The organism is Streptomyces sp. NPDC004629 (genome assembly GCF_042873595.1).
GTDB lineage: Bacteria > Actinomycetota > Actinomycetes > Streptomycetales > Streptomycetaceae > Streptomyces.
The window spans coordinates 1-55499 of record NZ_JBIALO010000006.1 but is presented as its reverse complement, the minus strand read 5'-3'; the positions used below and the strand labels follow the sequence as shown (position 1 = coordinate 55499).

The 55499-nt window shown below is 71.9% G+C and carries 54 protein-coding genes and 3 pseudogenes (1 of these 57 running past the window's edge); 36 read left to right on the top strand and 21 right to left on the bottom strand.

All coding sequences use genetic code 11. The features are described 5' to 3' along the window. On the bottom strand, positions 1-669 hold the 5' end (the start) of the coding sequence (locus tag ACFYTE_RS10790) for a helix-turn-helix domain-containing protein (RefSeq protein ID WP_388707738.1). Its footprint begins 774 nt before the window's first position; only the first 669 of its 1443 coding nucleotides appear in the window; it begins with the start codon at positions 667-669; the stop codon falls past the left edge of the window. A gap of 193 nt (positions 670-862) precedes the next feature. Here ACFYTE_RS10790 and ACFYTE_RS10785 point away from each other — a divergent pair, with 193 nt between their 5' ends. From ACFYTE_RS10785 to ACFYTE_RS10755, 7 genes and pseudogenes are all read left to right on the top strand, one after another. Beyond that, positions 863-1198 carry a hypothetical protein gene (locus ACFYTE_RS10785; protein WP_388707736.1) on the top strand — a complete coding sequence of 112 codons (336 nt, stop codon included), beginning with the start codon at positions 863-865 and terminating at the stop codon, positions 1196-1198. A 773-nt stretch (positions 1199-1971) separates the two neighbouring features. After that, complete coding sequence (locus ACFYTE_RS10780; protein ID WP_388707733.1) at positions 1972-2553, top strand: hypothetical protein; 582 nt, start codon at positions 1972-1974, stop codon at positions 2551-2553. Between the two features lie 219 nt (positions 2554-2772). Next, entirely contained in the window at positions 2773-3882 is a 1110-nt protein-coding gene (locus ACFYTE_RS10775; protein WP_388707732.1) for a radical SAM protein, read from the top strand. After that, a complete protein-coding gene (gene tmk / locus ACFYTE_RS10770) occupies positions 3879-4493 on the top strand; it encodes a dTMP kinase (RefSeq protein WP_388707730.1) in 615 nt (204 codons plus the stop codon). Before ACFYTE_RS10775 ends, tmk begins: the two co-directional genes overlap by 4 nt. Further along, entirely contained in the window at positions 4490-5290 is an 801-nt protein-coding gene (locus ACFYTE_RS10765; RefSeq protein ID WP_388707727.1) for an endonuclease/exonuclease/phosphatase, read from the top strand. The genes tmk and ACFYTE_RS10765 overlap by 4 nt, the downstream gene beginning before the upstream one ends. A gap of 35 nt (positions 5291-5325) precedes the next feature. Beyond that, on the top strand, positions 5326-5652 hold the full coding sequence (locus ACFYTE_RS10760; RefSeq protein ID WP_388707724.1) for a MazG-like family protein: 327 nt from the start codon (positions 5326-5328) through the stop codon (positions 5650-5652). A gap of 83 nt (positions 5653-5735) precedes the next feature. Continuing rightward, positions 5736-5942, top strand: a pseudogene (locus ACFYTE_RS10755) (IS630 family transposase); the annotation flags it as partial. 196 nt (positions 5943-6138) lie between these two features. Here ACFYTE_RS10755 and ACFYTE_RS10750 read toward each other — a convergent pair. Continuing rightward, complete coding sequence (locus ACFYTE_RS10750; protein ID WP_388707723.1) at positions 6139-6768, bottom strand: TetR/AcrR family transcriptional regulator; 630 nt, start codon at positions 6766-6768, stop codon at positions 6139-6141. 70 nt (positions 6769-6838) lie between these two features. Between ACFYTE_RS10750 and ACFYTE_RS10745 the strand changes: the two genes are divergently transcribed. Continuing rightward, entirely contained in the window at positions 6839-7759 is a 921-nt protein-coding gene (locus tag ACFYTE_RS10745; protein ID WP_388707720.1) for a ketopantoate reductase family protein, read from the top strand. Here ACFYTE_RS10745 and ACFYTE_RS10740 read toward each other — a convergent pair. The 3 genes and pseudogenes from ACFYTE_RS10740 to ACFYTE_RS10730 all read right to left on the bottom strand — a co-directional run bounded on the left by ACFYTE_RS10740 (position 7738) and on the right by ACFYTE_RS10730 (position 10366). After that, on the bottom strand, positions 7738-8157 hold the full coding sequence (locus ACFYTE_RS10740; protein WP_388707717.1) for an HIT family protein: 420 nt from the start codon (positions 8155-8157) through the stop codon (positions 7738-7740). The two genes, ACFYTE_RS10745 and ACFYTE_RS10740, sit on opposite strands and share 22 nt — an antisense overlap. A gap of 167 nt (positions 8158-8324) precedes the next feature. Next, positions 8325-8687, bottom strand: a complete 363-nt coding sequence (locus tag ACFYTE_RS10735) for a DUF1304 domain-containing protein (RefSeq protein ID WP_388707715.1) — start codon at positions 8685-8687, stop codon at positions 8325-8327. Positions 8688-9017: 330 nt separating this feature from the next. Then, positions 9018-10366: pseudogene (locus ACFYTE_RS10730) on the bottom strand (hypothetical protein). 251 nt (positions 10367-10617) lie between these two features. Between ACFYTE_RS10730 and ACFYTE_RS10725 the strand changes: the two are divergent. The 3 genes from ACFYTE_RS10725 to ACFYTE_RS10715 all read left to right on the top strand — a co-directional run bounded on the left by ACFYTE_RS10725 (position 10618) and on the right by ACFYTE_RS10715 (position 12843). Then, positions 10618-11106 carry a hypothetical protein gene (locus tag ACFYTE_RS10725; RefSeq protein ID WP_388707712.1) on the top strand — a complete coding sequence of 163 codons (489 nt, stop codon included), beginning with the start codon at positions 10618-10620 and terminating at the stop codon, positions 11104-11106. Between the two features lie 585 nt (positions 11107-11691). Further along, positions 11692-12375, top strand: coding sequence for a hypothetical protein (locus ACFYTE_RS10720; RefSeq protein ID WP_388707710.1), 684 nt, complete (start codon positions 11692-11694; stop codon positions 12373-12375). A 147-nt stretch (positions 12376-12522) separates the two neighbouring features. Beyond that, the gene (locus ACFYTE_RS10715; RefSeq protein ID WP_388707708.1) at positions 12523-12843 is read left to right on the top strand and encodes a DUF6191 domain-containing protein; all 321 of its coding nucleotides are present in this window, start codon (positions 12523-12525) and stop codon (positions 12841-12843) included. A 153-nt stretch (positions 12844-12996) separates the two neighbouring features. On the opposite strand, the gene ACFYTE_RS10710 is transcribed toward ACFYTE_RS10715, so the two are convergent. Both ACFYTE_RS10710 and ACFYTE_RS10705 read right to left on the bottom strand, forming a co-directional pair. After that, entirely contained in the window at positions 12997-13443 is a 447-nt protein-coding gene (locus ACFYTE_RS10710; RefSeq protein ID WP_388707705.1) for a DUF3592 domain-containing protein, read from the bottom strand. A 210-nt stretch (positions 13444-13653) separates the two neighbouring features. Further along, positions 13654-14787, bottom strand: coding sequence for an MFS transporter (locus ACFYTE_RS10705; protein WP_388707702.1), 1134 nt, complete (start codon positions 14785-14787; stop codon positions 13654-13656). A 200-nt stretch (positions 14788-14987) separates the two neighbouring features. Here ACFYTE_RS10705 and ACFYTE_RS10700 point away from each other — a divergent pair. Both ACFYTE_RS10700 and ACFYTE_RS10695 read left to right on the top strand, forming a co-directional pair. Then, positions 14988-15557 (top strand): annotated as a pseudogene (locus ACFYTE_RS10700) (CGNR zinc finger domain-containing protein); the annotation flags it as partial. Between the two features lie 254 nt (positions 15558-15811). Further along, positions 15812-16678, top strand: a complete 867-nt coding sequence (locus ACFYTE_RS10695; RefSeq protein WP_388707699.1) for a Bax inhibitor-1/YccA family protein — start codon at positions 15812-15814, stop codon at positions 16676-16678. A 107-nt stretch (positions 16679-16785) separates the two neighbouring features. On the opposite strand, the gene ACFYTE_RS10690 is transcribed toward ACFYTE_RS10695, so the two are convergent. Next, positions 16786-17016 carry a DUF4287 domain-containing protein gene (locus tag ACFYTE_RS10690; RefSeq protein ID WP_388707697.1) on the bottom strand — a complete coding sequence of 77 codons (231 nt, stop codon included), beginning with the start codon at positions 17014-17016 and terminating at the stop codon, positions 16786-16788. Between the two features lie 99 nt (positions 17017-17115). Here ACFYTE_RS10690 and ACFYTE_RS10685 point away from each other — a divergent pair, with 99 nt between their 5' ends. After that, positions 17116-17427, top strand: coding sequence for a hypothetical protein (locus ACFYTE_RS10685; RefSeq protein WP_388707694.1), 312 nt, complete (start codon positions 17116-17118; stop codon positions 17425-17427). Between the two features lie 128 nt (positions 17428-17555). Here the strand turns inward: ACFYTE_RS10685 and ACFYTE_RS10680 are convergent, their stop codons facing one another. Further along, positions 17556-18344 carry a hypothetical protein gene (locus ACFYTE_RS10680; protein WP_388707692.1) on the bottom strand — a complete coding sequence of 263 codons (789 nt, stop codon included), beginning with the start codon at positions 18342-18344 and terminating at the stop codon, positions 17556-17558. A 285-nt stretch (positions 18345-18629) separates the two neighbouring features. Continuing rightward, positions 18630-19850 (bottom strand): acetyl-CoA C-acetyltransferase, encoded by a 1221-nt coding sequence (locus tag ACFYTE_RS10675; RefSeq protein WP_388707690.1) that lies wholly within the window; start codon positions 19848-19850, stop codon positions 18630-18632. A gap of 380 nt (positions 19851-20230) precedes the next feature. Here ACFYTE_RS10675 and ACFYTE_RS10670 point away from each other — a divergent pair, with 380 nt between their 5' ends. Together ACFYTE_RS10670 and ACFYTE_RS10665 are read left to right on the top strand one after the other, a co-directional pair. Continuing rightward, positions 20231-20905, top strand: a complete 675-nt coding sequence (locus tag ACFYTE_RS10670) for a carbonic anhydrase (protein ID WP_388707687.1) — start codon at positions 20231-20233, stop codon at positions 20903-20905. An 85-nt stretch (positions 20906-20990) separates the two neighbouring features. After that, positions 20991-21437, top strand: coding sequence for a hypothetical protein (locus ACFYTE_RS10665; protein ID WP_388707685.1), 447 nt, complete (start codon positions 20991-20993; stop codon positions 21435-21437). A 511-nt stretch (positions 21438-21948) separates the two neighbouring features. On the opposite strand, the gene ACFYTE_RS10660 is transcribed toward ACFYTE_RS10665, so the two are convergent. After that, positions 21949-23340 (bottom strand): cystathionine beta-synthase, encoded by a 1392-nt coding sequence (locus ACFYTE_RS10660; protein WP_388707682.1) that lies wholly within the window; start codon positions 23338-23340, stop codon positions 21949-21951. 161 nt (positions 23341-23501) lie between these two features. On the opposite strand from ACFYTE_RS10660, the gene ACFYTE_RS10655 reads away from it, so the two are divergent. The 3 genes from ACFYTE_RS10655 to ACFYTE_RS10645 all read left to right on the top strand — a co-directional run bounded on the left by ACFYTE_RS10655 (position 23502) and on the right by ACFYTE_RS10645 (position 26947). Next, on the top strand, positions 23502-24533 hold the full coding sequence (locus ACFYTE_RS10655; protein ID WP_388707680.1) for an SGNH/GDSL hydrolase family protein: 1032 nt from the start codon (positions 23502-23504) through the stop codon (positions 24531-24533). A gap of 881 nt (positions 24534-25414) precedes the next feature. Continuing rightward, on the top strand, positions 25415-26257 hold the full coding sequence (locus ACFYTE_RS10650; protein ID WP_388707677.1) for a MurR/RpiR family transcriptional regulator: 843 nt from the start codon (positions 25415-25417) through the stop codon (positions 26255-26257). A gap of 87 nt (positions 26258-26344) precedes the next feature. Further along, positions 26345-26947 (top strand): hypothetical protein, encoded by a 603-nt coding sequence (locus ACFYTE_RS10645; protein ID WP_388707675.1) that lies wholly within the window; start codon positions 26345-26347, stop codon positions 26945-26947. Positions 26948-26958: 11 nt separating this feature from the next. Here ACFYTE_RS10645 and ACFYTE_RS10640 read toward each other — a convergent pair whose 3' ends face one another. From ACFYTE_RS10640 to ACFYTE_RS10620, 5 genes are all read right to left on the bottom strand, one after another. Further along, complete coding sequence (locus tag ACFYTE_RS10640; protein ID WP_388707673.1) at positions 26959-27333, bottom strand: hypothetical protein; 375 nt, start codon at positions 27331-27333, stop codon at positions 26959-26961. Positions 27334-27350: 17 nt separating this feature from the next. Continuing rightward, a complete protein-coding gene (locus ACFYTE_RS10635; protein ID WP_388707670.1) occupies positions 27351-27842 on the bottom strand; it encodes a roadblock/LC7 domain-containing protein in 492 nt (163 codons plus the stop codon). 31 nt (positions 27843-27873) lie between these two features. Further along, a complete protein-coding gene (locus tag ACFYTE_RS10630; RefSeq protein ID WP_388707667.1) occupies positions 27874-28683 on the bottom strand; it encodes a transcriptional regulator in 810 nt (269 codons plus the stop codon). Further along, the gene (locus ACFYTE_RS10625) at positions 28680-29072 is read right to left on the bottom strand and encodes a hypothetical protein (protein ID WP_388707664.1); all 393 of its coding nucleotides are present in this window, start codon (positions 29070-29072) and stop codon (positions 28680-28682) included. Before ACFYTE_RS10625 ends, ACFYTE_RS10630 begins: the two co-directional genes overlap by 4 nt. A gap of 168 nt (positions 29073-29240) precedes the next feature. Continuing rightward, on the bottom strand, positions 29241-30623 hold the full coding sequence (locus ACFYTE_RS10620; RefSeq protein WP_388708352.1) for a diaminopimelate decarboxylase: 1383 nt from the start codon (positions 30621-30623) through the stop codon (positions 29241-29243). A gap of 217 nt (positions 30624-30840) precedes the next feature. On the opposite strand from ACFYTE_RS10620, the gene hutU reads away from it, so the two are divergent. The 4 genes from hutU to hutI all read left to right on the top strand — a co-directional run bounded on the left by hutU (position 30841) and on the right by hutI (position 36510). Next, a complete protein-coding gene (gene hutU, locus ACFYTE_RS10615; RefSeq protein WP_388707661.1) occupies positions 30841-32505 on the top strand; it encodes a urocanate hydratase in 1665 nt (554 codons plus the stop codon). A 221-nt stretch (positions 32506-32726) separates the two neighbouring features. Then, a complete protein-coding gene (locus ACFYTE_RS10610) occupies positions 32727-33923 on the top strand; it encodes an allantoate amidohydrolase (protein ID WP_388708350.1) in 1197 nt (398 codons plus the stop codon). A gap of 17 nt (positions 33924-33940) precedes the next feature. Then, the gene (locus tag ACFYTE_RS10605) at positions 33941-35257 is read left to right on the top strand and encodes a formimidoylglutamate deiminase (protein ID WP_388708347.1); all 1317 of its coding nucleotides are present in this window, start codon (positions 33941-33943) and stop codon (positions 35255-35257) included. Between the two features lie 80 nt (positions 35258-35337). Further along, a complete protein-coding gene (gene hutI / locus ACFYTE_RS10600) occupies positions 35338-36510 on the top strand; it encodes an imidazolonepropionase (RefSeq protein ID WP_388707659.1) in 1173 nt (390 codons plus the stop codon). Positions 36511-36644: 134 nt separating this feature from the next. Here hutI and ACFYTE_RS10595 read toward each other — a convergent pair whose 3' ends face one another. Next, entirely contained in the window at positions 36645-37520 is an 876-nt protein-coding gene (locus tag ACFYTE_RS10595) for an RNA polymerase sigma factor SigF (RefSeq protein WP_388707656.1), read from the bottom strand. A 337-nt stretch (positions 37521-37857) separates the two neighbouring features. Between ACFYTE_RS10595 and ACFYTE_RS10590 the strand changes: the two genes are divergently transcribed. The 7 genes from ACFYTE_RS10590 to ACFYTE_RS10560 all read left to right on the top strand — a co-directional run bounded on the left by ACFYTE_RS10590 (position 37858) and on the right by ACFYTE_RS10560 (position 44105). Beyond that, the gene (locus ACFYTE_RS10590; RefSeq protein WP_388707653.1) at positions 37858-38235 is read left to right on the top strand and encodes an STAS domain-containing protein; all 378 of its coding nucleotides are present in this window, start codon (positions 37858-37860) and stop codon (positions 38233-38235) included. 50 nt (positions 38236-38285) lie between these two features. Beyond that, complete coding sequence (locus ACFYTE_RS10585) at positions 38286-38423, top strand: hypothetical protein (protein WP_388707651.1); 138 nt, start codon at positions 38286-38288, stop codon at positions 38421-38423. Positions 38424-38443: 20 nt separating this feature from the next. Beyond that, entirely contained in the window at positions 38444-38980 is a 537-nt protein-coding gene (locus tag ACFYTE_RS10580; RefSeq protein ID WP_388707648.1) for an ATP-binding protein, read from the top strand. Positions 38981-40066: 1086 nt separating this feature from the next. Then, positions 40067-40777, top strand: coding sequence for an LPXTG cell wall anchor domain-containing protein (locus ACFYTE_RS10575; RefSeq protein WP_388707646.1), 711 nt, complete (start codon positions 40067-40069; stop codon positions 40775-40777). 30 nt (positions 40778-40807) lie between these two features. After that, the gene (locus ACFYTE_RS10570; RefSeq protein WP_388707644.1) at positions 40808-41713 is read left to right on the top strand and encodes a hypothetical protein; all 906 of its coding nucleotides are present in this window, start codon (positions 40808-40810) and stop codon (positions 41711-41713) included. After that, positions 41710-42801, top strand: a complete 1092-nt coding sequence (locus ACFYTE_RS10565) for a hypothetical protein (protein WP_388707641.1) — start codon at positions 41710-41712, stop codon at positions 42799-42801. Before ACFYTE_RS10570 ends, ACFYTE_RS10565 begins: the two co-directional genes overlap by 4 nt. Positions 42802-42803: 2 nt before the next feature. Further along, positions 42804-44105, top strand: a complete 1302-nt coding sequence (locus ACFYTE_RS10560; RefSeq protein ID WP_388707639.1) for a hypothetical protein — start codon at positions 42804-42806, stop codon at positions 44103-44105. Positions 44106-44827: 722 nt separating this feature from the next. Here ACFYTE_RS10560 and ACFYTE_RS10555 read toward each other — a convergent pair. Further along, positions 44828-46324, bottom strand: a complete 1497-nt coding sequence (locus tag ACFYTE_RS10555; protein ID WP_388707636.1) for an oligopeptide:H+ symporter — start codon at positions 46322-46324, stop codon at positions 44828-44830. A 487-nt stretch (positions 46325-46811) separates the two neighbouring features. Here ACFYTE_RS10555 and ACFYTE_RS10550 point away from each other — a divergent pair, with 487 nt between their 5' ends. Together ACFYTE_RS10550 and ACFYTE_RS10545 are read left to right on the top strand one after the other, a co-directional pair. Further along, positions 46812-47489: a response regulator transcription factor gene (locus tag ACFYTE_RS10550; RefSeq protein WP_138048974.1), complete on the top strand. Its 678-nt coding sequence runs from the start codon at positions 46812-46814 to the stop codon at positions 47487-47489. 31 nt (positions 47490-47520) lie between these two features. After that, complete coding sequence (locus tag ACFYTE_RS10545; protein WP_388707634.1) at positions 47521-48792, top strand: ATP-binding protein; 1272 nt, start codon at positions 47521-47523, stop codon at positions 48790-48792. A gap of 97 nt (positions 48793-48889) precedes the next feature. Here the strand turns inward: ACFYTE_RS10545 and ACFYTE_RS10540 are convergent, their stop codons facing one another. Continuing rightward, the gene (locus ACFYTE_RS10540) at positions 48890-49393 is read right to left on the bottom strand and encodes a GtrA family protein (RefSeq protein ID WP_388707632.1); all 504 of its coding nucleotides are present in this window, start codon (positions 49391-49393) and stop codon (positions 48890-48892) included. Positions 49394-49580: 187 nt separating this feature from the next. On the opposite strand from ACFYTE_RS10540, the gene ACFYTE_RS10535 reads away from it, so the two are divergent. The 3 genes from ACFYTE_RS10535 to ACFYTE_RS10525 are packed head-to-tail and all read left to right on the top strand — an operon-like array spanning position 49581 to position 52422. Next, on the top strand, positions 49581-50720 hold the full coding sequence (locus ACFYTE_RS10535) for a 5-(carboxyamino)imidazole ribonucleotide synthase (RefSeq protein WP_388707630.1): 1140 nt from the start codon (positions 49581-49583) through the stop codon (positions 50718-50720). 20 nt (positions 50721-50740) lie between these two features. Continuing rightward, on the top strand, positions 50741-51238 hold the full coding sequence (gene purE / locus ACFYTE_RS10530; protein ID WP_388708344.1) for a 5-(carboxyamino)imidazole ribonucleotide mutase: 498 nt from the start codon (positions 50741-50743) through the stop codon (positions 51236-51238). Positions 51239-51243: 5 nt separating this feature from the next. Then, complete coding sequence (locus ACFYTE_RS10525; RefSeq protein ID WP_388707628.1) at positions 51244-52422, top strand: dipeptidase; 1179 nt, start codon at positions 51244-51246, stop codon at positions 52420-52422. Between the two features lie 175 nt (positions 52423-52597). Here the strand turns inward: ACFYTE_RS10525 and ACFYTE_RS10520 are convergent, their stop codons facing one another. Continuing rightward, positions 52598-52966: a VOC family protein gene (locus ACFYTE_RS10520; protein ID WP_388707625.1), complete on the bottom strand. Its 369-nt coding sequence runs from the start codon at positions 52964-52966 to the stop codon at positions 52598-52600. Between the two features lie 89 nt (positions 52967-53055). On the opposite strand from ACFYTE_RS10520, the gene ACFYTE_RS10515 reads away from it, so the two are divergent. Next, a complete protein-coding gene (locus tag ACFYTE_RS10515; RefSeq protein ID WP_388707623.1) occupies positions 53056-53568 on the top strand; it encodes a CGNR zinc finger domain-containing protein in 513 nt (170 codons plus the stop codon). A 279-nt stretch (positions 53569-53847) separates the two neighbouring features. On the opposite strand, the gene ACFYTE_RS10510 is transcribed toward ACFYTE_RS10515, so the two are convergent. Next, the gene (locus ACFYTE_RS10510; RefSeq protein WP_388707621.1) at positions 53848-55191 is read right to left on the bottom strand and encodes a UDP-glucose dehydrogenase family protein; all 1344 of its coding nucleotides are present in this window, start codon (positions 55189-55191) and stop codon (positions 53848-53850) included. Positions 55192-55499: the final 308 nt, after the last annotated feature.

Below are 55499 nucleotides of genomic sequence, written 5' to 3'. Positions count from 1 at the left end.
CTTGTCTTCCAGATGGCCGGCGACCTCGTTGAGCTGTCCGACGACCGCCTTGCGTCGCAGGCCTCCGCCGAAGCGGTGGTCCCAGGCGCGGAAGGCGCGTGCCGTCGCCGCCAGTTCCTCGACTTCTTGGTGACCGATGCGCCCCCGGCCGCGTTGCGCCTCGGCGGTCGGCGGGGGCCGTAGCCAGCCCTCAAGGGAGTCGAGCAGCGCGGCGCCGGACAGGGCAGCGCCGGCGAGTGTGCGCGTTGCCGCGCGGCGGTCCATCACGAGGTCGCTCCTGGTGAGGTCGGCGGCCAGGTGCACAGTCGTTGCTCGGTGCCATGGCCCGTTGCCGGTTGACCGTGTGGCCGGGGGAGTCGGAGAGTCCGGACCATCGGGCTGTCCTTCCCACGGTCGGTCGGCGAGGCCCACCATGCTTCCGGGGATGCGGAGGCCGTCCGCGATGCGGCAGATCACGTCGAAGCTGGTGACCTGCTGCTGTCCGCTGATGATGGTGGAGACCTTGCCCGGTGTGAGTTGGCAGGCCGAGGCGATCCGGTTCTGGGACAGACCGCCCCACTTCTTGATGAGTGAGAAGGCTGCGGCGAAGTCGTGCTCTGCCAGGGCTCGCTTCAGGTCGTCTCGGTCGAGAACCTCAGGGGCGAGCGGGCCGGGGGTGATGGCGTCCATAGGCCAACTTCCGGAGGAATCGTAGTGCGCATCGTCGCACCGTACCGAACCAGGAACGAGCGTATTACCGCATCGGTAACCCCTGCTGGTCATGCCCGAGTTGCGTGCGGGTGGCGATCCTCGACGCATGACAGATCAGACCCCGGCGACCGCGCGAACGGCCCCGGGGCGTGGCCGACTGGATGGAGTCGACATGCCGCACGCTACAACGCTGACGCCCGTGGGGGCAGTCCAGCTTCTACCTCTCCCCCGGATCCGCGGCCTGACGGAAGACCAGGTCTGCGGCCGGGCGTGCGTCTGGTGCAGAACGAGCCTGACCGCCGGCGCCGTCATGAGCCTCGGCCCGCGGCGGCGCCCCGGCACTGAGAGCGGCGCCTGCTGGTACCCGCGCGGCTGCACGATGTGCGTGCGCGCCGAGGCCCGCCGGGTCGTCGACCTTCACGCCCGCACCTGCTCCACCTGCCGCGGCCCCCGCGCCTGCTCGACCCGCAGGGAACTGCTCGGTCTCGCCGACGGGGATCAAGGATGACCGCGCGGGCGACTACCAGGCGTGGCCTGGGCTCGTGGTGCAAGCGGTTCGCCGACGGCATCCAACTGATCCAGATAGACGACGCGGGCTCGGGCTCGGCCACGCGTGGCCTGTATGCGTGCGGCCCGTGCCGCAAGGCGCGCCGCCTGGTCCCGCTCGCCGACCGGCCATGACCCCACGCCCCGAGCCGCCGAGGAGGAATCCCGTGAAGACCGACACGGCCGAGCGCAGCACAGCAGTTGGGCGGCCGGGTCGGGGGCTACTGCTCATCCCGCCCTGTCATCCGGAGACGGGGCCCTGGTCTGCGCCGAAGTCACAGCGGCGGCGCGCTCCTGGAGCCGTACGTCGCTTCGGTCGAGGCGTCCCGGGAAGAGAGGCGGAGATTCGCATGAGGCCGGACAGTCCGTGGGGCCAGTTCTTCTACGCGCTGTTTCTTGCCGCCCTCCTGGGTGCCCTCGTGGCCGGCATCGGCCGCTGACCCCATGACCGGCTTCGGTCGCTCGCGCCCCAGGGACCGACCGGAGCCCCCAGACGCCCGTCGGCTTCCCGCTCCCGACTCTCCCCCGCGGGGCCGGCGGGCCCGGCCCGGCACACCCGACCTCGTGAATATCCAGCGGTGTGCCGGGCCGTCACTTTCGTCTCGAACAGGAAGGTTTTCGATTGTGTTGCCTCCGGCACCGCCAGGTGTTGTCCCGTACATCGCCGGATGGAGTGAGGAAAGGCTCCTGCCGTGTCCGATTTCCCACCGCCGCGTGGTCCCGGGGATCGGGTACGTGGATGAGACGCCGTACGACCGGGACAGCTTCGGTGTGCTGTGGGCCCGGTACGCCCTGCGGCCCAAGCGTCGTCGGGGCAGCCCGCAGCTGAGGAACGTCCACCCGTACCGGCAGCGTCGGGCGATGCTGAACATGATGTGCCAGGTGTGCTCTCGTATGCCGCCGGACCCGCACGGCCCGCATCTGTTTCTCCTGCGGGACAGCGTCGGCCCGATCCGGGAAGGCGAGCGCACGACGAGTCCGCCAGTGTGCGTACCGTGCGCCGCGATCTCCATCCAGCTCTGCCACGCCCTGCGGGGTGGCCGGTTCGTGGCGGCGTGGGCGAGGCGCGTGCCCGCGTGGGGAGTCGTCGGTCCCCTTCACCACCCACAAACGCTCCAGCCGATCCCGGGATGCCACATGGAGCACGTCAAGTACGGCTCGCAGTGGGCTCCCTGGGTCCGTGCCGCCCGAACGATGGTGGAGCTGCGCGGGGTGACACCGGCGGACCTGGACGGGGAGTTCGCGGCCCTCGGCCGGGACCGCCTGGAGGAGGAGTTCACCCGGGTCGCGGAGCTGACGGCGGTCACCTGCCCCTGAGACACCTGCCTCGGGCCGGTCGCGGCGCCGTGACCGGCTCCCTGCGCCGCAAGGGCCCGCGCCCCTTCCGCGTGGCTCCCGGCCCGAGGTGGGCCCCACGTCCCGGCTGACTCTCCATGGAGAAGTGACGGCAGCCCGGACACGGTCCCCGGCCGATCTGTACGGCCGGGGCCGTCATGCCCCTTCATCCGCAGCTTGCGTCCCTTCTGGGAGGTTCCATTGACCGCTCGATCGCTCATCACGAACGAGCAGGCAACGTCCTGCTACTTCCGCACCACCGTGGAACACCCGTACCGAAAGGCGCTCATCCAGATCTGCGAGCCCTGCAACGAGTCGTGCAAGCACTGTTTCGTGTCGGCGACCAAGCGCGGCGACTACATGGACTGGGACGCCGTCCGGGACCAGCTCATCCCGCAGCTGATCGCGGCCCGGGTCAACCGGATCACGATCACCGGGGGCGAGCCGTTCATGCATCCGGACCTCATCCCCATCATCGACGACTTCCGGGAGACCGGTATGTCGGTCGGCGTGTGCACGAACGCGACGATGGTGACGGACGAGCAGATCGCCACGCTCGCTGAGCTGGACGTCCACATGAACGTCAGCCTCGACGGGTTCTCAGCTGACTCACACGGCGTGTTCCGTGGCCGCCCCGAGGGGTTCGCCGAGACCGTCGACGCCGTCGAGCGCTTTGCCAAGGCGGGCATCCTCCAAGGGCTGCTGTGCACGCCGAACAATCTTGCCGAGGACGAGGAGTATGGGCACCTCTGCGAGTTCGCCAGGCAGCAGGGCGCCAAGTACGTACTCCTCAACCCGCTCGGCGAGATGGGCCGGGGCGCGTCCAAGTCCTCACAGAGGCTCCGCAGGCCGGACGACCACATGCGGCACATCCACGGCCTGACGATGCCGTTCGGCGACGACGACCTGGACGTGGTGCACATCAGGTTCCCCAACGATGACAAGCCGTTGGCCGGCTGCGAGGCGGGGACGATCATCTACGTGTTCACCAAGGGCGAGGTGACCGTATGCCCGTACCTCGTTTTCGCCGCGCGGACGAGGGTGAGCCAGCACCCGGACACCGATTTCATCGTGGGCAACGTGTGGCAGCACGACGACATCGCCGAACGCCTGGATGCATACGATTTCCACAACCGGTGGAAGGTGGGTGACAACCCGACCTGCGGCGGCTGTTCCCTCTCGGACGGCTGCGGGAAGGGATGCCCGGCCGCGGTCGTCGCCTCAGGACAGCGGATCGGCGCTGTCGACACGGAGCTGTGCCCGGTCGTGCCCCGGCAGACCCGCATGCTGCCCGTGGTCGGTGTGTCATGAGCGGCCAGTTCGTCACCATCGACGGCCCCGGCGGGGTGGGGAAGTCGACCGTCGCCGCGGCCGTCGTGGAGCTGCTGCGTGCCGAGGGCCAGCCGGTGTTCCAGACGCGGGAGCCGAGCGACAGCCCGATCGGCCAGCTCGCCCGCCACGGCACCGAGGATTACCGGGGGATGAGCATGGCGTGTCTGATCGCCGCCGACCGGTACCGGCACGTCGAGCAGGAGATCCGGCCGGCGCTCGCCCGGGGCGAGATCGTCGTCTGTGACCGATACATCGCCTCGTCGTTGGTGCTCCAGGTGATGGACGGCGTCCCGCGAGACTCGGTATGGGAGCTGAACAGGCATGCCGACATGCCGGACCTGGCCGTCATCATCAACGCACGCGTCGACCAGATCACGAAGCGGCTGGGTGCCCGGGGCGCGCACAGCCGGTACGAGCGTGAGCCCGGCGGTACCGAGCGGGAATGCGGCCACTACTACGAGGCGGCTAGGTTCCTCATGGCAGCCGGGGTCTCCGTGATGCAGCTGGACGCGTCCACGGCCGACGCGGAAGGTGTCGCCTGCGCTGTCGTCGCGGGGATCAAGGAACGATGGACGAGGGGCCGCTCATGACCACCCTGGACGTGCTGACGTTCAACCTGAACAATCCGAGCCGGGACCGCGCTCAGAGGCAGTTGGAGTTCCTGGCTGCGCGGCCCGAGCATGTTCTCGTCCTCACGGAGACTGCCGACAGCGCGGGGTGCGACCTGCTCGCTTCCCGGTTCGCGGTGGCCGGCTACGAGGTGACGTTCCCGCGGCCGGGCCGGGGCGAGCGGGGTGTCATGGTCGTCTCGCGCTTGGCGACCCGCCCGGATCCGGGCTTGGTGATGGGGTACCTTCCGCACCGCGCTGTGTCCGTCACCGTCGACACCGACGAGGGGCCGCTGGACATCATCGGCATCTACGTGCCGTCGCGCGACGCCACCAGAACGAAGACCATCAGGAAAAGCCGCTTCCTTGACGCCTGCCGCGCAGCGCTGCCCAAGGGGGAGGGCCTGCGGGCGGTGATCGGGGACTTCAACATCCTGGAGCCAAGCCACACGCCCCGGTACCGGTTCTTCCAGCAGTTCGAGTACGACTTCTATGCGTGGCTCGGTGAATCCGGATACCTGGACGCCTTCCGCGCCTTGCACCCGGATGCGTTGGAGTACTCGTGGGTGGGGCGTACCGGCGACGGCTACCGCTACGACCACGTGCACGCGTCCCCAGGTCTGGCGACCGCGCTGATCTCCTGCGCGTACGTGCACGAGGTGCGCACTGCCGATCCCCGGCTGACCGATCACTCGGCTCTGACGGTGTCCTTCGCGCTCCGGGCCACCGCTCCGCTGCTGGTGTCCACTCCTGCGGCTCGGGCCGCCGCTCTGTTCTGACCGACGTACCAACCAATCTCCGACCGAGGGAAAGCATGGACAAGACACAGTGGGAGACGATCGGCCGCCTCGTGGAGTGGCTGGACAAGGAGAGCCCTGTCACGGGCGAGCAGGCGAAGATGATGCGCGTGCTCAAGATCGGGGAGGAGTTCGGCGAGGTAGCCGAAGCCCTCCACGGCGCTCTCGGAGCCAATCCGAGGAAGGGCCGCTCCCACACCTGGACGGACGTCGAGAAGGAGCTGACGGACGTCATCGTGACGGCCATGGTCGCCCTGGCCACGATCGCGCCGGACCCGCAGCGCGTGTTCCAGGAGCGACTGGATGCCCTGATTGACCGGGTGATGCCGGAGCCACAGAAATAGTGCCGCATCAACCAACGTCAGCCCTGTAGTACCGCGCTATTTGAAGGACGTGGCCGACAGTGGTCATCCGTCAGGCTGTCCTCGTGGCTGAGCGTGTGCGGGTGCGTGAGATCGATGACGACGACGGGCAGCGACTGCTGCGGATTGTGCGCTGGGGCACGGGGTCGGTGGTGACCTGGCGGCGGGCCCAGATGGTGTTGTTGTCCGCGCAGGGCATGCTGGTCGACAGCATCGCGACGGTGACGTCCACAAGCCCGGACCGGGTCCGGGACGTGATGCACAACTTGAACAGGATCGAGGCCCAGTTCACCGCCCTGCGCTACGTCGCCCCCGACGGCACCGACCACCCGACCCACAAGGCCCAGGGCAGTACGGTCCGCCGATACATCATCTGGCGGAACAAGGACGCCGCCGACAAGCGCCTCACTGCCTCGTCCGCAGGGCGAACGCCGCCTGACCCGCGCCGCCGGCGTCTTCCTTGGGTCGTCAGGTCCGGGTCGGTGGCGCACTCATCGCTGCCGTCAGGAACGTGACCGCCCATCGCCGGGCCGCCTCGCCCGCTACCGGGGACACACAGCCAGGGGAGGGCTGCTGGTGGACCTCAAGGCGGTCGACGGCCGTCACGGCAAGGATCCCCCGCATCCGGAACCACAGCTCCTCCGGGGGAAGGCCGGGCAGTACGCGCGCGAAGGCTGCGAGGTAGCGCTCGCGGACCGAGTCCTCGGCCGGGCCGGTCCAGCTGCGTGCCTCCTCGGCCGGGTCGCTGAGGATCGTCACGATCAGCCGGGACGTCCGGGCGCCGCCCTCGTCGCCGGCCGGCATCTCGTCGAACAGCGGCCCCGCGAATGCCTCCACCAGTTCGCTGACCGGTGGGTCGGGGGTCCGGGCGAGCAATGTGTCGAGCGCGGCGCACTGGGCAGCGTTGATGGGCTCGATCACGCGGCGGGCGACTGCGGCCATCAGCTCCGCCTTCGAGCCGAAGTGGTAGCCGACGGCGGCCAGGTTCGCTCCGGCGAGTTTGGTGATCGCGCGGACCGAGGTGCCGCGGTATCCGTGCTCGGCGAAGAGGTGCTCGGCCGCGTCGAGGATCTGGGTGCGGGTGTCTGGGGTCGCCACACGAGGGACTCTACATATGTTTGAATGAAACGAACGTATGAGTGAAACGAACGTGTGAAAGAGGGCTGTCATGAAGCTGCTCGTGTACGGCGCCGGGGTTTGCGGCAGCCTGTTCGCCGCCCGCATGCACGAGGCCGGCCACGACGTCTCGCTCCTCGCCCGGGGCGAGCGCCTGACCGCCCTGCGCCGGCAGGGAGTGCAGCTCGCCGAGGAAGACGGCCCAGCTGTCAAACGGGTGCCGGTACCGGTGATCGAGCACCCGGACGGCGGGTACGACCTGATCACCGTCTTCGTCCGCACCCACCAGGTGGATGCAGTGCTGGAATCACTCGCTGGTGTCCAAGGTGACGTGCTGTTCCTGCTCAACTGGGCAGCAGGACCGGAGACGCTGGGCGCGGTGATCGGCCACGCACGGGTGCTGCTCGGCTTCCCCGCGACCGGCGGCACGATGGACGGCGACGTGGTCCGCTACCGCAAGAGCAATTTCATCACCCGCCGGGTCGCGATGCCGATCGGCGAGCCCGACGGCCGTACCACCCCGCGACTGGTACGGATCGTGGAGACGTTCCGTACCGCCGGGATCAACGCCAGGGCCGAGCCGCAGATGGATGCCTGGCTCAGGACACACGCCGCGTTCGAGGTCCCGCTCGGTCAGGCGGTACACGCGGCGGGCGGCCCGGTAGCACTGGCCGACGCCCCGGATGCGGTCCGCGGCATGCTCCACCTCATACGGCAGAACCTCGCCGCGATGGAGACCCCGCCGGTACCTCGCGCCTTCGCCGCGTTGCGGGCTCTGCCGCAAGGGCTCCTTGCGGCCGTGCTCCGGCGCTTCCTGAAGAGCCCGACGGCCGTGCACAGCGGACTCAACGACCCCTCGCCCGTCACGGCGGCCGAACTCAAGCGGCTGGCCGAACAGCTCCGTGCCCCTGCGGGAGCCCGGCGGCGAGACGTGCCGCCGGGCCCACTGGGTCAGAACTGCGCCTGTTCGTAACCAAGCTCAAGCAAGGCGGTGCGGAGCTTTACTGCTGCTTCATCCAAAGCCGAATCCTCCTCCGGCTTCGCCTTGCTGAAATCGAAGTCGGACATGTCCCAGACGGGAGCGACGTGTATGTGCAGATGCGGCACTTCGAAGCCCGCGACGACGAGGCCGGCTCGCGGGGCATCCCAAGCCCGCTGCACTCCTTGACCAATAGCCTGGGCCACCTCAAAGCAACGCGCCAGGAGGGCCCCGTCGGCATCTGTCCACCGGTCGACCTCACGCCGGGGCACAACAAGAGTGTGGCCAGGCCGCAACGGCGCGATGCTGAGAAATGCGGTGATTTCCGTATCTTGCCAGACAAAGCGCCCAGGCAACTCACCGGCGATGATACGAGAAAACAAAGTAGCCATACGAAGGATCGTGTCACACGAAGCGGACGTCCGCGTCTAACCACCTTGGGAAGCAATTGAGTTGAGGACAGGCCGGGCGGGTCGGTCGCTTCGAGGAGCGGTCGGAGACGAGGCCGGCGATCGCGGCGTGGATTTCGACGTAGGCGTCGCGTCGTCCGGTGTATCGCTCAATGGGCGGCCAGCACCAGTCCCAGACCGATCAGTGCCGGAACGGTCTGCACGAAGAGGATTTTCCGGCTGGCCGTGGCGGCACCGTACGCACCGGCCACGGCCACGCACGTCAGGAAGAACACCTGCGCCTGGAAGCCCACCGGGTCGGACGCCACCACACCCCACACCAGCCCGGCGGCGAGGAAACCGTTGTACAGCCCCTGATTGGCCGCGAGCGCCTTCGTCTCGGAGGCGAACCCGACGCTGGTCCCGAAGGCGGCCCGGGCCCGCGGACCGGTCCACAAGAACATCTCCAGGACCAGAATGTAGACGTGGAGCGCGGCGATGAGCAGCACCACAACGGTTGCGATGATCGACATGGGCAACAGACTCACATACAACGCCGCACCCCGCTCGGCCACCAGCACGCCGACGCGCAGCGCCCCGCACTCAATTGCCTCCGAGGTCGTAAGGGGATCCGGAAACAGCTTCTCTATACGGCTGGAAACGGCTTGCCGTCTGCACCTACCGCTCTTTTGCCGGCCCCTTGACGTACGGGAAGTGCGAGCGGCACCCGCCCGCCCACGCCCCGTGCCTTCTTGCAGAGGCCGCCTTGAGGGGCTACCAGTGTTGCCCGGCGCTGGGACCACGTGGCCTGGAGCGTGCCGCCTCCGGGGTTCGCCGACGGTTCCCCCGGAGGTGTCCCTCGTTCAGGCCTTGGCCGCTGCGACCTCTCGAACTCGGCCGGCGAGTTCTTTCACCGTACGGGACGTGGCGTACGGGGTGAGATCCGTGCGGAGGGTGGCGAAGTGGTCGTCACCGCGGATGGACGAGACGTGTTCGTACTCGTCGAGGAAGCGGCTCCAGGACTGGCATGCGGCGTCCAGGTGCCCGTACTTGAGCTGCCGTTGGGCGAGTACCGCGTAGGCGTGCACGCGGCCCTGCCGCTCCTGGGCCGGCTGGAGCCGGATGGACTGCTTCATGGCCTTGATGCTGCCGCAGAGATCACCCTCTTCCATCAGCACGTGGGAGACGTGGAAGAGATAGGCGGTCCGGTCGTAACCGCCGATTGCGTCGCGCCGGTTGTCGGCTTTGCTCAGCGCTGTCTCGGCTTCGCGTAGGCGGGTGTGGGCCTGGTGCCGGTCGCCGACCATGGATGCCGCGTGGGCCTGCTGTCCGCGCAGGAACGCGACCAGACGAGGACCGGCGGTCGGTGCCGCCTCGGCCGCAGAGTCCGCCAGATCGAGCGCCATCCGCCCGCGTCGGAGGTTCGACGCTTGCAGCGACATGCCGCGCAGCGTGCGGCAGTAGGTGACGTGATCGCCGGCTTCGTCAGCGAGTTTGAGCGCCTTGACGTAGTAGGTCTGTCCCAGACCGTGGGCCTTCTCGTACATCGCCATCCAGCCCGTCAGGTATGTGAGGTCAGACGCGGCGGCGAGCATGTCCCGCTTGACCGGCTCGGAGGCCTGCGCCCGCAGCCATGGGCCCACGGTGTTGACGAGGAAGGCGGCTGCCGTGGGGCGGGCGTGGCCTGCGCCGAACTCGTCGAGAATGTCCGCGATCCTCGCTGTCATGGACCGCACGGAGGCGACTTGGGATGCACCGATCCGGGTCGTCGCCTTGCCCGGCGTGACCGGACTGTCGGCGGCCCGTGCGGTCCGCTGGAACGCGGGCACGGACAGCGCTGCTGAGAAGAGAGTCGCGGCCAGAACTCCGCGACGGGATGGATCCATATCCGCCTTTCCCAGATCGATCAACTCCTCAACAGTGTCGACTGGTTGAGAGCCGTCGCCGGACACGGCGGGCTGAGACCGGCTTCCCCGTGGGTCACCGGACGCCCTAGACGAGCGGACAGGGCTTCCAGGATCAGGGGCCTGACCTGAGGCTTCGGTGGCGTACCGGCAATCCAGTGCGCGACGGCAGTCCGGTCGTAGGTGAGTTGCAGCCCGGCTTGCGGGCCGAGTCGGTTGACTTGCTGTGCCAGTTGCGTGCGCGTCCATCGTGCCTGCTCAAGCAGCTTGTCCAAGGCAAGGTTGGGCGTGCGGTTTCTCGTGGCCATGTACTCACTCCCGACAGCTCCATGGCGTTCACGGTGTTCACGGTCGCACCTGTCTCCAACGGTACCCGCAGTGCGTAGTCGGGCGATTACCTCTTACGAGTAATCAGAATCGTCTCGGCCAGGGGAGCAATGGTGGCCAGCGCACAAGCACTGAAACGAGATGTCTCCGTGCTGGAGGCTGACCAATGACGGGCCCAGAGAGACACCCAAGGGCGCGAGCCGGGGTGCTGGTGCCGAGGCGGCAGGTGTCCGTGCAGACCGTGGCTTCCTGGCTGCTGATCTCTGCCGTGGAGAGCGCTGACCGGGCCTGGAACGACTGGGCTACGGGCGGTATCGCGCTGTTGCGGTGCGGTGGCTTGTTCGCCGCGGTACGCATGTCCGCCGGGGTCGTGCACGCCGCGGCCGGCTCCGATGAGCCCGAGCCGGTGTGTGGTTTCCTCGACGAAGCTCTCCACGGCGGCCCCGTTTTCACCGACCAGCTCAGCAGCCGGTACTACGCGCTCGTGCCGCCGAGCACAGCGCAGCGGCCGGAGTGGACGGACGGGCGGCATGGGGGCGCCGAATGCCTCGGCGTCGGCTCCTACCTCGGCGTGCCGTCACCGACGCTCGATGAGGAGCACGGCCACCGTTCCTACTGGTGCGTGCCGATGAGGGGACCCGGCAACCTGTGCACTGCCGACGCGGTTTCGCAACTCGTCCTGTGCGGCCGCTACCGGCTCGCGATCGGGGCCGCATCGTGACCGCGGCAGGCGACCAGACCGACGCCAAGACGCTCGCGCTCTTCGGGCCCCGTTCAACCCCCCGCGCGGAGGCGATCACCGCCGCTCCGGGGCCGATGCCGTGGCTTACGGCCACCGGCCGTCTGGAACACGTCCTCACGGCATGGGCCGGCACCTGGCGGAGGTTCCCACCGGTATCGGCGTCCTTGGCCCGCGCGGCGCGGAGTTCATTCTTGAACGCGGCTCCGCGTCCGGCTGGCATGGGCCCGACTCCGGCCTGCTGCCCCGCGGGACGCTGGTCCTCCTGCCGCTGCCTGCCATTCATGCCCCGGAACTGGTGCCGGCTCGTCCCGTCCTGCCCCGGAGAGGGCCTGGTTCTGGCCGTCCTCATAGGTGCCCTCGTGGCCGGTATGGGCCGTTGACCCCGTGACCGGCTCCGGTCGCTCGCGCCTCAGGGGGCGGCCGGAGCCCCATAGCGCCCGCCGGCTTCCCGCTCCCGGCTCTCCCCCGCGGGGCCGGTGGGCCCGGTCCGGCACACCCGGCCCCGCGATGCCGTGCGGTGTGCCGGGCCGTCACTCTCGTTTCGACAAAGGAAGGTTCTCGATCGTGTTGCCTCCGGCACCGCCAGGCGTCGTTCCGTACATCGCCGGATGGAGTGAGGAACGACTCCTGACCCGCCCGCTCGTCCGCCGCCGCGTGGGCCCGGGGATCGCGTACGCGGATGAGACGCCGTACGACCGGGACAGTTTCGGTGTGCTCTGGGTCCGGTACGCCCTGCGGCCGAAGCAGCGCAGGGGCAGCCCGCAACTGCGCAACGTCCACCCCTACCGGCAGCGTCGCGCGATGCTGAACATGATGTGCCAGGTCTGCTCCCGCGTGCCGCCGGATCCGCACGGCCCGCACCTGTTTCTCCTGCGGGACTCCTGCGGTGCGGTCCGGGAAGGGGAGCGGACGACGAGTCCGCCGGTGTGCGTGCCGTGTGCCGGGATCTCCATCCAGCTCTGCCATGCCCTGCGGGGTGGGCGGTTTGTGCCGGCGTGGGCGAGGCGCGTGCCCGCGTGGGGTGTGGTCGGTCCCCTTCACCATCCCGTGACGCTTCAGCCGGTCCCGGGGTGTCACATGGAGCAGGTGAAGTACGGGTCGGAGTGGGCGCCATGGGTCCGGGCCGCCCGCACGATGGTGGAGTTGCGCGGAGTGACACCGGCGGACCTGGACCGCGAGTTCGCGGCCCTCGGCCGTGACCGCCTGAAGGAGGAGTTCGCCCGGGTCGCGGAGCTGATGGCCGTATGAAGACTCCACCACCAAGGCGGCGGCGGTGCCGGTCCGGCGGGAGACCCCGGCCGCCCCCGCCTGCTGTGACTGAACACACAGTGCGGGTCACGGTCGGCCACGCTCAACGCCCTGCTGTATCGCCCTCTCCGCGTGGATACTCGGGTCATGGAGTTCGCCGTCTTCATGACCTTGCCCGGACTGGTCATCCTGCTGACCGTCGTGGCCTTCGTGGATCAACTGCTGCTCCGTGCCGGGCGGGCAGGCCTGCTGCCATGGCGGAACAGCGCCCGACAGGGCCAGATTTCGGCGACCGGATTCGAACAGCTCCACGCGAGCTTCTCGCCGGGGAAGCAAAACGAACTCAAGGAGCGGCAGTCGGCCCTGGTCATGCGCGACGACGAGGAGGACGGGGCGCCGCCGAACCGGACGACGATAGACCTGGCTGGAGGAGTCGCGGTCGTCAGGATGCCGAACGCCGGCCAGTAGAGGGCCACCCGCTACGCGTGGTACGCGCTCATCCTTCATCGGGGCACGGGCACGGGCACGGGGCGGCGCGCCGGAGCAGCTCTTGGAGCGCAGCCTGCGCTTGGCCCTGGAGGAACGGGGAGCCCACTGACACCCCGGACCGAGGGCGTGTCATCACGCTGCCGCCCGTTTCCGGTTCGCCCGGCGGACGGCGCGGAGACCTTCCCAGCCGAGCCTGAGGGCCAGGAGCGGCATGAAGATCATGAGCGCGAGCCCCAGCAGGACGAGCAGGCCGTACCCCATCCTGTTGCCCGTCACGGAGTGCGTGCTCGCCGTCTCGGGACGCCCCGGCAGGTAGTGGACGCGGATCGTGTCGCCGACGTCCGCGTCGCCGCCTTCCCAGAACTGGTACGCGGTCCCGTCGGCGGTGGTGAAGCGCACTTCGATCCGCTTGGTGCGGCTTCCCTGGGGCCCGGCCACCTCGTCCTTCGCCAGGACGGTCCCGTCGACCGACCGTCCACGCGCCGCGACCGCGGAGGCGTCGTGCAGCCCGTCCAGCCCGCTGACGGCGAATCCGTACCCGAGGACGGCGAGCAGCGCCGTCACGGCCGCCAGGGCCACCCCTGCCGCGACCTTCCCTGCGACGCGCGCCCCCGCACCGACCCGGCGCGACCGCATCCGCACGCTCACCGGCTCCGACCCGACTCTTGAGCCACGGCCCCTCCTGCCCCACCTCGCCCCGGGCGGCCTCGGCCGCGCCCCCCCGGGTGTTCTCCTCCCCGCCGCGCAGAGCTTTATCCGGGAAATCCCGTGCGTTCTGCGCCGGCCGTCTCACATGACCTCGTCGTGGGCGGGGCCCCGGAGGGCGATGAACGTCAGAGCTGCTGCCGCCGCCGTGGCCGCCGCCAAGGTCAGGGTGAGGGGGAGGGAGCGGGGCGGCAGGGTGGCGGCGAGGGCCGCGCCCAGGGCGAAGGCGGTGATCTTCAGGCTGGCGCCGGTCGTGAAGACCTGGCCGCGCAGGTGATCCGGCGCCTCCTGGTGGCGCACCGCGAACAAGGCGGTCAGTGCCGGTCCTTCGGCCAGTCCCGTCAGGATCGCGGCCGTCACCAGCAGCGCCGGGCCGCCGGACGCGGTCAGCGAGAGCGCGGCCAGGGCCGGCGCCGACGCCTGGACCAGGGCGGTGGTCCACAGGACCGTGTCGGGGGCCACGGCGCGCGGGAAACGGGCGAGCAGGAGGTTGGCGGCGAGGGCGCCGGCCGCCGCGCAGGACAGCAGCGCCGCGCCGCGGCCGGCTCCGCCGAGGACGCGTTCGCCGAGCAGCGGGAGACAGGCCGTCAGCATGCCCTGCGCGACGCAGCAGACGACCGAGACGAGGGTGGCCCGGGCCAGCCGGCGGCTGCCCACCACGGCCCGTATACCGGCCGTGAGGTCGCCGGGCAGGGAGGCGGCCGGCGGGCCGTGCGCCGCAGCGGGACGGGCGGGCAGCAGCCACGCCGCGGGCACCGCCGCACCGATCAGCGCAGCGGAGACCAGGACGGCCGTCGGCGCCCCCAGTGCCGCCGCCGTGCCGCCCGCGAGGGCGGGCCCGGCCAGGCTCGCCGCGCCGAACGTCATGGCGTCGAGCGCGTTCGCCCGGGGCAGACGGTCGGCCGGTACGACGTGGGACAGCTGGGCGGTCCAGCCGCCGGACAGCGCCGGGCCCAGCAGCCCGGTGGCCACCGCGAGCAGCACGCTGAGGGCGAACGGAAGCCGGCCGAGCCCCAGCAGGACAAGGGCCAGGCCGGCGGCGTACAGCACGAGCGCCGCGGCCAGCAGCCGGCCGGGCCGCGCCGCCCGGTCCAGGAGCGCGCCGAGCACCGGGCCGCCCACGGCCGCGGCGACGGTGATGCCGGCGAGCAGGGCGGCCCCGGCGGCGGCCGATCCGGTCAGGGCGAGCCCCGCCAGCATCAGCGCGGGCCCCGACATCTCGTCCCCGGTGCGGGCCGCCAGCGCCCCGGCGTGCGGGGAGACCGTTCCCCAAACCGTTCTCCGGACCGTTCTCCAGGTCGTTGCCCAGGCTGCTCCCCAGGCCGTTCTCGCGGCCGTTCCGAGGCGGGCCTCACCACGCGTCGCGTAACGCTCTGTCATTCGCGGGACGTTACGCAGGTAACGTAAAACTCTGCAATGTGCGTTACATTCGACCTGTGTCCGACACCCCCGACGACTGGTCCACCCGGCACTCCGTGCTGACCACCGCGCGCCGCACCGCCGCCCTGGTCAACGCGCTGGCCCCGGACGCCCCCGACCCCGCCGCCGTCGCCCGGGTGCTCCGCGACCACGGCGAGGACGGCCCCCTCGACCTGACGCGGCGGGACGTCGACCGGATGCGGGTCGCCGCCGCCCGGCTGCGGGAGGTCTTCGCCGCCGCGGACACCGACGCCGCCGCCACCGCGCTCAACCGCCTCCTGCGCGCGCACACCGGACGGCTCCGGCTCACCTCGCACGGCGGCGGCACGCCCTGGCACCCGCACCTCGACCGTGCCGACGACGGCCCCTGGGACGAGTGGTTCCTCGCCTCGTCCTGCATGGCCCTGACCGTCCTCGTCTGGGACCGCCAGCGGCCGCCCGGCGCCGTCTGTGCGTCGCCCGCCTGCCGCAACGTCTTCATCGCGCAGGGCAGCGGCCCGGAACGCCGCTACTGCTCCCGCCGCTGCGCGACCCGCGAGCGCGTGGCGGCCCACCGCGCCCGCGCCGCCGCGGCACCGGACGCCACCGACCAGGCCAAGGGCGCGTTGCCACGACCGGCCCAGCGCGGTCCGTCTCCGGCCGGTTTCGCCCATGTAGCGGAACGGTCATGGAACGGGGCCCACCGTGGCCGGGAATGAGGCTGCCCGTTAGCGTGTTGCGCAGCACGGCTAGGGAAAGATCCTCCCCAGGTACTAGGGTCAATCCTTTGCCAACCTATTACTCTTGCAGCCAAGGCCGCGCAGGGCGGCCATGGAGGAGTGAAATGAGGAGCAGCAACCCGGTCTTCTCGCGACGGGGGTTCAGCCGCGACAACGGCTACGCGGGCTTCAACACCGCGCCGCAGGCCGGGTACGCGCCGGGCAACCCCTACGCCCAGGGCGGCAACCCGTACGCGACGAACCCCTACGCCCAGCAGGACCAGCAGTACGGCGCCCCGCCGCAGGCCCCGGTCACCACCGACCGGATGACGATGGACGATGTCGTCCTGCGCTCGGCCACCACGCTCGGCGTGGTCGCCGTCGGTGCCGTCCTCGCCTGGACCCTGCTGCCGGTCTCGTCCGGCAGCTTCGGTCTCGCGATCGGCGCCGCGCTGGTCGCGATGGTCCTGGCGCTGGTGCAGAGCTTCAAGCGCACCCCGTCCCCCGCGCTGATCCTCGGATACGCCGCCTTCGAGGGCGTCTTCCTCGGCGTGATCAGCGAGATGTACAACAGCCAGTGGAGCGGCGCCCCGTTCCAGGCGGTGCTCGGCACCATGGCGGTCTCGGGCGCGACCCTGCTGGTCTACAAGGCCGGCTGGATCCGGGTCACCGCCCGCTACGCCCGCATCGGCCTCGTGATCGCGATGGCGTTCGTGGCGGTCATGGCGGTCAACCTGCTCCTGGTGGCCTTCGGCGTCGCCGAGGACGGCGGTCTGCGCAGCCTCGGCCCGCTCGGCGCGATCGTGGGCATCATCGCGATCCTGCTCGGCGCGTTCTTCCTGACCCTCGACTTCAAGCAGATCGAGGACGGCATCGCCTACGGCGCCCCGCGCAACGAGGCGTGGCTGGCCGCGTTCGGTCTGACCATGACCCTCGTGTGGATCTACGTGGAGATGCTGCGGCTGGTCGCGATCTTCAGTAGCAACGACTAGCCGACCGCACGGCTGGTCGGCCGTACGTCGACACGCGAGCCGTACGTCGGCACGCGAAGGGCCCCGGGTTCGTCCCGGGGCCCTTTCGACGTTCCGGATGTGCGCGCCTAGAGCAGTTTGCGCGCGGCCCTCCTCAAGTCGTACTCATGGACAAGCGCCTTGGCGTGGCCGTACGCGAGGTTGTGCTCCTGGCGGAGCCAGCTGACCTTCTCCTCGAAGCGGAAGAAAGCGGGGCCTTCCTCGACGGTGCGCAGCCAGTCGGAGACTTCACGACCGGTGCAGTGGGGGATGCGGGCGAGCAGATTGCGATGGGTCTCTTCGGAGAAGACTTGGGACATCGGCGCCTCCGGACGCATTCGAAGCCGGTCCTTCACGTCACCGTGCCTGAGCGTTGGCGTGTTGGCAACACTCCAGGTAGGACGCGTTACGCTCACCGCGTGGTTGATACGACGCCCCTGACCCGTGCAGTGGATCACTTCGCCGACCGTTTGCGGGCGGCTCCGCAGAGCCGGTTGCAGCGCAGCGCCGCCGCCGAGGCGCTGGGTCTGGCAAGGGAGTTGGCGGTGCGCGCGCAGCGGATCGAGGACCCCTCGGCGGAGCCGCGGCAGATGCCGGACGCCGGTATGTTCGCCGCCGCGGACCAGATCACCGTGGCCGGGCACGATCTGGCGCTCGTGCTGACGAGCGAGGCGGAGGTGGCGGAGGCGGTCCGCCTGGTCGACGAGGCCCGGCAGCGCGCGGGCGTGTGAGCGGCGTACGGCACTCCGGCTTCGCCGGGCTCGTCGCCGTACCGCCCCGGCCCGGCGGAGCCGTGTGCGCACCCGCCTGCCGGTTCTACGAGGCGTTCCGCACCCGGAGGACCGGAGGACTACGAGGACTACAGGGACGCTATGACCCGGTCGGCCAGGATGTACACGGTCTCCTCGCCGCACGCGAAGGTCAGGGTGTACGCGCCCGAGATGCCGGAGCCGCCCAGCAGGACCGGGGCCACGCCGCAGCGCAGGAACGCCGCCAGGCGCTCCGCGGTCTCGCGGTGGCCCGGGGTCATGCACAGGGTCGTGCCGTCGGCGAAGACATAGACATCGAGCGTGCCGAGGGGGCCGGGGCGGACGTCGGTCAGTTCGACGCCGGACTCGGCCAGCTCCTCCAGCGTGGACACGGTGCGCTCGTGGTCGTTGACGACCGGTGAGTGCACCGGCACGAAGTCCGGATGCGAGGGGTGCCGGCGGCGGGCCGCGGCCAGCTCCGGGGACTCACCGGCGAACTCGTCGGTGTCCGTCGCAGGCTCGGTCACCGGTTCGGCGACCGGCTCCAGGCCCGCGAAGTCCGCCTGCCGGGGCAGAAACGGTTCGCTGTCGGCCAGGCCCAGCAGCGAGGGCGCGTCGGAGGCGTCCCGTGCCTCCTGGGCGGCCCAGAAGGCACGCGCCTCGGCCAGCTCCCGCTCCCGTTCCTCGGCGAGCGCATCGGCGACGGCGGCACGTATCTGCTCGGTGTCGGTGCGGGCGCCGGGCAGCAGCGCACGTGTGGCGGCTGCCTGGCTCTCCGCGAGCTGGCTGTGCAGGGCCGTGACCTGGCGGCGCAGGACGAGCACAGTGCGCAGGACGGCGATGCCCACGGCGCCCGTGGCGGCCGTGGTGAGCAGCAGGGCGATCGGCATGGCGCTCACTGACGTACTCCCGGTTCAAAGTCGACCCCCGACTTCCTACATCAGCTTGAAGGGTGGACTAACCAGCTGTCAGTGCGTAACGTCACGAAACGGACGGCACTTTGGGTCTGGGGTATACCTCCACAACCGCTCTGACCTGCGAGATATCTCCCGGAAGGGAGATAGGTCACATCCTGAGTGAGATTGGATCACAAATCGACCCGGCGTTCGGAACATCCTCGAACACCGGGTCCATGCAGTCACGTTGAGTCCCTGGTCGGTCACCGTGCGGGACCGGCCGTGTGTTCAGCTGAGGCGTTCGATGACCATGGCCATGCCCTGGCCGCCGCCGACGCACATCGTCTCCAGGCCGAACTGCTTGTCGTGCCACTGGAGCGAGTTGATGAGCGTGCCGGTGATGCGGGCGCCGGTCATCCCGAAGGGGTGACCGACCGCGATGGCGCCGCCGTTGACGTTCAGCCGGTCGAGGTCGATGCCGAGTTCCCGGTAGGAGGGGATCACCTGGGCGGCGAAGGCCTCGTTGATCTCCACCAGGTCGATGTCGTCGATGCTCAGGCCGGCGCGGCGCAGCGCCTGCCGGGAGGCCTCCACCGGGCCGAGGCCCATGATCTCGGGCGACAGCCCGGAGACGCCGGTCGACACGATCCGGGCGAGCGGGGTCAGGCCCAGCTCGCGGGCCTTGGTGTCGGACATGATGACGACCGCGGCGGCGCCGTCGTTCAGCGGGCAGCAGTTGCCGGCGGTGACGAGGCCGTCCGGGCGGAAGGCCGGCTTGAGGCCCTGCACGCCCTCCATGGTCACGCCCGCGCGCGGACCGTCGTCCTTGCTGATCACCGTGCCGTCGGGCAGCGTCACCGGGGTGATCTCACGCTCCCAGAAGCCGTTCTTGATGGCCTCCTCGGCGAGGTTCTGCGAGCGGACGCCGAACTCGTCCATCTCGCGGCGGGTGATGCCCTTGCGGCGGGCCAGGTTCTCGGCGGTCTGGCCCATCGCGATGTAGGCGTCGGGGACAAGGCCGTCCTCGCGCGGGTCGTGCCAGTTCGTGCCCTCCTGCTCGGCGACGGCGGCGGTGCGCGCCTCGGCCTCGGCGAAGACCGGGTTGTGGGTGTCCGGCCAGTTGTCGGAGTTGCCCTTGGCGAACCGCGAGACCATCTCGACACCGGCCGAGATGAAGACGTCGCCCTCGCCGGCCTTGATGGCGTGCAGGGCCATCCGGCTGGTCTGCAGGGACGAGGAGCAGTAGCGGGTGATGGTGCAGCCGGGCAGGTGGTCCATGCCCATCAGTACGGCGACGATCCGGCCGAGGTTGTTGCCCTGCTCGCCGCCGGGCAGGCCGCAGCCGAGCATGAGGTCGTCGATGTCCTTCGGGTCCAGTTCGGGGACCTTCGCCAGGGCGGCCTGGATGATCGTGGCGGTGAGGTCGTCCGGGCGCAGTTCCTTCAGGGAGCCCTTGAAGGCGCGGCCGATGGGGGAGCGGGCGGTCGAGACGATGACGGCTTCGGGCATCACGGCTCCATTGGCGTACGGATGGGCAGGGCTGCTTGGGAAGCTACCCGTCCGTACCGTCACGGTCACCGGTGGCGCGGTGTGACACAGACCGCAGTTTCCTAAGCGCTTGCTTTCCGCCTCGTCTCGGCTTGACCCGGGCCTCTGCGCTTGCGGGCCGTGCTCGGGCCCTCCGGCCGTGTCCCGGCCGGGTGGTACGGCGCTGCGCGACCCGTGCGCCGGAGCGGGGGACGCCCGCGCCGGTGACCGGGCAAGCGGCGGTGTCCCGATGGCGCCGATGCACCGGGGAATCCGTCACGGATCACCTGATGACCACCCAATGTCACTCTCCTTGTGCTTACCGTGAAAGGTGCCGCACGCACGACTCCCGAGGAAGCGTCATGGTCCCGAACCGCAGGGCCTTCCTGACGGCCACCGCCGTCGGCGCGCTGGCCGCCGCCCCCGCGACACCGGCGGCGGCCACGCCCGGCCCCCCGTCCCGTCCCCCGCGCACCGCGCCCGCCGCCCTGGACGCACTCCTCGCCGGCAACCGTCGCTACGCCGCCGGCCGCCCCCGCCACCCGCACGGCGACCGCGGACGGCGCCGCGTGCCCGCAGCCGAGCAGCGCCCCTTCGCGGCGGTCGTCGGCTGCGTCGACTCCCGCGTGCCGCCGGAACTCGTCTTCGACCAGGGCCTCGGTGACCTGCTGTGCACCCGGACCGCCGGCCAGGTGCTCGACGAGGCGGTGCTCGCCTGCGTCCAGTACGGCGTGGAGGAACTGCGCATCCCCCTCGTGCTGGTCCTCGGGCACGAGCGCTGCGGTGCCGTCGCCGCCACCCTGGAGCACCTGCGAACGGGCGCGCCGGTGCCGGGGCATCTACGGCTGCTCGTCGGCGAGATCATCCCCGCGGCGCGCCGGACCCGGGCGGTCCCCGGCGACTGGGCCGAGCACACCATGCGCGCCCACACCGCCTGGGTCCGGGACGCGATCCGCGCGGACCCGGCGTTCGCTCCGGCGTACGTCGTGGCGGCCCGCTGCGACCTCGGCACCGGGCTCGTCTCCCTGCTGCCCTGACACCCCGCCCTGAGGCCGCTGTCCTGACGCCAAGAGGGGGGCTAACCCCAGTGCGGCGGGCGACCCGGCCCCCTACGGTGCCCGTATGACCGGAATCGAGGCGCGGGACGCCGACCTGAAGAAGGAACTCGACGCCACCCTTCAGGCGCGTCGGGAACTCGGCGAGGAGTACGAGTCCGCGCTGGTCGACTCGTTCCTGGAGAAGGTCGACCAGCGCATCGACGGCGCGGTGGAGCGCCGGATGCGCAGACAGCTCGCCGAACAGCAGATGCAGGTCGCGCGGGGCTCCCGGTCCCCGAAGCCGACCGACTCCTGGGGGGAGCGGTTCGGGTTCGGCATCGTCTCGATGGTGCTGGCGATCCCGTTGTCCGCGATCGGCGGTGCCGTCGGCCATCTGCCCGGTCTGGTCGTCACCTGGGTGGGCATCGTCGGCGTCAACACGGTCCAGGCCGCCCGCACCACCCCGGGCCTGTTCGGCCGGCTGCGCCACCGCGCGGGCTCGTCCCCCAGGGACGACGCCTGGGAGGAGTGACGGCGGGCCGGGGCGTACCCCGGGTCACGACGACGCACCGGGCACGCGCGAAGCAAGAAGCGGACCGGCACCCCCGGGGAAGGCGGACAGGTACGCCGGAGGCAACAGGCGCACCGGGCATCCCGGAGGTAAGAAGCGGGCCGGGTAACCCCGGAGGAAAGAGGCGGGCCGGGGCAGGCCCGGAGAGAAGTGTGCGCGGGGACCGCCGCACCCCCGTTGCCGGGGGGCGGGACGACGGCGGTCCCCGCGAGGGACGCGGGCCGGGTCAGGCCGGGCTTGCGCGTCCGTGGCGTCCATGGAGGTCCGGGAGCCGCTCCGGAGGTCCTTGGCGCCGTTCGGCGCCGGCCGGGGCGGGGAGCCGCTCCCGCCCTGCCGACACCCACTAATGTGCCGGACGCGTGTTAAGCGGGTGCTGCGTGCACGTGACGCGCTCGTACCACTTGCGAAACGGCTGCGAAGCCGCCGGACACCGCACGTTCGCCGCGGACACCGGCGGTTCACCGGAGATTCGCTACTGCTTTCCGCCCTTGGCGAGAAAAGCCAGCAGGTCCTGCCGGCTGACCACGCCGGTCGGCTTGCCCTCGACGAGGACGATCGCCGCGTCCGCCGCGCCGAGCACCGACATCAGGTCGGCGACCGGCTCGCCGGATCCGACCTGGGGCAGCGGGGCGCACATGTGCTTCTCCAGCGGGTCCTCCAGCGAGGCCCGCTTGCTGAACAGGGCGTCGAGCAGTTCCCGTTCCACCACCGAGCCCACGACCTCCGCGGCCATCACGTCGGGGTGGCCGGCGCCCGGCTTCACGACCGGCATCTGGGAGACGCCGTACTCGCGCAGCACCTCGATGGCCTGGCCGACGGTCTCGTCCGGGTGCATATGGACGAGTGAGGGGATGTGACCGCCCACCTTGTCGTTGAGGACGTCGCCGACCCGGGCGCTCGGGCCCTCGTCCTCCAGGAAGCCGTAGTCGGCCATCCACTCGTCGTTGAAGATCTTGCTGAGGTAGCCGCGGCCGCTGTCGGGCAGGAGGACGACCACGACGTCGTCCGGGCCCAGCCGCTCGGCCACCCGCAGCGCGGCCACCACCGCCATGCCGCAGGAGCCGCCGACCAGCAGGCCCTCCTCCTTCGCCAGCCGGCGGGTCATCTGGAAGGAGTCCTTGTCGGACACGGCGACGATCTCGTCGGCGACGGTCCGGTCGTAGGCGGTCGGCCAGAAGTCCTCACCGACGCCCTCGACCAGGTACGGGCGCCCGGAGCCGCCGGAGTAGACGGAGCCCTCCGGGTCGGCGCCGATCACCTTGACCCGGCCGTCGCTGACGTCCTTCAGATAGCGGCCGGTGCCGGAGATGGTGCCGCCGGTGCCGACGCCCGCCACGAAGTGGGTGATCCGGCCGTCGGTCTGCTGCCACAGCTCGGGCCCGGTCGAGTGGTAGTGGGAGAGCGGGTTGTTGGGGTTGGAGTACTGGTCCGGCTTCCAGGCCCCGGGGGTCTCGCGCACCAGCCGGTCGGAGACGTTGTAGTAGGAGTCCGGGTGCTCGGGCGCCACGGCGGTCGGGCAGACGACCACTTCGGCCCCGTACGCCCGCAGCACGTTGATCTTGTCGGTGCTCACCTTGTCCGGGCACACGAAGATGCACCGGTAGCCCTTCTGCTGGGCCACGATCGCCAGACCCACGCCGGTGTTGCCGCTGGTCGGCTCGACGATGGTGCCCCCCGGCTTCAGCTCCCCGCTCTGCTCGGCGGCCTCGATCATGCGCAGAGCGATGCGGTCCTTCACGCTGCCGCCCGGGTTGAAGTACTCCACCTTGGCCAGGACGGTCGCCCGAATGCCCTTGGTCACGCTGTTGAGCCTCAGCAGCGGGGTGTTGCCGACGAGGCTGATCATCGAGTCGTGGAATTGCACCGTTGTCTCCGGTTGCTTGCACAAAGAAGTGGTCGTACTGGTTCCGTCAGCCTAAGGCCAGCGGCCCCGCCCGGGCTGGCGTTCACTCGCTGTTGAGATTGGCGGACAGGCAGTACGGGGCAAGGAGTGGATGTAGGGCTACGAGGAGGTGGCGGCGACGCATGACGAGCATGTCGAGGGCGAGGGTGGCCCGTCGGATCGCGGCCGGCGCGGCGTACGGCGGCGGCGGAGTCGGGCTGGTCGGCGCGGCCGCCGTCGGCCTGCTGCTGGCCGAGGTGCAGCTGGCCAAGCGGCACGTGGGCAACGGCACCGCCGACCGGGTCCCGTCGGCGGAGGGAGAGTACGGCCGGGCCTACGAGGTGCCCGGTGAGCCACCCCTGCGGCTGGCCATGCTCGGGGACTCCACGGCGGCGGGCCAGGGCGTGCACCGGGCGGGCCAGACCCCGGGCGCGCTGCTGGCGTCGGGCCTTTCGGCCGTGGCCGAGCGTCCGGTGGAGCTGCGGAACGTCGCCCTGCCGGGGGCCCAGTCGGATGACCTGGACCGTCAGGTGAGCCTGGTGGTGGCCGTGGGCGCGCCGGTACCGGACGTGTGCGTGATCATGGTCGGCGCGAACGACGTGACCCACCGGATGCCGCCGACGCGTTCGGTCAGGCATCTGTCGGGGGCGGTACGGCGGCTGCGCACGGCCGGTGCCGAGGTCGTCGTGGGTACCTGCCCCGACCTCGGCACCATCGAGCCGGTGCAGCAGCCGCTGCGCTGGCTGGCGCGCCGGGCCTCGCGGCAGCTGGCGGCGGCCCAGACGATCGGGGTGGTGGAGCAGGGGGGCCGCGCGGTGTCGCTCGGCGATCTGCTCGGCCCCGAGTTCGCGGCGAACCCGCGCGAGCTGTTCGGACCGGACAACTACCACCCGTCCGCCGAGGGCTACGCCACGGCCGCGATGGCGATACTGCCGACGGTGTGCGCGGCCCTCGGCCTGTGGCCGGCGGACGAGGAGCGCCCGGACGTGTCGCGGCGCGAGGGGTTCCTGCCGGTGGCCCGTGCGGCGGCGGAGGCCGCGGACGAAGCGGGCACCGAGGTCACCGCGGCCATGCCCACGGGGCCGCGGGGGCCCTGGGCACTGCTCAAGCGCCGCCGTCGGCGCCGGCTCACCGAACCGGAACCGGCGTCCACCCCCACCGCCCAGCCGTCCTGACAACCCCACCAAGCCGTATCGGGCCATCCGGGGTGCCCCGGTTGTGGCTCTGGTGCGGCGCCGACCGGCCCACGCCGCGTACACGGGGTCGCGAGGTAGCCGCGCTGCGTGGGCGGGGTCGCGGTGTGGCCGGGCCGAGTGGGCGGGGTCTTGGAGTAGCAGGGCCGAGTGCGAGGGGTCGCGAGGTAGCCGCGCTGCGTGGGCGGGGTCTTGGAGCGGCCGGGCCGCGGGGCCGTGGCCGCGACCGGCCGCGCCGCGTACGCGGGGTCGCGGTGTGGCCGGGTGGCGTGGGCGGGGTCTTGGAGTAGCAGGGCCGAGTGCGAGGGGTCGCGAGGTAGCCGCGCTGCGTGGGCGGGGCCGCGGTGTGGCCGGGCCGTGTACGAGGGGTCGCTGGGTGGCTCAGGCCGCGTGCGCAGGGTCCCTGGGGCGGCCCCGGCCGCGTGCAAGCTCGCGGGGTGGCTGCGTCGCGTACGCAGGCCCGCGGGATAGCTGCGCCCTGTTGCGCGGGGCCCCAGGTGTAGTCCGGGCCGCTCCCGGGGATGGCCGCGCCGCGTGCGCCGAGTCTCGTGTAGGCGGGTCGCGGGCGCGGCGTGCCGGGACAGTCGGGCCGACCCCGCGGGCTCGCGGGGTCGTTGGGTAGCCCCGGTCATGTACGCGGGACCGTGGGATGGCCGCGCCGCATGCACCGAGACCCGTAAAGCCGGGTCGCGGGCGCGGGGCTCCGGGGAGCACGGCTGGGATCAGCGGGTGTGCCTTGCCCGGCTGTATACGGTCATGCAGAGTTCTTGGTGTGTGAATAGGGCGCCCTGTGCTCCGGCGTCGATCGGCGTCCGGGTCCGAGGGAGTCCGAGTCTTATGGTCATCTGGAGGGGGAGCACGTGATGAGCGTGACCGACAGCCCTGCGACCCGCCTGCAGGCGCTCTTCGAAGGGCACCGGCTCACGCCGACCCAGCGGCGCATCGCGCACAGCATGGTGCGGCGGGCCGCCGACGTGCCGTTCCTGTCCAGCGTGGAGCTGGCCGAACTGGCCGGGGTCAGCCAGCCGTCGGTGACCCGGTTCGCGGTCGCCCTCGGCTTCGACGGCTACCCGGCCCTGCGCAGGCACCTGCGCGACGTGGTGCCCGCCGAACCGGCCCCGAACGCGGCGTCCCACAACGAGTACCAGCAGGCCGTCGAGGCGGAGATCGAGAACCTGCGGCATCTGGCGGAGGTCCTCGCCGACCCGCGGCCGGTGCACAAGGCGGGCCGCGTCCTGGCCGCCTCCCGGCCGCTGCCGGTGCTCGGGCTGCGCGCGGCTGCCGCGCAGGCGTACGGCTTCGCGTACTTCGCCGCCAAGGTGCACCCGGACGTCCGGCTGCTCGACGAGGGCGGCACCATGATCCAGGACCGGGTCGACGCGGCCGTCCGGGCGGGCGCGAGCGCGCTGCTGTGCTTCGCCCTGCCACGGCACCCGCGCGAGGTCGTGGACACCCTGGCATACGCCAAGGCCGCCGGGCTGACCGTGGTCACCGTCGCCGACTCGGCGTTCGCGCCCGTCGCCCGCCACAGTGACCTGCTGCTGCCCGCCGCCGTCGGCACGGGCCTCGCCTTCGACACCGCGTGCGCGCCGATGCTGCTCGGGCGGGTGCTGCTGGAGGCGATGTGCGACGACCTGCCGGACGCCCAGGCGCGGCTGGAGGAGTTCGACACGAAGGCGGCGGCACGCGGGCTGTTCGTGGAGTGACCTGCCGCTCTCAGACTTGTCTCACGTTGTCCCGTTACCGTGCCTGCGCGCAGGCACTCGAAGCAGCCGGAAGACGGGAGGCCGGACGTGGCACGCGGAGGACATGGAGGACATGGAGGACAGGGCCTGGCCCGAGTGGCCGTCGTGGTGCGGGCCGGGGCGGCACCGCTGTGGTGGCTGGGGGTGTGCGCGGCCGGCATCGGCGTGCTCGTACCGGGTGTGACCGGGCGCCGGATCGGCGTGCTCGGCGGGGCCGCGCTGTTCATCCTCGGCGCCGCCGTCGTGGCCTACACCCGGCGCCGCCGCTACACGGCCCTCGCGGTCGGCGTGGCCCGCGCCGGCCGGCACGATGTGCTCCAGGACCGGGCGGTGACGGTCCGCGCCTGGCGCCGCGGCCACCGCTGGTGGCTGCTGCTCGCCTTCCTCGCCGCGCTCGGCAGCGCGTTCGCCGTGCCCGCGGCCGGCGGCATGCTGCTGGCCGGGACCGGTGCCGGGCTGCGGCTCAAGGCCGCTTGGCTCGGGCGGCGGGAGCGGGCCGGGGACGCGCTGCTGTGGGTGCGGGTCGACTGGCTCGACGGGCGCGGCGGGCGCCCGGCCGGCAAGGCCGTCAGGGCGTACCGGGGCACGGGCATCGCGGCGGGCGACGCGGCTCCGGGAGGGGCGCGCCGCCGCACCGCGGCACTCGTCTGACCGGGGCCTCCTCAGACCTCCAGGTCCTGCTCTATCTTCTTCAGCTGGTGCCGGGCCATCGCGAGGTTGGCCCGGCCGGAGTCCAGCACCAGATACAGGAACAGGCCGTTGCCGCCCCGCCCCTTGAGCAGCCGGATCAGGTGGTACTGGTTGCTCAGCGTGATCAGGATGTCCTCGATCTCGCTCTTCAGGCCCAGGTGCTCCATGGTGCGCATCTTGGCCCGGATGACGTCGGTGTTGCCGGCGGCGGCCACGTTCAGGTCGAAGGTCTTGCTGCCGCCCATCGTGCCCAGCGCCATCCCGCTGGTGTAGTCGACCAGTGCGACGCCGGTGGCGCCCTCGATGGAGGTGAGCGCCTCTTTCAACGCTGTTTCGGTGTTGGCCATGGCGGTGGTTCCTTTCGTCAACTGTCGGTTGCGGTGCGCGCGTCGGTCATGGCGGCGCCCTGGGCGCGCGCGGTTCTGGTACGTGCGGCGGCGGTACGGCCCGCTGCCGGTTTCCCGGCCCGCTCCGCCGCGGCGCTCTCCGCGGCGTCGACCAGCTCGCCGATCCGGGCGGCGGCCCGGCGGCCCTCCAGGTGCAGCCGGCCGACGTTGACCCGGTCCTGGGTGAGCAGGGTGAGGACCGCGGTGCGGCCCGCCGCATAGGTGGCGACATAGCCGCCGGAGCCGCGCACGAGCAGTTCCCGCAGCTCGCCCTGGCCGGTCGCGTCGGCGAGCCGCACGGCGACGCCGAGCGCGGCGGCGGTGAGCGCGGCCAGGCCCTCGGGATCGACGCCCGGGGTGTCATGGGCGACGACGAGACCGTCGACGCCGGCCGCGAGTGCGCCGGTGAGCTGGGGGACGCGGGTGCGCAGTCGACGCAGCTCGTCGAGGATGTCCGACTCGGCCGCCATCAGGTGTCTCCTCTCGGTGGGACGGTGCCGTTCAAAGGGCCTCCAGCGCATCCCTGAGCCTCTTCAGCAGCGCGATGTCGGGGTCGGTGACCTCGGGGGCGGGTGGGGGAGCGGTGGCCGTCGAGCGACCCGGCGACAGCAGCCCGGCCGCCGCCAGCCGTCGTACGTCCACCAGGGTGTGGAACGCGTGTCTGCCCAGTTCACGGGCGATCTCGGGGGCCGTGCGGACGCCGTCCGCGCGGTCCAGCACCGCCCGCCCGCGCGGCGTGAGAGGCGGGGCCGCGACCGGGTCGGCCCGGATCAGCGGCGCCTCGTCGACGGCCGGGTCGGGCCAGATGCGGTGCAGCAGCAGGCGGCGGCGCAGCGTCTCGCGCTCCAGCGCCGTCACGGGGACCGGACGCAGCGGTCCGGGCCGGGCCACGGCCTCGTAGCGGAAGCGGCCCGGGGCGCTGCTGGGGGCCAGCGCGAAGTACCCGGCGTCGTACAGCGCGCCCAGGTGGCACAGCTCCAGCGCGCCCGTGGTCAGCCGGCCGGCGTCGAGCAGCAGCCGGACGGCGCCGTGCGGGTCGGCGGCCCGTTCCGCGGCCTGCCGCCACACGGCCTCGTCGAGCGTGCCCCGGGCGGTGAGGAGCACATCGAGACCGGGCGCGAAGGGACTCTCCGCGTGGATCACCCGGCCCTCGTGCAGCAGCAGCGTGCCGTGCTCGCGCACGAGCACCCCGGTGGCCCGCTCGTCGGCGAGCCGGGTGAGCATCGGGGACAGGGCGCCGTGGGTCCGCTCCCAGGCGGTCGCCCCGTTCCGCACGGGCAGCGGCGGTGGCGGTATGGCGACCACGGTCATTCCAGCACCAGTCGGCCGGCCATCTCGCCGAGCCGGATACGGGCGAGCGCGAGGTTGCCGTCCTCGCGGGCCAGCCACAGGTGCAGGAAGACGGTGCTGTCGAAGGGCGTGTCCACGAACCGCAGCAGGTGGTAGCTGTCCCGGTTGCTGACGATCAGGTCCTCGACCGGGGGGCGTTCGCCGCCGGGGTCGTCGGCGGCGGCGAACGCCCCGTGCTCGGCGGCCAGCCGGGCCAGCTCGGCGGCCTCCGCCGCGGATGTCTCATGGTCCTCGCCGGGGGCCTCCCCGACGGTGCCCAGGGCCAGTCCGCTCGTCCAGTCGACCAGCGCGGCGCCCCGGGCACCGGGCAGTCGCATGGCTTCCAGTAGGCACTCGTCGATTCCGGGCACCGTGGCTCCCCTCCCGCCTGGGACTCCGGCTGAGTGACGACGACACTACGCGCGGTGTGCGGGACGGGTGAGGCTTCTGGCATTTTCCTAAGGAACATGCGGCCGATGAACTAGGGTGACTCAACTGTGGTGCGCCGCGAGGCCATGGCCACCGTGCCCGGGGGTGCGTCAGGGGTGCTCGGGTGCCCGGAGGGTGGTGAGTGCGGCGGCGTGCGACCCTCCCGATTCGGCCACGATCTCCTCGATCGTCTGCGGCGCCCGCACCGTCGCGAAGGCCACCTCGCCCGTGCCGTCCGGCGCGAAGCCGTACACCCCGGGCCGGGCCAGGGAGTTGTACGCGTAGTGGTGGGCGAAGTAGTAGGCGCCCGTGTCCAGCGCCGCCGCGTAGTCCCCCTGGTCCAGCAGGGGCAGCGCACGCCCCTCGGCCAGCAGGTCGCCGGAGAAGCAGGCCGGCCCGGCCACGTCCTGCACCACCTCGGGCCCGGCCTTGGGCCGTCCCTTCGCGTCGTACGCGGCGATCCTGAGCGGCCACGCCGTCGGCGCGTACACCGTCCGCGTCGCCAGCTGCACGCCCGCGTGGGTCACCGCGACCCGTCGCCCGCCGGCGCTCTTGGCGTACTCCACCCGTGCCACGACGGTGCCGTGCTTGGCCAGCAGCGACCGCCCGAACTCGGTCACCAGCCCGTACCGCCCGTCGAACAGCCCCGGCACGGCCTCCCGCAGCACCCGGGCGTACCGCGCGTAGGTCGGAGCCGTCGCGTCCGACTCGAAGTTCACCGGCAGTCCGCCGCCGATGTCGAGCGTGTCGATCTGCCGCCGCCCGGCGCGCCCGTTGATCTCCTCGGCCAGCGCGTACGTCTCCGCCACGCCCTGCGCCAGCAGCGTCAGCGGGATGCCCTGCGAGCCGGTGTGCGCATGCAGCCGGGTCAGCCACGGCCGGTCCAGGAAGGCCCGTACGACCCACTCGCGGGCGCCCTCGTCGCGCAGCGCCACCCCGAACTTGGAGGTCGCCGTCGCCGTCGAGGTGGCCCCGATGGAACCCCCGCCGATCTGCGGATTGACCCGGATGCCCAGCCGGGAGCGGGTGGGCGCCGACCGCACCAGGCCGTCGATGCGGTCCAGTTCCTGTGCGTTGTCCGCGTTGACCGCGATGCCCAGCGCCAGCGCCTCGCGCAGTTCGGCGGGCGTCTTGGCGGGCGAGTCGAGCACGGTGCGCTGCGGCGGAACGCCGGCCGCCCGCGCCAGCGCCAGCTCGCCCGCGCTGGCCACCTCCGCGCCGATGCCCTCGCCGTCCAGCAGCCGCACGACGGCCACCAGCGGCGTCGCCTTCACGGCGAAGGCGTGCAGCACCGGCGTGCCCGGTGCCACCACCGCGTCGAACGCCGCCCGCAGTGCCGCCGCCGAGTCCCGGATGCCGGTGACGTCCAGCAGTCCGACGACGGGTGCCGTGGGCCCGAGCAGCCCCTGCGCCACGGCGGCCCGCACCGCCTGGTCCCGCCGGCCGGCCCGGCCGTCTCCGTCCGCCGCGTGTCCGCGCGCCCCCTCGCGCATCTCGTCGTAGGTCCCGTCCGTGTGCGCGTCTTCACCGGTGTCCACGGCGCCCCCCGTCCAGTCGTTGCCTGAGCCCATGCGTCCAGCCAAACATCCGTGACGCCTCCCGCGGTGGCCCGCCCCCGTATTGACTAGTTCTATTCATGGCGCCAGGATGTGAATAACCACAGCAACATGTCGCAGGACCCGCCGGGAGCGATCCGCTAGGAGGCACACCATGTCAGGACCCCGCGCCGTACGAGCGCCCCGCGGTACGGAACTGAGCGCCCTGGGATGGCAGCAGGAGGCCGCCCTGCGGATGCTGCAGAACAACCTGGACCCGGAGGTCGCCGAGCACCCCGACAAGCTCGTCGTCTACGGCGGCACCGGCAAGGCCGCCCGCGACTGGCGCTCCTTCGACGCCATGACCCGCACCCTGAAGACCCTCAAGCAGGACGAGACCATGCTCGTCCAGTCCGGCCGCCCGGTCGGCGTGATGCAGACCCACGAGTGGGCCCCGCGCGTCCTGCTCGCCAACTCCAACCTCGTCGGCGACTGGGCCAACTGGGAGGAGTTCCGTCGTCTGGAGGCCCTGGGCCTGACCATGTACGGCCAGATGACCGCCGGCTCGTGGATCTACATCGGCACCCAGGGCATCCTCCAGGGCACCTACGAGACCTTCGCCGCGGTCGCCGCGAAGAAGTTCGGCGGCACCCTTGCGGGGACGATCACCCTGACCGCGGGGCTCGGCGGCATGGGCGGCGCCCAGCCGCTCGCCGTCACCATGAACGACGGCGTCGTCATCTGCGTCGACTGCGACCCGCGCGCCATCGAGCGGCGCATCGAGCACCGCTACCTCGACGTCCGGGCCGACTCCGTCGACCATGCCCTCCGCCTGGCCGTGGAGGCGCGCGACGCCCGCCGCCCGCTGTCCATCGGCGTCCTCGGCAACGCGGCCGAACTGGTCCCGGACCTGCTCGCGATGAACGCCCCGATCGACATCGTCACCGACCAGACCTCCGCCCACGACCCGCTGGCGTACCTGCCGGTCGGCATCGCCTTCGACGACATGGCCTCCGCCGCCGCCAAGGACCCGGCCGGCTTCACCACCCGCGCCCGCGAGTCCATGGCCCGGCACGTCGAGGCCATGGTCGGCTTCCAGGACGCCGGCGCGGAGGTCTTCGACTACGGCAACTCGATCCGCGGCGAGGCGCAACTCGCCGGATACGACCGGGCGTTCGCCTTCCCCGGCTTTGTCCCCGCCTATATCCGCCCGCTGTTCTGCGAAGGCAAGGGCCCCTTCCGGTGGGCGGCCCTGTCGGGTGAGGCGGCCGACATCGCCAAGACCGACAAGGCGATCCTGGAGCTGTTCCCGGAGAACGAGTCCCTGGCCCGCTGGATCAGGATGGCCGGCGAGCGCGTCCACTTCCAGGGCCTGCCCGCCCGCATCTGCTGGCTCGGCTACGGCGAGCGCGACAAGGCCGGCGAGCGCTTCAACGACATGGTGGCGTCCGGCGAACTGGCGGCCCCCCTCGCCATCGGCCGCGACCACCTCGACTGCGGCTCCGTCGCCTCCCCGTACCGCGAGACCGAGGCCATGCTCGACGGCTCCGACGCGATCGCCGACTGGCCGCTGCTGAACGCCATGGTCAACGTGGCCTCCGGCGCCTCCTGGGTCTCCATCCACCACGGCGGCGGCGTCGGCATGGGCCGCTCCATCCACGCCGGCCAGGTGACGGTGGCCGACGGCACGAAGCTCGGCGGCGAGAAGATCCGCCGCGTGCTCACCAACGACCCCGGCATGGGCGTCATCCGGCATGTGGACGCGGGCTACGACAGCGCCGAGTCGGTGGCCGCCGAGCGCGGCGTGCGGGTGCCGATGCGTGAGGGTGACGACGCGTGAGCCGGGATCCGGGCGGGCAGGGCGGCCTTCCGGCGGGCGCCGAGGACGCGTCGCCGTCCACGGGTGCGGCCGTGCCCACCTTCCCCCAGGAATCCGCGACAAGCACGGGTTCGGGCGGGTCCCCGGCCACCCCGCGGCACGACGGCCCACGGCCTCGCGGGGCCGCCGGCCACGACGGGCCCGGCGGGCCCGCAGGCCACCGCACGCCCTCCTTCCACGAGATGTGGGCCGAACTGCTGCCCATCGGCCGGCACCCCGACTCGGGCGGCTACCGGCGCTACGCCTGGACCGGGGCCGATGCCGAGTGCCGTGCCTGGTTCCGGGAGCAGGCCGAGCGGCGCGGGCTCGCGTACGAGACCGACCGCAACGGCAACCAGTGGGCCTGGCTGGGGGACCCGGCCGCCGGGGACGCCGTGGTCACCGGGTCGCACCTCGACTCCGTGCCCGACGGCGGCGCCTTCGACGGGCCACTCGGCGTGGTGTCCGCCTTCGCCTCCCTCGACGAACTGCGGTCAAGGGGCGTGCCGTTCGGCCGGCCCCTCGCCATCGTGAACTTCGGCGACGAGGAGGGCGCCCGGTTCGGGCTCGCCTGTGTCGGCTCCCGGCTGACCGCCGGACAGCTCACCGTCGAGCAGGCGCACCGGCTGACCGACGCCGACGGCGTCACGCTGCCCCGGGCCATGGCCGCCGCCGGACACGACCCCGACACCATCGGGCCGGACCCTGAGCGGCTGGCCCGCATCGGCGCGTTCGTGGAACTCCACGTCGAGCAGGGCCGGGCGCTCGACCTGTCCGGCGACCCGGTCGGCCTCGCCGACGCCATCTGGCCGCACGGGCGGTGGCGGCTCGACTTCCGCGGCGAGGCCAACCACGCCGGCACCACCCGGCTCGCCGACCGGCGCGACCCGATGCTGCCGTACGCCGAGACCGTGCTCGCCGCCCGCCGCGAGGCCCGGCTGGCCGCCGCCGTCGCCACCTTCGGCAAGATCGCCGTCGAGCCGAACGGGGTCAACGCCATCCCCTCTCTGGTGCGCGGCTGGCTCGACGCACGCGCCGCCGACCAGACGGCCCTCGACACGGTCGTCACGGGTGTGGAGCAGGCCGCGCGCGAGTACGCCGCCGCCCACGGCGTCGACGTCGACGTGGTCCGCGAGTCCTTCACGCCCGTCGTCGAGTTCGACCACGCCCTGCGCGACGAACTCGCCCGCATCCTGGGGACGCGCCTGAAGGTGCCCGTCCTGGGAACCGGTGCCGGACACGACGCGGGAATCCTCTCCGGGAGCGTCCCGACCGCCATGCTGTTCGTGCGCAACCCCACCGGGGTCTCGCACTCCCCGGCCGAGTTCGCCGCCGAGGACGACTGCGCGGCCGGGGTGACCGCGCTCGCCGACGTACTGGAAGGGCTGGCCCGCGCGTGATCAAGACGACCTACTGGATGGAACACGCCTGGCTCGGCGACCGGGTCGAGCCGGGCGTGGCCGCCGAGGTGGCGAACGGCCGCATCACGGCTGTCCGCAAGGAGACGCCTGCCCCGCCGTCCGGGGCCGAGGTGCTGCGCGGTCTCACGCTCCCCGGGCTGGCCAACGCGCACAGCCACGCCTTCCACCGCGCCCTGCGCGGCACCGTCCAGGTCGGCTCCGGCACCTTCTGGACCTGGCGCGAGGTCATGTACTCGTTCGCCGACAAGCTGACCCCGGACACCTACCACGCGCTGGCCCGCGCCGTGTACGCGGAGATGGCGCTGGCGGGCGTCACGGCGGTCGGCGAGTTCCACTATGTGCACCACGCGCCCGGCGGCACCCCCTACGCCGACCCGAACGCCATGGGCGAGGCGCTCATCGACGCCGCGGCCGAAGCCGGCATCCGCATCACCCTCCTCGACACCTGTTATCTCTCCGCCGGCTTCGGCAGCCCGCCCACCACCCATCAGCGCCGCTTCTCCGACGGCACCGCCGAGGCCTGGGCCACACGCTGTTCACTTCTCAAGGAGCGGGATCACGCACGGATCGGGGCGGCCGTCCACTCCGTACGGGCCGTGCCCGCAGGGCAGTTGGCGACGGTGGCACGGTGGGCGCAGGAGCGGCGGGCCCCGCTCCATGTGCATCTGTCCGAGCAGACCGCCGAGAACAAGGCATGCCTGGAGGCGCACGGCCGCACCCCCACCCGGCTCCTCGCCGACCACGGCGTCCTCGGCCCGCGCACCACCGGCGTGCACAACACCCATGTCACCGGCGACGACATCGCCCTGCTCGGCGGCTCCGGCACCGGCACCTGCATGTGCCCGACGACCGAGCGGGACCTGGCCGACGGCATCGGCCCTGCGGCGGCCCTGCAACGCGCGGGCTCCCCGCTCAGCCTCGGCTCCGACAGCCACGCCGTCATCGACCTGCTCGAAGAGGCGCGCGCCATGGAGCTGAACGAGCGCCTGCGCACCCGCGCCCGGGGCCACTGGACGGCCGCCGCCCTGCTGCGGGCCGCCACCGCCGACGGCCACGCCGCCCTCGGCTGGGACGAGGCGGGCACCATCGAGGCGGGCGCGCTCGCCGACCTCACGACGATCGCGCTCGACTCGGTCAGGACGGCCGGGCCGCTGCCCAGGCTCGGCGCCGAGACCGCCGTATTCGCCGCGAGCGCGGTGGACGTGCGGCACACGGTCGTCGCGGGTCGGCACGTCGTGCGCGACGGGGTGCACACACTCGTCCCCGATGTCCCGCAGGCGTTGGCGGCAGCGGTCGAAGCCCTGCGCGCCTGACGCCCCCGACCAGTCCGCCCCCGACCAGTCCGCCCCCGATCAGTCCACTCTCGACCAGCCCGCCCACGGACAAGGACGCCATGAGCAGCACCGCCATCACCGACATCGCCACGCTGGTCACCAACGATCCCTCCTCCGGCGACGGTTCCCCTCTCGGTCTGATCCAGGACGCGGCCGTCGTCATCGACGGCGACCGGGTCGTCTGGACCGGTGAATCCAGCAAAGCACCCGCCACTGACAATCGCCTCGACGCCCGCGGCCGGACGGTGCTGCCGGGCTTCGTCGACTCCCACTCACACCTGGTCTTCGCGGGCGACCGCACCGCCGAGTTCAACGCCCGCATGTCCGGCCGCCCGTACCGGGCGGGCGGCATCCGGACGACGGTGGCGGCCACCCGCGCCGCCACGGACGAGGAACTGGAGGCGAACCTCACCCGTTACCTGTCGGAGGCGCTGCGCCAGGGCACGACGACGTTCGAGACGAAGTCCGGGTACGGCCTGACGGTCGCCGACGAGGCGCGCTCGCTGCGCATCGCCGCCGCCCACACCGACGAGGTCACCTACCTCGGCGCGCACATCGTGTCACCGGACTACGCCGACGACCCGGCCGCGTACGTCGCCCTGGTCACCGGCGAGATGCTGGACGCCTGCGCACCGTACGCCCGTTGGATCGATGTCTTCTGCGAGCGGGGCGCCTTCGACGGCGACCAGGCTCGGGCGATCCTCACGGCGGGCAGGGCGAAGGGCCTGCACCCCCGGGTCCACGCCAACCAGCTCTCCCACGGCCCCGGCGTGCGCCTGGCGGTCGAACTGGACGCGGCGAGCGCCGACCACTGCACCCACCTCACGGACGCGGACGTCGACGCCCTCGCGAGCGGCAACACCGTCGCGACGCTGCTGCCCGGCGCGGAGTTCTCCACGCGCGCCGAGTGGCCCGACGCCCGCCGGCTGCTCGACGCGGGTGTCACGGTCGCGCTGTCGACGGACTGCAACCCCGGTTCGTCCTTCACGTCGTCCGTGCCCTTCTGCGTCGCGCTGGCCGTGCGGGACATGGGCATGACGCCGGACGAGGCGGTCTGGTCGGCCACGGCGGGCGGCGCCGCGGCCCTGCGCCGCACCGACATCGGCCGCCTCACCCCCGGTGCCTACGCCGACCTGACCCTCCTGGACGCCCCGAGCCACGTACATCTGGCCTACCGGCCGGGCGTGCCCCTGGTGACCGGCGTCTGGCGCCGAGGCACCCGGGTCCTGTGACCCGGGCCACCGCACGCGCCCGCCAACGGGTCGGCCCGGCCGCCCGGTCAGCCGACCCCGCCCGCCGGCGTCGGACGAACAAGGGGCGTCCGTGCAACCCAAGGGGGACGCAGGGACGCCGAGAGGGGGGAGGCTCATTCCTCCAGCGTCAGTCCGTTGCGCAGCCGTACCAACGTCCGTGACAGCAGCCGGGACACGTGCATCTGCGAGATGCCGAGTTCCTCGCCGATCTCCGACTGGGTCAGGCCGGCCACGAACCGCAGGGAGAGGATCTTCCGGTCCCGCGGCGGGAGTTCGGCGATCAGCGGCTTCAACGACTCGACGTACTCGATGCCTTCGAGCCCGTGGTCCTCGTAGCCGATACGGGCCGCGAGCGCTCCCTCGGCGTCGTCCTCCTCGGGCTGGGCGTCCAGCGAGGATGCGGTGTACGCATTGGAGGCCGCCATGCCCTCGACGACCTCCTCGTTCGAGATGCCGAGCCGTTGGGCGAGTTCGGACACCGTCGGGGCGCGGTCCAGCTGCTGGGCCAGTTCGTCACCCGCCTTGGCCAGGTCGAGGCGCAGTTCCTGCAACCGGCGCGGCACGCGCACGGACCACGAGGTGTCCCGGAAGAACCGCTTGATCTCGCCGATGATGGTCGGCATCGCGAAGGTCGGGAACTCGACGCCGCGGGAGAGTTCGAAGCGGTCGATCGCCTTGATCAGGCCGATCGTGCCGACCTGGATGATGTCCTCCATCGGCTCGCTGCGGGAGCGGAAGCGGGAGGCGGCGAACTTGACCAGCGCGAGGTTGAGTTCGACGAGGGTGTTGCGAACGTACGCGAATTCGTGGGTGCCTTCCTCCAGCGACTCAAGCCGCTCGAAGAGGGTCCTGGACAAGGCCCGTGCGTCGACGGGTCCGATCTCGTCGTACGGGGGGATCTCGGGAAGCCCCGCGATGGGATCCAGCTGTTCCGGTGGGAGTGTCGACGTCGCGGTCGGGGTATGCGATGCGTCGAGCCGGGGTGACATGGTGTCCTCCATCGTTCTCGGCATTGGGCTGCCGAAGCCATGCGTGCACTGCGGTGTGCGGCGCCTCCAAAGCCGGCCGTGTCGGTTTGTGTGTCCTTACTAGCCCTACCTGCTTGACCGAGACGGTTGCAAGTGGCTTTTGTTAGCATATGTCCGTTTGTGTGTGGTTGTTCGGCTGTCGGAGTGCGTACGGAAGGCGTAGTGTTCGAGGGCGACCGCGGAGCCCTGGCAGCGCCTGCGCAAGAAGGCACAGGAACAGCACAGGAACAGCACAGGAACACGAGCAGGGCATCGGCGGGACATCAGTCAGCAGCCACGACCTCGGGAGACAGACGGCATGGACCGCGGGACGGTCGGCAGCGCACAGTCGGGCCGGCTTCTGGTGGAGGTGCGGGAAGTGGGCTCCAGCGCCGTGGTGGCACCGGCGGGTGAGCTGGATCACCACACCGCCGATCTGCTGCGCGAGCCGCTCGACGACCTCCTCGACAAGGGCTTCTCGCGACTCGTCGTGGACTGTTCACGGCTGGAGTTCTGTGACTCCACGGGCCTCAACGTGCTGCTCGGTGCCCGCCTGAAGGCGGAGGCCGCCGGGGGCGGGGTGCATCTGGCCGCCATGCAGCCGGTCGTGGCCAGGGTGTTCGAGATCACCGGGGCGGAGGCGGTCTTCACCGTCCACGACACCGTCGAGGCGGCCCTGGTCGACGAGACCGGCTGAGCCCGCCGTGGACCTTCCCGGACCCCCCGAATCGGGGGGTGTTTCGTCCGGTGCGCCGGGCAGGAGACATCCTGGACCGGTCGTCCTCCGGGAGTGTCGCGGAACCGAGGGACGGCCTGTGGGCGATGTATGTGCCGGCGGGTGCCGACCGCATGCTGAACGTGAACTGCTCGATCGTGAACTGGTGAATCGGTGAGGTGAAGCGCTGATGAGCACCACCCGGCCTTACCCGCCGGGCGACCGCGGCCCGGAGCCGAGCGGCGCTTCCGGGGCGTCCGAGGGGGGAGCGCCGGGCGACGGCGCGTCCGCGGGGGCAGCGGCCGTTCCGCCGGAGGGCCCACAGGCCCGCAGGCTCCGTCTGTACGGCGAGAGCGGCGTCGTGCCGCTCGCCCGTGACTTCACCCGCCAGGCGCTGTACGCGTGGGGCTGGCTGCCCGCCGCCTCCGCCGACCAGCGGGCCGCCGCGGAGGACGTGCTGCTCGTCGTCTCCGAACTGGTCACCAACGCGTGTCTGCACGCCGAGGGCCCCGAGGAACTGTTCCTCGCCCTCGACAACAAGGTGATCCGCATCGAGGTCTCCGACCGGGGCACCGGCCAGCCGGCCCCCCGCACCCCGCACCGCGCGGGGCGCCCCGGCGGCCACGGCATGTTCATCGTGCAGCGGCTCTGCCTGGACTGGGGCGTGGTACGGACCCCGGGCACGCCCGGCAAACGAGTCTGGGCCGAACTGGGCGCACCGGCCTGACGGCTCGCATGCGCTTGGCTTGTGCAGCGCGTGTCGGGGTGGCCGAGCCGTAGGGGGTGCGCGGGCCCGGCTTGTGCGGTCTGCGCTGGGCTGGCCTGGGCGGACGCGGCGCGTTCGGGCTGACCCCGCGTGCTGTGTGCGGTTGGCTTGGGTGGCGCGTGTGGGGGTGAGTCGTACGGCTGTGTAGGTCCGAGTGGTGCGGGGTGCGCGGGCTCGGCTTGTGTAGCGCGCGCCGGTCTGCCTCGTGCGCCTTGCGCTGAGCTGGCCTGGGCGGACGCGGTGCGTTCGGGCTGGCGCCCGCGCCCGCGGCTGCCTGGCTTGTGCGGTCTGGGCTGGGCTGGCCTGTGCGGATGAGGTCCGTCCGGCCTGGCGCCCGCGTCCCGCGCTCGCCTGACGTCCGCGCCCCGCGCCCGCCTGACATCCATGCCCCGTGCCCGTCTGACGTCCACACCCCCGCCCCCGTCTGACCCGTGCGTCCGCGTCCGCCTGGCGCTGCGCTCGCCTGACGTCCGCGCCCTGCGCCCGCCTGACATCCGCGCCCCGCGCCCGTCTGACGCCCGCGCCCCCGCGCTCGCCTGACCCGTGCGCCCGCGCTCGCCTGACCCCGCGCTCGCCTGATGTCCGCGCCCCGCGTCCGCCTGTCCCGTGCGTCCGCCTCCGCCTGACGCTGCGTCCGTCTGATGCCCGCCCCGCGCCCGCCTGACGGCCTTGCCCGCCTGACATCCGCGCCCCGCGCCCGTCTGACGTCCGCGCCCCCGCGCTCGCCTGACCCGTGCGCCCGCGCTCGCCTGACCCCGCGCTCGCCTGACGTCCACGCACCGCGCCCGCCTGCCCCCGCGCTCGCCTGACGGCCTTGCCCATCTGATGTCCGCGTCCCGCGCTCGCCTGGCCCATGGGGCCGTTTGGGTGAGGGGTGTGGTGGTTGGGGGCGTTCGGGTGGGGGTGTTCGTGGGTGGTCTCTCCATCCGGGCCCCTCCCTCGTGCGCCGGATCGTCACAACTCCGGGTTGCGTCGTCTCTTCCCTCCTTACGACCCCGGGCGTACCTTGACGGCCGATCTGATGTGCCGTCAGGAATGGGGTGGAGCGTGTCGTACCCGAAACGAACCGCCGCGCTCGCGTCCGCCGCGGTGCTGGCCGGCTCCGTGGTGGTGCTGGTCGCGCCCGCGGCCCGAGCCGATGTCGTCGACGTCGACTACCAGTGCAAGACGCCCATCGGCGACAAGAGCGCCGTGTCGCCCATCGACATCAAGGGCGTAAAGAGCGGCGGCGGCTACAAGATCACCATGTCCTGGCAGAAGGGTGTCTCCTCCAGCCCGGTCGAACTCGGCAAGGGCGCCATGAACCCGAGCGCCACCATCAGGCTGGGCGGCGCCGACAGCGGCACGCTGACGGTGTCGGGTCCGGCCAACCAGGCCGCGATCCCCGCCAACACGCCCATCAAGATCAGCGATCTGAGCGGCACGTACACGCCGAAGAAGTCGGGCAAGGTCACCTTCACGGCGGGCGTCCTCACCATCAAGGCGCTCGGCACCACGACGACCTGTACCCCGTCCAACGACCCCAAGCCCTCGCTGACCCTGGACGTCACGGCGGCCGGCGGCTCCTCGGGCTCCTCGGGCTCCTCGGGTTCGTCCGCGGGCTCCGCCCCCAGCGGCGGCGACTCCGCCGGTCAGCTCCCGCAGACCGGCCCCGAGGACTCCGCGATCGCCCTCGGCACGCTCGGCGGCACCGTCCTGCTCGCCGGTCTGGCCGGCGCCTTGTGGGTGACGCGGCGGAACCAGCCCGTACGCCGCTGAGCCCCCCGGGCCCGACCGCTGGAGCCGCCGATGCCGTCCGCCGCCCGTGCCCTGTGCCTGTCCCTGCTCACCCTGCTGCCCCTGCTCGGCGCCGCCCCGACGACCGCGGCGGCCGACCGGTCCCGTCCCGCCGCGGGGCCCGCCGGGTCCCCGCCGGCCGCCGGGTCCGCCGGCTGGTCCCTCGCGCCCGCCGGCGGCGGACGCCCCTCGTTCTACGCCGAGGGCACGCCCGGCGCGGCCTTGCGGGACACCGTGTCCGTGACCAACCGGAGCAGCCGACCGGTCACGGTACGGCTGCGGGGCACCGGTCTGCGCGTCGGCTTCGCCGACACCGGCGTGCGGGTCCCCGCCCGCACCCGCGCCGACGTCCCGTTCACGCTGGCCGTGCCGGCCGAGGCCGCGCCCGGCGACCGCCCCGGCACGATCGTCGCCCAGGACGGCCACGGCCGGACCGAAACCGTGCGGATCCGGCTGCGCGTCGGCGGACCCGCGCTGTCCGCGCTGACCGTCGAGAATCCGGCCGTGCACGCCGACCGCATCACGTACGAGCTGGTCAACCGCGGTACGACCGTCCTCGTACCGCGGCTCGCGGTGCGCGCGGACGGCGTCTTCGGCCGGGTCCTGGACCGCGCACCGCGCACCCTGCCCGTCCGGCTGGCCCCCGGCCGACGGCTGCGGCTGAGCGAGCCGTGGCCCGACCGGCCCGCCCTGGACGCGGTCGACGTACGGCTGACGGTGACCGCGCCGGGCGGGGCGCGCGCCACGGCGGACACATCGGTGCGGTTCGTGCCCTGGGGCGCGCTCGGCGCCGGGGCCGCCGCGGTGGCGGCCGGCGCGGCGGCACTCGCCGTACGCCGTCGCCGGGGCCGCCGCCCGGCCGCAGCCGAGGGCGAAGTCCCGCGTGGGGAGGTCGAGTTGACGGGAGCGGTGACGTGAGCGGCAAGCTGCGGATTCCGGTGCTGACGGTGGTGCTCGCGCTGTTTCTGCTGCCGCTCGCGGCCCCGGCGCAGGCGGCGCAGCGGCCCGCCGTCGAACTGTCCGCGTCCCAGGCGGGCACCGGAGGGTCGATCACCGTCAGCGGCACCGGCTGGCGGCCGCGCACCCTGCTGATGCTGCTGATCTGCGGGCGGGCCACACCCGGGCGTGGCGTGATCGGTGGCACCAACTCCTGCGCCAACGGCGACGGCCGGGCCGTCACCACCGGCGCCCGGGGCGGTTTCAGCCGGAAACTGCCGGTCGTCGAGCCGCCGGCGCCCTGCCCGTGCGTGGTGCACGTGGCTGCCGTCACCGGTGCGCGGGCTGACGCGGATGCCGCGTTCCAGGTCGCCGGGCACGCCGTCGAGCCGCTGCCCGCCGAGTCCGCCGCCGGGCGTCTCGCCGTGCTGTCCGACACCCGGCTCGACGGGTCCAGCGGGGTGCTCACCTGGTTCGGTGCGCCGCCCTCCCGGACGCTGGTCTTCACCGTGGGCAACCTCGGGTCGACGTCCGTTCGCAACCCGGTGTTCCAGGTCGGCACCGCGCACGGCGTGTTCGCCCCGCAGTGGGACGAGCAGCAGTGGCGCGGCACCCTCGCGCCCGGCAAGAAGGCGCAGATCAAGCTGCCCGTCGAACTCGCGGCCGGGGCGCACGGCGACTACACCGTCTCGCTGCGGTACGGCGGCAAGGTCCTCGCCGAGCAGCCGTGGGGCGTGGGCCGGCCCTGGGGCGTGACGCTGTTCTGGATCCTGCTCTGCCTGGTCGTACCGGCCGCCCTGTTCCGGGCCGGTCTGGCCGTGGTGGACCGGGTGCGGCCGCGCCGGGCGGGCGGTGTGCGCCACCGGGGGCTGCCCCGGCCGGCGTTCCGGCTGCCGTGGCCGACGCTCCGGGCGCCCGGGCCGCGGGCGCCGGACGCCGGGCCCGCCACGACCTCGACCCTGCCGTGGTTCACCCCGCACTCCGGTCCGGGCACGGCCGGTCGGCTCTCCGCACCGCACGACGACAGCCCGACGAGTCCTACGACTCCCACCACGAAGGGACCCACGTGAGCATGCGAAGGAGAGTCACACCGGTCGGCGGACGCGGCGCGGGCGCGGCGGCGGCCGCGCTGATACTCGGCGGGGCGGGTGTCCTGCTGGGAGTGGCCGCGCCGACCGCGCAGGCCGCCGAGGTGTCGTTCGCCACCCACTGCGTACCGCCCGCGGGCATCGACCCGGTGGACGGCACGACGAAGGTCGAGATCACCGCCCCGGCCACCGCGAAGGTCGGCGACACGGTCGACATCGTGTGGAAGTTCGCGCAGGCCGCCTCGAAGAACCCCGACATCATCGATCTGCCCGCGAACTCGGTGCAGCCGTCCGGCACTTTGAAGGCGGCCGGCGCGCAGACCGCGGACATCGCGATGGAGGGGCCGCGCGAGAACCCGGCGATCCCCAAGGGCGGCGCCATGGTGCTGTCCGACATGAAGGGCACGCTGAAGCTGACGGCGCCCGGCGAGGTGACGCTGACGCCTGATGCGTACACCGTCAACGCGATGTCGACGGACACCAAGTGCACGCCGACGGAGACCGTGCAGAAAGCGGCGACCATCGAGGTGACGGCGGGCGACGGGAGTTCGCCGAGCCCCTCGCCCACGCCGTCCGATTCGGCCTCCCCGTCGGCCACCCCCACCCCCACGCCCACCCCGTCCGCATCGGCGAGCGAGAGCGACGGCACCGGCGGCGGCCAGACCGACTTCACCGGCAAGGAGGTCCAGGTCCCCTACGCCTGCAAGACGCCGATCGGCGACAAGAGCGCGACCTCGCCGGTGCAGATCAACGCCAAGAAGAACGGCGGGAGTTATGACCTCACCGTGCAGTTCAAGACGTCGGTGATGGACAGTCCCGCCGACATCCCGAAGGACTCCGTCAAGCCGTCGATGGAGGTGGTCCTGGGCGGCGCCGACAAGGGCACCGTGCATGTGGAGGGACCGATGAACTCCGCCGCCATCAAGTCCGGCGATCCGATCGAGATCCCCGACCTGACCGGCACCTACAAGCCGGGTGCGAGCGGTACGTCCACGCTCTCGCCGGGCGTTCTGACGGTCGAGGCCCTGGGGACCACGACGACCTGCACGCCGACCAAGTCGGAGGTTTCGCTGACCCTCGACACGGCGGCACAGCCGGGTGGGGCCGCGGGCGGTTCCTCGTCCTCGGGCGGCTCGTCGACCGGCGGCAGCGACACCGGTGGTGGCCTGGCCGCGACCGGCTCTGACGACCACGGCGCCGTCAAGGCCCTCGGCCTGGTGGCGGGCACGGCGATCCTGCTGGGCGCGGCGGTCTTCACCTTCATGCCCCGCCGCAGGACCCGATGAGAACCCGAGGCCCCGGCCGCGGCAGCCGCGCGACCGCGCCGCCGCGCGCCCGGGGCCGACAGCAGGCGCCCTGAGCGCCCGGCGCCGACGTACCGAGCCCCCTGACCCACCGAAGTCCCGTCCGCCGTCTCCGCCGGGGGCCTGGTTGCGTAAGAGCCGGGCCCCCGGACCCGCGACCACATCGAGGGGCCTGACCGCGGGTGCCCGAAGCCCGTGGGGTGCCCCTCCGGCCAAGCGGGGCCGGGAGTTCGGGACAGCGTGCGGTGCCGCGGCCAACCGGCTCTTCGCCCGGGGCGGGACATCACCCTGGTGACCACCACGATCGGGTGGGGGACGATCGACGAACGGGCCAGGCACGGACACTCCCAGGACCTCGGCCACCAGCCCTGCCGAAGTCCCTTCCACCGGACCCGCCGAGGGCCCGTCAACGGCCTTGCCGGAGTTCCGACCACCGGATCCGTCGGGAGTCCGTCGACGGCCTTGCCGGAGTTCCGACCGCCGGACCGGCCGGGAGCCCGTCAACGGCCCTGCCGAAGCCCCTCCTCCGGACCCGACGGAGTCCCCTCCTCCGGACCCGACGGAGTCCCCTTCGTCGGGTCCGTTCGGGAGTGCGGCGGCGGGGGCGGCGAGGGTGTTGGTGGGCTGGTGAAGGGGGAGGGGCGCCTCGGGCATGGGCGGGGTGGTCCTCCGGTCGGTCGGCTCGGCTTGGCTCGCGGCAGCGGTCAGTTGACGTCGCCCATCAGCTGCTTCACCTTGTTGCGGTACAGCCACACCGCCGTACCGGCGACGACCGCGAGGGCCGCCTCCAGGGCCACGATGCCCATCTTGTCCAGGTTGACGCCCGCCACGCCGAGCAGACCGGTCGTGGCGTCGCCGGCGGTGACGGCCAGGAACCAGACGCCCATCATCTGGGAGGCGTACTTCGCGGGCGCCATCTTCGTGGTGACCGACAGGCCGACCGGGGAGAGCAGCAGTTCACCGACGGTCTGCACGAAGTAGATCGCGACCAGCCACAGCGCGGCCGCTTTGTGACCGTCCCCGGCGATCGACAGCGGGGCCAGGAAGAGGAAGAAGGACGCGCCGACCAGGATCAGGCCCAGGGCGAACTTCGTCGCCGTGCTCGGCTCCTTGCCGCGCCGGGCCAGCGCCAGCCACAGGGCGGCGAAGACCGGCGCGAACGCCATGATCATCACCGGGTTGACCGACTGGTACCAGGACACCGGGAAGTGCCGGCCGAACACGCTGTTCTCGGCCCGCCCGTCGGCGAAGATCGACAGCGTCGAACCGCCCTGGTCGTAGATCATCCAGAACACGGCCGCGGCGACGAAGAACCAGATGTACGCCGACATCCGGGACTGCTCGGTGCGGTCCAGTTCCTTGTCGCGCTTGATGCGCGCCAGCACCATGACCGGGATGACCAGGCCGGCGACGATGATCGGAACCATCACCCAGTTCAGGGTGTAGACGCCGGAGAAGCCGACGACGGCGTAGAAGACGGCGGCGACGGCCGCCCACAGGGCCGCCTTGCGCAGCGTGGCGGACTTCTCCTGCGCCGACAGCGGCGTCGGCACCACGTTCGAGCGCGGGCTCAGGTGCCGGGTGCCGAGCAGGAACTGGGCCAGGCCCAGCGCCATGCCGAGCGCGGCGAGCGCGAAGCCCAGGTGCCAGTTGACGTTCTGCCCGACGGTGCCGATGACCAGCGGTGCAGCGAAGGCCCCCACGTTGATGCCGATGTAGAAGAGCGTGAAGCCGCCGTCGCGGCGCGGGTCCTCAGGGCCGTCGTAGAGGTGGCCGACCATCGTCGAGATGTTGGCCTTCAGCAGGCCGGAACCGATCGCGACCAGGCCGAGTCCGGCGTAGAAGGTGCCGGCGCTCGGCAGCGCCAGGGTGAGATGGCCGAGCATGATGACCGTACCGGCGACGGCGACCGTCCTGCGGGGGCCGAGGACGCGGTCGGCGAACCAGCCGCCGGGCAGGGCGAGCAGGTACACGAGGGACAGGTACACCGAGTAGATCGCGGTCGCCGTGGCCGCGTCGAGGTGCAGCCCGGCCGGGGCCACCAGGTAGAGCGGGAGCAGGGCCCTCATGCCGTAGTAGGAGAATCGCTCCCACATCTCGGTCATGAAGAGGGTGGCCAGTCCGCGGGGGTGGCCGAAGAAGGTCTTCCCGGTGCCGGGGGTGCCCGGCTGGAGCGAGCCCTTCGTCAGGCTGGACGCCATGGTCGTTCCTTGCTGGTCGGGACGCGCGTGGAGCGTTGCGCGCCCGGTGGGAGGCGGCCGGCACCGGCGGATGGGCCGTCCACCCCACGCCCACGGGGTGTCCCGCCCCGGATCGCGGGGCGGCGGACGGCGACCACCGGGATCCGCGGCCCGTTGCGCGACGATGCGTCCGGGGCCCGGCCAGAGGTCATTCCTTCGAGGCCGGCGCGGGCCGACCCGCACATGAAAGAGACCTCCGGCGTCGAGTACGCGCCAAAGGTCCGCTGTGCACACAGGCGTTCTCACATCACCATACGGCAGGACAGTGCCGGATATGGAAGGACTTGAGACATGGATCACAGGTGTCGGCGGAACCGGGCGCCCGGTTCCGAAGGTCCCTCCAGCGTCGCACCTTCCGTACACAGGTTCGCACCGCTGTCACCCAAGGTAAGAATCCCGGGTCCCGATCACACCCCAGCACGCCGCGTGAGCGGACTACCATCACTCCATGACCCGTGTACTGCTCGCCGAGGACGACGCGTCCATCTCGGAGCCGCTGGCCCGCGCCCTGCGCCGGGAAGGTTACGAGGTCGAGGTGCGCGAGGACGGTCCCACCGCGCTCGACGCCGGAATCCAGGGCGGCGTCGACCTGGTCGTGCTGGACCTGGGCCTGCCCGGCATGGACGGCCTGGAGGTCGCCCGCCGGCTGCGTGCCGAGGGCCACGCCGTGCCCATCCTCATCCTGACCGCGCGCGCCGACGAGGTGGACACCGTCGTCGGCCTGGACGCCGGCGCCGACGACTATGTCACCAAGCCCTTCCGTCTCGCCGAACTCCTCGCCCGTGTCCGGGCCCTGCTGCGCCGCGGCGCAGCGGAGCCGCAGCAGCCGCCGGCCACGCACGGCGTGCGGATCGACGTCGAGTCGCACCGCGCGTGGATGGGTGACGAGGAACTCCAGCTCACCGCCAAGGAGTTCGACCTGCTGCGGGTCCTCGTCCGGGACGCAGGCCGGGTCGTCACCCGTGACCAGCTGATGCGTGAGGTCTGGGACACGACATGGTGGTCGTCGACCAAGACCCTCGACATGCACATCTCCTGGCTGCGCAAGAAGCTCGGCGACGACGCGGCGAACCCCCGGTACATCGCGACCGTGCGCGGGGTCGGCTTCCGCTTCGAGAAGAGCTGAGCCCCTTCGGGGAGCCACCGGGTAGGAGGACATGCGCCGCCGACTGATCCAGTCCACGCTCGCCGTGGTGCTTGTGGTGATCGCCGTCTTCGGTGTGTCCCTCGTCATCGTGGAGACCCGGACGATCAGCAACAGCGCCCAGGAGCGGGTGGACTCCGAGGCGCTGCGGCTGGCCAGCATCGTGGACAGCCGCATCCTCGGCGCGGAGGACGTCACCGCGGACATACTGCGCAACCAGGTCGGCACGGACCAGTACGCGATCATCCGGATGCCCGACCGGCCGCCGATCTCGGTCGGCACCAAGCCGCAGGGCGAGGTCATCCAGTCCAGCGCCGACGGCGAGGAGGGCGAACGGGTCACCGTCCAGGAGCCGCGTTCCTCGGTCACTCGTGAGGTGGGCCGGACGCTGCTGATCATCGGGGCGGTGGCGCTGCTCGCGGTGATCGCCGCGGTGCTGCTCGCGGTGCGCCAGGCGAACCGCCTCGCCTCCCCGCTGACCGACCTGGCGGAGACCGCGGAACGGCTCGGCTCCGGCGACCCGCGCCCCCGGCACAAGCGGTACGGGGTGCCCGAGCTGGACCGGGTCGCCGATGTGCTGGACTCCTCCGCCGAGCGCATCGCGCGGATGCTCACCGCCGAGCGACGGCTGGCCGCCGACGCCTCTCACCAGCTGCGCACCCCGCTGACCGCGCTGTCCATGCGGCTGGAGGAGATCACCCTCACCGACGACCCGGACACGGTGAAGGACGAGGCGAACGTGGCGCTCGCCCAGGTCGAACGGCTGACGGATGTGGTGGAGCGGCTGCTGACGAACGCCCGTGACCCGCGCACCGGTTCCGCGGTCAGCTTCGACCTGGACGAGGTCATCCAGCAGCAGCTCGCCGAGTGGCGCCCCGCCTACCGCAGCGCGGGCCGGGCCATCGTCAGCTCGGGGAAGCGGCATCTGCGGGCGGTGGGCACGCCGGGCGCGGTGGCCCAGGTGCTGGCCGCGCTGATCGAGAACTCGCTGATGCACGGCGGCGGCACGGTCGCGCTGCGCACCCGCGTCACCGGCAACCAGGCCGTGGTCGAGGTCACCGACGAGGGGGCCGGGGTGCCGGCCGACCTCGGCGCCCGGATCTTCGAGCGGGCGATCAGCGGGCGGAACTCGACGGGGATCGGCCTGGCCGTGGCCCGCGATCTCGCGGAGGCGGACGGGGGACGGCTGGAACTCCTACAGGCCCAGCCGCCGGTGTTCGGCCTGTTCCTGTCCCGCACGCCGCCGCTGAAGAAGCCGGACGGGGAACAGCCGACAGTCCGTTGACGCTCCGCCGGGTTTGGCCGGTTTTGGTTGTCTTTCGGCTGCGGCTGCGGCTGAGATGTGGCCGGCCGGGCGGTTGTCCGCCGCTTCGGGGCGCCGGCTAGGAGATCCGCTGGCGCTGGCGGTTCTCCGGGGTCTCCGCCGTCAGGTACGACTCCGCGCCGACCACCGTCTCACGGGCGGGCAGGGTCCGGAACACCCAGCTGCGGTAGGACCAGAAGCGGAACAGGGTCGCGACGGCGATGCCGAAGAACTTGAAGACGTTGCTCTGCAGCGGGCTGTCCCAGCCGAACCCGTACGTCGCGGTGTAGAGGACGCCGTTCTCGATCACCAGGCCGACCACGCTGAACAGCAGGAACAGGGTGAGTTCCCGGGTGCGGCCGCTCTTGTCGCGGTCCCGGTACGTGAAGTAGCGGAAGCCGATGTAGTTGAAGACGATCGCGACGACGGTGGCGATGATGCTGGCCCGAACGACCGGCAGCTCCGTGACGTGCCGTACGAGGTTGAACACGCCCAGATTGACGAGAAGTCCCGCGCCGCCCACGGCGCCGAACTTGGCGACCTCGTGCACAAGCCTTCGCAGCCCCGAGGAACCTGGTTCCATGGTCGTGCAGGCTCCTGTCCGTAGGTTTCGCCGACCCGGCCATGCTAACCAGCGGCCACCGCTCCCGCCTCTGCATCCGGCCACGGGTCGGCAAGAGAGGAAAAAAAAGAGCGGGTGAAATACGGATAAGACGACGGCGGAGAGGAGCGGAATCCGGTCGTCGTGGCGCGACCGATACCCTGGGGGCGTGACGTTCCCGGTAGTCGGCATGATCGGCGGGGGCCAGCTCGCTCGTATGACACACGAGGCGGGCATCCCGCTCGGCATCAGATTCAAGCTCCTCAGTGACACCCCTCAGGACTCCGCGGCTCAGGTCGTCGGCGATGTCGTCGTCGGCGACTACCGCGACCTGGACACGCTGCGCGCGTTCGCGCGGGGCTGCGACGTGATCACCTTCGATCATGAGCATGTGCCCACCGAGCACCTGCGCGCCCTGGAGGCGGACGGCGTCCCCGTCCGCCCGGGCCCCGACGCGCTGGTGCACGCCCAGGACAAGGGGGTGATGCGGGCGAAACTCGACGCCATCGGCGTGCCGAGCCCACGGCACCGGATCGTGGCCGACCCGCAGGACGTGGCCCGCTTCGCCGCCGAGGGCGACGGGTTCCCGGTCGTCCTGAAGACCGTGCGCGGCGGCTACGACGGCAAGGGCGTGTGGGTCGTCCGGTCCGCCGAGGAGGCCGCCGACCCGTTCCGCGCCGGCGTCCCCGTGCTCGCCGAGGAGAAGGTCGACTACGTCCGCGAGCTGGCCGCGAACGTCGTACGCTCCCCGCACGGCCAGGCCGTCGCCTACCCCGTGGTGGAGTCCCAGCAGGTCGGCGGGGTCTGCGACACGGTGATCGCCCCGGCCCCCGCTCTGGACGAGTCGCTCGCGCTGCGGGCCGAGGAGCTGGCGCTGCGCATCGCCAAGGAACTCGGCGTCGTCGGCCACCTCGCCGTCGAGCTGTTCCAGACCCGCGACGGCCGCATCCTCGTCAACGAACTGGCGATGCGCCCGCACAATTCCGGCCACTGGAGCCAGGACGGCGCGATCACGTCGCAGTTCGCCAACCATGTCCGCGCGGTCCTCGACCTCCCGCTCGGCGACCCGCGCCCGCGCGCGAAGTGGACCGTCATGGTCAATGTGCTCGGCGGCGACTACCCCGACATGTACTCGGCGTATCTGCACTGCATGGCCCGGGACCCCCAGCTCAAGATCCACATGTATGGCAAGGACGTGAAGCCCGGCCGCAAGGTGGGGCATGTCAACACCTACGGCGACGACCTGGACGACGTGCTGGAGCGCGCCCGTCACGCAGCCGGCTACCTGAGAGGCACCATCACCGAATGAGCCCCGTTGTTGGCATCGTCATGGGGTCGGACTCCGACTGGCCCGTCATGGAAGCCGCCGCCAAGGCCCTGGACGAGTTCGAGATCGACTACGAGGTCGACGTCGTCTCCGCGCACCGCATGCCGCGCGAGATGATCGCGTACGGCGAGCAGGCGGCGGAGCGCGGACTGAAGGTGATCATCGCGGGTGCGGGCGGCGCCGCCCATCTGCCCGGCATGCTCGCCTCGGTCACCCCGCTGCCGGTCGTCGGCGTCCCGGTCCCGCTGAAGCACCTCGACGGCATGGACAGCCTGCTGTCGATCGTGCAGATGCCGGCCGGTGTCCCCGTGGCCACCGTCTCCGTCGGCGGCGCCCGCAACGCCGGTCTCCTCGCGGCCCGTATCCTCGCCGTGCACGACGACGAACTCCTCGCCCGTATGCGGGACTTCCAGCAGGAGCTGAACGACCAGGCGGCCGAGAAGGGCAAACGGCTGCGCGCCAAGGCCGAAGGATCGAACGGCTTCGGTTTCGGGAAGTGACGGGTATGACCTCACTGGACGAAGCCAGGGCGCTGCTGCGCGAGTACCCCGTGGTCGACGGCCACAACGACCTGCCGTGGGCGCTGCGCGAGCAGGTCCGTTACGACCTCGCCGCCCGTGACATCGCCGACCACCAGAACGCGCATCTGCACACCGACCTGCCACGGCTGCGCGAGGGCGGCGTCGGCGCGCAGTACTGGTCGGTGTACGTCCGCTCGGACCTGCCCGACGCGGTCCCGGCCACCCTCGAACAGATCGACTGCGTACGGCAGTTGCTGGCCCGCTACCCGAAGGACCTGGCGCCCGCGCTGACCGCGGCCGACATGGAGGCGGCGCGCGCGGACGGCCGTATCGCCTCGCTCATGGGCGCGGAGGGCGGCCACTCCATCGCCTGCTCGCTGGGCACCCTGCGGGGCCTGTACGGCCTGGGCGTGCGCTATATGACGCTCACCCACAACGACAATGTGCCGTGGGCGGACTCGGCGACCGACGAGCCGAACGTCGGCGGCCTGTCGGCCTTCGGCCGCGAGGTCGTGCGGGAGATGAACCGGCTGGGCATGCTCGTCGATCTGTCCCATGTGGCGGCGACGACGATGCGGGACGCGCTGGACGCGACGTCCGCGCCGGTGATCTTCTCGCACTCCTCGTCCCGTGCCGTGTGCGACCACCCGCGCAACATCCCGGACGACGTCCTCGAACGGCTGTCCGCGAACGGCGGTATGGCGATGGTGACGTTCGTCCCGAAGTTCGTGCTCCAGGCCGCCGTGGACTGGACGGCCACGGCCGACGACAACATGCGCGCGCACGGCTTCCACCACCTCGACACGACGGAGGAGGCGATGAAGGCCCACCGGGCCTTCGAGGAGGCGCACCCGCGTCCCGTCGCCACGGTGGCCACCGTCGCCGACCACCTGGACCACATGCGCGAGGTCGCGGGCATCGACCACCTCGGCATCGGCGGCGACTACGACGGCACGGCCTTCACACCGGACGGCCTGAACGACGTCTCCGGCTATCCGAACCTGATCGCCGAACTGCTCGACCGCGGCTGGTCCACATCCGACCTGGCCAAGCTGACCTGGCAGAACGCGGTACGGGTGCTGGGCGCGGCGGAGGACGTGGCCCGCTCGCTCCAGACGACGCGCGCCCCGTCCAACGCCACGATCGAGTCCCTGGACGGCTGACCCTCCGGGCCGGCCGGCCGCTACAGCCGTCCACCCCGCCCGACGAGGCGACCGGGGCGGCCCGGGGCACTGGTCCGACGCCCCGACCGCCCACGTCCCGCCCCGGTGGCCTTACGGGTGATCCACGGAGCGGTAACGCGCTACGGGCGCGACGGTGTCACGGGCGCCGTTCCGGTCAGCCGGCGCACAGGCAGAACGGGTGGCCGGCCGGGTCCGCGTACACCCGCCAGGTGCGCGAGCGGTCCGCCGTGTCGAGCGGGGTCGCGCCCAGGGCGAGCACGCTCTCCTCGGCCGCGTCCAGGTCCGCCACCATGAGGTCCAGGTGGAACTGCTGGGAGTGGTCGGGCGCCGGCCACTTCGGCGGCACATGCCCGGGTGCCGCCTGGAAGGCCAGTGTCTGCCCGCCGGGCACCTTCAGGTCCACCCAGTCGGGCTCCTCGGGGTTCGCCTCGACGGTGCCGCCCACCACCTCGGCGTAGAACCCGGCGAGCGCGCGGGGATCGGGACAGTCCAGGACGACGGCGCCCAGCTTGGCGTAGGTCATGACTTCCTCCTCGATCGCTGGTTACCCCCAGATCGGGGATACAGGTAACCGTTACTGCATGCTGCCGCATGGGAGGTAACGTCGCAAGCATGAGTGAGCGATCGCCCGCACCCGGTGGACTCGCGCTGATCGAGAGCCTGGTCAACACCCTGGACATCGAGTCGGGCGCCGACGCGCTCGACACGGCGGACGGTCGGGCGCGCCTCGGAATCGGCGCCGAGGAACTGCCTGCGGCGCGCGAACTGCGCGAGTCGCTGCGCGCCACCCTGCTCGCCCACGCGGGCCACCCGCCGCACCGCGAGGTGACCCCGCTCGGCCGGCTGCTCGCGCACGCCCCGCTGTACCTGTCCGTCGACGACCAGGAGGGCGCCGCGGCCCTCGCCCCCGCCGCCGACGGCTCTCCGCTGCTCTTCCGGGTCGCCGCCGCCGTCGCCGAGGCGCTGGTGGCCGGCACCTGGATGCGGCTGAAGGCGTGCGAGGCCGTGACCTGCCACTGGGCGTACTACGACCGCAGTCCCGCGGGCCGCGGCCGCTGGTGCTCGATGCAGGTGTGCGGGGCGCGCGCGAAGATGCGCCGGTACCGGGCCAAGGAGGCGGGGTAGGGACCCCGTTCCCCGGCCGCGCCCCGGCCCGGTGCGGCAGAATGCACCAGGACGCCGGTTCGGCCGACTGAGCCTCGGCCGAACCGGCGTCCCTCTGCCGTGTGCCGGGCGTGCTTTCGCAAGTTGCCGGCCGGTTCGGCCTCGTGGGCATGCCGAGCCGCCGTGTGGTGAAGGGGGGCCACCCTTGTGCGCCCCGAGGCCTCCGAAAGCCGCCGGTGGGATCGGTTCTGGGAGCAGTCCGGAACGGCTCGGGTTCTTTCCGGGGACCGGCGTGGTGGGTTACGCGGTTGGGCGGCCCATGGCGCGGTAGGTCCAGCCGGCGCGGCGCCACAGGTCGGGGTTCAGGGCGTTGCGGCCGTCGAGGATCACCTTCGCCGCGGCCACCGCGCCCAGCTCGGCCGGATCCAGTTCGCGGAACTCCCGCCACTCGGTGAGGTGCAGGACGACGTCCGCGCCGCGCACGGCCTCCAGCGCCGAGTCCGCGTAGCCGAGCGTCGGGAAGACCCGGCGGGCGTTGTCCATGCCCTTCGGGTCGTACACCGTCACCTGACCGCCCTGGAGATGGATCTGGCCCGCCACGTTGAGCGCGGGCGAGTCCCGGACGTCGTCCGAGTCGGGCTTGAAGGCCGCCCCGAGCACCGCGACCCGCTTGCCCAGGAAGGAGCCGCCGCCCAGCGCCTCCCGGGCCATCTCGACCATCTGGCCGCGGCGGCGCATGTTGATGGAGTCGATCTCGCGCAGGAAGGTCAGCGCCTGGTCGGCGCCCAGTTCGCCGGCCCGCGCCATGAACGCCCGGATGTCCTTGGGCAGACAGCCGCCGCCGAAGCCGATCCCGGCGCGCAGGAACTTCTTCCCGATCCGGTCGTCGTAGCCGATGGCCTCGGCGAGTCGGGCCACATCGCCGCCGGCGGCCTCGCACACCTCCGCCATCGCGTTGATGAACGAGATCTTGGTGGCCAGGAAGGAGTTCGCGGAGGTCTTCACCAACTCGGCGGTCGGGAAGTCGGTCACCACGAACGGCGTGCCCTCGGCGAGCGGCGCCGCGTACACCTCGCGCAGCAGCTTCTCCGCCCGCTCGCTGCGCACGCCCACCACGATCCGGTCCGGGTGCAGGGTGTCCTCGACGGCGAAGCCCTCCCGCAGGAACTCCGGGTTCCAGGCCAGTTCGGCGTCGGCGCCGGCGGGCGCGTGCGCGGCCAGATGGGCGGCCAGGCGGTCCGCGGAGCCGACGGGCACGGTGGACTTGCCGACGACGAGGGCGGGACCGGTCAGATGCGGCGCGAGGGAGGCGATCGCCGCGTCGACGTACGACATGTCCGCCGCGTACTCGCCGTGCTTCTGCGGGGTGTTCACACAGACGAAGTGCACATCGCCGAACTCGGCGACCTCGGCCCAGTCCAGGGTGAACCGCAGCCGCCCGGTGGCGCCCTCGATGCCGGCCACATGCCGCCGCAGCAACTCCCTGAGCCCCGGCTCGTACATCGGGACCTCGCCCCGCTGGAGCAGCGCGATCTTCTCGGGCACGACGTCGAGCCCCAGCACCTCATAGCCCAGTTCGGCCATGGCCGCGGCGTGCGTGGCGCCGAGATAGCCGGTTCCGATCACGGTGATCTTCAGGCTCATGGGTGCTCCAGGGGGAACGGATGTGATGCGAGGCCCGAGCATAGCCGGGGCCCGTCTGCGCCCTGCGGCGGGCAATGGGCCCGCTGTCGCCAAGCTCACGTGGGCGCCGGGCCGGCGGCCCCCTAAAATCTTGGTTACTCAACGGTAATCAGCGACCGCATCAGTAACCCCTGCGTCCTTGGAGCGTGAGAGACCGTGACCGGATCGCCCGAATTCGACCTGTACCGTCCGTCCGAGGAGCACGAGATGCTGCGTGCGTCCGTGCGTGCGCTGGTGGCGGCGAAGATCGCGCCGTTTGCCGCGGAGGT

Excerpts from the sequence above, each read along its gene's own strand:
- ACFYTE_RS10785 (WP_388707736.1), top strand. The coding sequence starts at position 863 with ATGCCGCACGCTACAACGCTGACGCCCGTGGGGGCAGTCCAGCTTCTA.
- tmk (WP_388707730.1), top strand. The coding sequence starts at position 3,879 with ATGAGCGGCCAGTTCGTCACCATCGACGGCCCCGGCGGGGTGGGGAAG.
- ACFYTE_RS10765 (WP_388707727.1), top strand. The coding sequence starts at position 4,490 with ATGACCACCCTGGACGTGCTGACGTTCAACCTGAACAATCCGAGCCGG.
- ACFYTE_RS10760 (WP_388707724.1), top strand. The coding sequence starts at position 5,326 with ATGGACAAGACACAGTGGGAGACGATCGGCCGCCTCGTGGAGTGGCTG.
- ACFYTE_RS10745 (WP_388707720.1), top strand. The coding sequence starts at position 6,839 with ATGAAGCTGCTCGTGTACGGCGCCGGGGTTTGCGGCAGCCTGTTCGCC.
- ACFYTE_RS10740 (WP_388707717.1), bottom strand. The coding sequence starts at position 8,157 with ATGGCTACTTTGTTTTCTCGTATCATCGCCGGTGAGTTGCCTGGGCGC.
- ACFYTE_RS10735 (WP_388707715.1), bottom strand. The coding sequence starts at position 8,687 with ATGTCGATCATCGCAACCGTTGTGGTGCTGCTCATCGCCGCGCTCCAC.
- ACFYTE_RS10715 (WP_388707708.1), top strand. The coding sequence starts at position 12,523 with ATGGAGTTCGCCGTCTTCATGACCTTGCCCGGACTGGTCATCCTGCTG.
- ACFYTE_RS10705 (WP_388707702.1), bottom strand. The coding sequence starts at position 14,787 with ATGTCGGGGCCCGCGCTGATGCTGGCGGGGCTCGCCCTGACCGGATCG.
- ACFYTE_RS10695 (WP_388707699.1), top strand. The coding sequence starts at position 15,812 with ATGAGGAGCAGCAACCCGGTCTTCTCGCGACGGGGGTTCAGCCGCGAC.
- ACFYTE_RS10690 (WP_388707697.1), bottom strand. The coding sequence starts at position 17,016 with ATGTCCCAAGTCTTCTCCGAAGAGACCCATCGCAATCTGCTCGCCCGC.
- ACFYTE_RS10675 (WP_388707690.1), bottom strand. The coding sequence starts at position 19,850 with ATGCCCGAAGCCGTCATCGTCTCGACCGCCCGCTCCCCCATCGGCCGC.
- ACFYTE_RS10670 (WP_388707687.1), top strand. The coding sequence starts at position 20,231 with ATGGTCCCGAACCGCAGGGCCTTCCTGACGGCCACCGCCGTCGGCGCG.
- ACFYTE_RS10665 (WP_388707685.1), top strand. The coding sequence starts at position 20,991 with ATGACCGGAATCGAGGCGCGGGACGCCGACCTGAAGAAGGAACTCGAC.
- ACFYTE_RS10655 (WP_388707680.1), top strand. The coding sequence starts at position 23,502 with ATGACGAGCATGTCGAGGGCGAGGGTGGCCCGTCGGATCGCGGCCGGC.
- ACFYTE_RS10650 (WP_388707677.1), top strand. The coding sequence starts at position 25,415 with ATGAGCGTGACCGACAGCCCTGCGACCCGCCTGCAGGCGCTCTTCGAA.
- ACFYTE_RS10640 (WP_388707673.1), bottom strand. The coding sequence starts at position 27,333 with ATGGCCAACACCGAAACAGCGTTGAAAGAGGCGCTCACCTCCATCGAG.
- ACFYTE_RS10635 (WP_388707670.1), bottom strand. The coding sequence starts at position 27,842 with ATGGCGGCCGAGTCGGACATCCTCGACGAGCTGCGTCGACTGCGCACC.
- ACFYTE_RS10630 (WP_388707667.1), bottom strand. The coding sequence starts at position 28,683 with ATGACCGTGGTCGCCATACCGCCACCGCCGCTGCCCGTGCGGAACGGG.
- ACFYTE_RS10620 (WP_388708352.1), bottom strand. The coding sequence starts at position 30,623 with ATGCGCGAGGGGGCGCGCGGACACGCGGCGGACGGAGACGGCCGGGCC.
- hutU (WP_388707661.1), top strand. The coding sequence starts at position 30,841 with ATGTCAGGACCCCGCGCCGTACGAGCGCCCCGCGGTACGGAACTGAGC.
- ACFYTE_RS10610 (WP_388708350.1), top strand. The coding sequence starts at position 32,727 with ATGTGGGCCGAACTGCTGCCCATCGGCCGGCACCCCGACTCGGGCGGC.
- ACFYTE_RS10605 (WP_388708347.1), top strand. The coding sequence starts at position 33,941 with ATGGAACACGCCTGGCTCGGCGACCGGGTCGAGCCGGGCGTGGCCGCC.
- hutI (WP_388707659.1), top strand. The coding sequence starts at position 35,338 with ATGAGCAGCACCGCCATCACCGACATCGCCACGCTGGTCACCAACGAT.
- ACFYTE_RS10595 (WP_388707656.1), bottom strand. The coding sequence starts at position 37,520 with ATGTCACCCCGGCTCGACGCATCGCATACCCCGACCGCGACGTCGACA.
- ACFYTE_RS10590 (WP_388707653.1), top strand. The coding sequence starts at position 37,858 with ATGGACCGCGGGACGGTCGGCAGCGCACAGTCGGGCCGGCTTCTGGTG.
- ACFYTE_RS10580 (WP_388707648.1), top strand. The coding sequence starts at position 38,444 with ATGAGCACCACCCGGCCTTACCCGCCGGGCGACCGCGGCCCGGAGCCG.
- ACFYTE_RS10570 (WP_388707644.1), top strand. The coding sequence starts at position 40,808 with ATGCCGTCCGCCGCCCGTGCCCTGTGCCTGTCCCTGCTCACCCTGCTG.
- ACFYTE_RS10560 (WP_388707639.1), top strand. The coding sequence starts at position 42,804 with ATGCGAAGGAGAGTCACACCGGTCGGCGGACGCGGCGCGGGCGCGGCG.
- ACFYTE_RS10555 (WP_388707636.1), bottom strand. The coding sequence starts at position 46,324 with ATGGCGTCCAGCCTGACGAAGGGCTCGCTCCAGCCGGGCACCCCCGGC.
- ACFYTE_RS10550 (WP_138048974.1), top strand. The coding sequence starts at position 46,812 with ATGACCCGTGTACTGCTCGCCGAGGACGACGCGTCCATCTCGGAGCCG.
- ACFYTE_RS10545 (WP_388707634.1), top strand. The coding sequence starts at position 47,521 with ATGCGCCGCCGACTGATCCAGTCCACGCTCGCCGTGGTGCTTGTGGTG.
- ACFYTE_RS10540 (WP_388707632.1), bottom strand. The coding sequence starts at position 49,393 with ATGGAACCAGGTTCCTCGGGGCTGCGAAGGCTTGTGCACGAGGTCGCC.
- purE (WP_388708344.1), top strand. The coding sequence starts at position 50,741 with ATGGGGTCGGACTCCGACTGGCCCGTCATGGAAGCCGCCGCCAAGGCC.
- ACFYTE_RS10525 (WP_388707628.1), top strand. The coding sequence starts at position 51,244 with ATGACCTCACTGGACGAAGCCAGGGCGCTGCTGCGCGAGTACCCCGTG.
- ACFYTE_RS10520 (WP_388707625.1), bottom strand. The coding sequence starts at position 52,966 with ATGACCTACGCCAAGCTGGGCGCCGTCGTCCTGGACTGTCCCGATCCC.
- ACFYTE_RS10515 (WP_388707623.1), top strand. The coding sequence starts at position 53,056 with ATGAGTGAGCGATCGCCCGCACCCGGTGGACTCGCGCTGATCGAGAGC.
- ACFYTE_RS10510 (WP_388707621.1), bottom strand. The coding sequence starts at position 55,191 with ATGAGCCTGAAGATCACCGTGATCGGAACCGGCTATCTCGGCGCCACG.